We start from the raw sequence: 51970 nt of genomic DNA on the forward strand, positions 1-51970 counted from the left end.
CTGCGCGGCACGCTGCGGTTCCGGTGGCTCGTGCTGCTGGGCAGCGTGGGGGTCTTCGCCGGCGGCATCGCCTTGATGATGCGGCTGCCGGGGGAGTTCGCGCCGGCCGATGACCCGGGCTATGTGATCGTGGAGTTCACCGCCCCGTCCGACGCCACCACCTACTACATGGACGAACTGGCGGCGCGGGTCGATTCCGCCTTCGCCACGGTGCCGGAGCGCCGCGGCACGATGATCATGAACGGCATGTCGTCGCCGACCTCGGGTCTCGGCCTGCTGCTGCTCAAGCCCTGGTCGGAGCGGGAGGCGACATCGGTGGAGATCGGTGCGCGCATCATGCCCGCGCTCAACCGCATCGCGGGCGCGCGCTTCACGCTGCTCGATCCCAATCCGCTCGCGGGCGGCAACGTCGCGCCGGTGCAGTTCGTGGTCCGCACCACCGGGAACTACGAGGACCTGTCGCAGGTCATGACGCGGCTGCGTGACTTCGCGCGCCGGCATCCCGCCTTCTCCTCGCCGGCGTTGGACCTAGATCTGAACACGCGCCGCATCGATGTCGTCATCGACCGGCCCCTCGCCGCGGTCGTCGGCATCGACATCATGCGGATCGGCCAGACGATCAACACCTTCCTGGGTGGCCAGCAGGCCGGCAACTTCGGATGGGAAGGCCAGCAGTACAAGGTGCTGTTGCAGATCGAGGAGCAGGATCGCCGGGACTCCGACATCGTCAACAACATCTACCTGCGCAGTGCCGCCGGCGATGTCGTGCCGCTCTCCTATGTCGTGTCGCAGCGGGAGACGGTCGGCGCTTCGATCCTGCCGCGCTTCCAGCAACTACGCGCCGCCCGTATCACCGCCACGCTGGCGCCTGGCTGGTCGCTGTCTGAGGCCCTGGCGGCGCTGGAGGGTGAGGCAGCCCGCATCCTGCCGCCGGGCTACCAGGTGGATTATGATGGCCCATCCCGCGCCCTGAAGCAGGCCGATGCCAGTGTGGGCATCGTCTTCCTGCTGGCGCTGGGCTTCATCTTCCTCACCCTCGCCGCGCAGTTCGAAAGCTTCCGCGATCCTTTCATCGTGCTGTCGGTCGTTCCGCTCGCCATGGTCGGCGCCGCGATCGGCCTTCTGGCCGTGAACGGGTCACTCAACGCCTACAGCTTCATCGGCCTGGTCACGCTCATCGGGCTTGTCGCGAAGGGCGGCATCCTCATCACGGAATTCGCCAATCAGCTGCGCGACGAGGGCCGGGACCTGCAGGAGGCGATCGTGGAGGCCGCGGCGACGCGATTGCGCCCGATCCTGATGACGACGGTTGCCACCATCCTGGGCGCGGTGCCCCTTCTCCTCACCGTCGGGCCCGGTGCGCGTTCGCGGGAAGACCTCGGCGCCGTCGTCGTCGGGGGCATGGTGTTCGGCACGGTGGTTTCGCTCTTCGTCGTGCCGGCCTGCTATGTCGTGATGTCTCGCAAGGTGCGGAAGCCGCTCGTGACCCCGCCACCGGTCGGCGAAGGGGCGCACGGGTGATCGGGTGGGGGTGCATCACTCTTCGCTTCCACTGCGTGCTGGCCTTCGTCTAGTCTGTTGCCAAGCAGGAACGTGACGCCGTGACACGGCGCGTCTGAAGCAGGGTGAGGCATGAAGCTGATCCATCCGACGCCGGCGCAGCTCTCGACGATGGTCCAGGCCATGTCGGCCGTTATTTCAGCCGGAGGGCGGCTTCCGCCCCTGCCGGTGGAACGGGCCAGCATCGCGGCAATCCAGCGCCACCTCCTGGGACAGCCGGTGCCGATCCGCGCCGAGGCAGGCCCCCTGCCGGACGACCTGGCCGCGACCATCGACAATGCTGACCTTCGGCGCCTGACGGTCCAGCTGCTTGTCATCCTGTCGCTGGTCGGGCGGCGGATTCGCGACGACAAGGTCGCGGTGGTGACGGAGGCGGCGCGGCGCCTCGGCATCGAGGAACGCGGCGTCGCCCTGCTCCAGCGCGCGGCGCGGGGACAGTTCAAGCGCATCGCGATGTCGCTGATGAAGGGCTTCGTCGATTGGTGGTCGCCATCCGGGAAGGCGGGCATCGGCGATTGGATGCGCTTCATCTGGTGGATGCTGCCGCAGTTGCACGGCAAGGGAACCGCGCGCCGGCATGCGGAACTGGCCGCGCGCTATGCCGCCCTGGGCCGGCTGCCGGAAGGCACCTTCGGTCGTGCCCTGCATGCGTTCTACGCCGATAACGACATCGGCCTGCCGGGCGAGCCCAAGAGCGTCCCCTGGGTGATGCACGAAGTCTATCACGTGCTGAGCGAATACGGCGTCAAGCTCGAGGCGGAGATGCTGCTGACGGCCTTCGTCGGCGGGTCGCTCGGCGAGAACTGCATGGACCAGATCCTGTTCGGGCTGCTGTCCTACCAGACCGGCAGCCCGCTCATCGGTGGCGTGGTGGCGGAGGGGCTGCTGGATCCGGAAAGCTATTTCGCGGCGATGGCGCGCGGTGCCGCGATGACGGTCAGCGTCGTGCGGGGCTGGGACCTCTGGACGGTGGCGGAGACGGACCTGGAGCAGCTTCGCGCCCAGTACGGCATCCCGCCGCTGGGAGAGAAGGAGCGCACCCTGGTCGGCGGCTATAACGGCCTGCTGACGGGGCCGGGGCATTCGACACCCGCGGATTGGCCCGGCATCGGCCAGGGCCTTCCCGCTCCAGCCATGGCCTGAGGTCGATGATGCGGAGAGCGCGCCGGGACGCCCGCGGTGGAGAGGCCTGCCATGGTGGATGAAGCCGCGGCCGCGGCGATCGCCCGGATCTGGACCGATGCCGGGTTTCGCAAGCGGCTGGTCGAGGCACCAGGCGCCGCCTTGCCCGACATCGGCATCGCCATCCCCGGGGACGCGACCGCGCGCGTGGTGGGCAGCAAGGGTGCGCCTGGCGACCAGGATGATCCGTCATTGATCCAGGTGGTGCTGGAGCGGGACGGCGGCTACGCCTACTTCTTCATCCCATCGCCGCGCTCGCCCTGCGCGCAGCAGGCGGCCTATGGGATGATCCTCGCGCGTGCCGTGGATGATCCGGCCCTCGGGCGGCGCGTGCTGCAGGATGCGGAACGCGCGCTGAGCGGGCTTGCGGCGCAATGCCGCGCCCAGGCGGAGGGCCCCGCAGCATGAAGCTGATCGTGCCGGGCCCGGAGGAACTCACCTGCATCGTGACCGCGGCCTATTCTGTGGCCTCGGCTGGGGGAATCCTCGCCCCGGAAGCAATCGAGGTCGAGGCCATCAATGCCTTTCAGCGGCACATGCTGGGGCAGGAGACGCCAACGCAGGTCGTGCCCGGGCCTCTGCCGATCGGGTTGGAGAGCATCATCGCCGATCCTGCCTCCAGGCGGCAGCTGGTTCGCCAGCTGGCGATCCTGTCGCTGGTCGATGGCACCCTGCGGCCGGAGAAGGTGGCGGTGGTGGCCGACGCCGCGCGGCGGCTCGGCGTTTCCGAATTCGGGTTGACGGTGCTGTCGCAACTCTCGAAGCGGCAGGGGCGCGGCCACGTCTTCGGTTTCATGCGCCGCATCGTGGCGCATTACTGGTCTTTCGATGGCCGGGCCACGGCGCGCGACTGGCTCGGCATGGCCTGGACGGCCGCGCCATGGCTGCCGGGCCTCGGCCGCTACCTCGGCCGCGATGCGCTGCTGCTGCGCTACCGGGCGCTCGGCGCCCTGCCGGCCGGGAGCTTCGGCCGCATGGTGCATGGGTATTACACGGCACACGGCTTCCCCATGCCCGGCGAGCCGAAGAGCCTGCCGGAGGGGTGGGCGCGCCATGAGATCTACCATGTGCTCAGCGGCTACGCGACGAACCTGCAGGGCGAATTGCTGCTGGCCGGCTTCATCGCCGGCAACACCGAGGAACTGTGCCTCGACATCGTCCTTCCGGCGCTGATCCAGCTTCATGTCGGCCTGAAATTCGTGCCGGGGCCCGTGTCCCAGGGGAAGCTCCAGCCTGATCCCTTCTTCCGTGCCATGGCGCGTGGCGCGGCCATGCAGGTCGATCTTCTGGCGGGATGGCGGCTGTGGGATGTCGCCGAATTGCCGCTGGACGATGTGCGGCGCCGCTACGGCATACCGGCGCTGACGGCGGCGGAGCGGGAGGAGTTGGCACCCCACAAGGCACTTCTGCCGGCCTGACGATCGGCGACGACGCGGGGCGGCAAGCGCGGAGCGGTTCGGAGACCCATCATGCAGGTGATTACGCCAACAGAAGAGCAGTCCCTTTCGCTGGTGCAAGCCATCTACGCCGTCGCCACGGCGGAAGGCACGCTGCCGCTGCTGCCGGTGGAGCGCGACAGCATCGAGGCCATCCAGCGGCACCTTTTGCACCTGGATGAACCCGTCGAGCCGGCTGCATTGTCCATGCCGGCGAATCTGGCGGCCATCATCGGTGCACCGGTGATACGGCGAGAGGCCGTGCGCATCCTCGCCATGCTGCCGGTTCTCGACAAGCAGGTGCTGGATGCGAAGGTCCGGCTTGTGGAGGCCGCGGCGGCGCAGCTCCAGGTGGATGAATATGGCGTCGGCCTTCTGCGCCTGGCGCAGCAGCGCCGTTTCCGCAAGCTGGCCTTCCGGCTGATGATGCGATCCGTCGCGCATTACTGGTCGCCGACAGGCCGCGCCCGGCTGCGGGACTGGCTCGACATGATCCGCATCGCCATGCCGGCCATCCCGGGCATCTACGCCATGCTTGTCGATCGGGGACTTCTCGAACGGTATCGTGGCCTGGAACAACGGCCCGCGGGCACGCTGGGCAACGGCCTGTTCCATTTCTACCGCGACCGCGGCTTTCCGATGCCGGGGGAGCCGAAGAGCTTCCCGGAGGGATGGTCCAAGCACGAGGTCTACCACATCATCAGCGAATATGAGACGTCGCTGCAGGGCGAGATGCTGAACGCCGCCTTCAGCGGCGGCAATACGGAGGTCCTGTGCATGGACCTGCTGCTGCTGTCCCTGCTGCAGTTCCAGGCCGGGTTCCAGGTCATGCCGGGGCCTGTTCTCCAGGATGAACTCCGGCCCGATGCCTTCTTCCGCGCGGTAGCCAGGGGTGCGGCAACCGAGATCGACATCCTGGCGGAATGGGACCTGTGGTCCGCGGTGGACCAGCCCGTCGCCGAACTCCGTCGCCGCTACAAGGTCCCCGCCCTGCGGCCGGAGGAACGGCAATGGCTGGCGGAGAACGGATCGCTGCTGGCCTGAGGCATGGCCGCGCGTCCGCATCGCCTGCCGGCGGCGGGGGTTGCGCGGTCCTCGTCGAACCGCTAGTTAGCCGACCGCTTCGATGGCCGTGCGCTGCTGTAGCTCAGTGGTAGAGCACTCCCTTGGTAAGGGAGAGGTCGAGAGTTCAATCCTCTCCAGCAGCACCATCGCATCCCGTTGAAATAGAACGGAAAGCAGGCGAACCAAGGCTTTTCGGGTATTCCGGTGATACACCGGGGTGATACACGTGGCCCTCCCCATGTGCCGACCGACCAAGCATCCGAAGACAGGCGTTTACCGCATCCGCATGAGGGTCCCGAAGGACCTGATCGTGGCAATCGGGAAGCGCGAGCGCATAGATAGCCTGGGGACTAAGAACCCGGCTGAGGCGCGGAAGCTTGCCCCCGCAGCCTGCGAACGCATCGAAGCAGAGTTCGCCGCTGCCCGTGCCGCCACTGGCCCTGCCCGCCGGCTGACGCACCGCGAGGTCATGGCGTTGTGCGGCGAGTGGTATCGGGAGTTCTTGGCGCATTGGGAGGAAGACCCCGGCGACCCCGACGATTGGCAGGCGTTCGCTGCGCTCATGGTCTCTAAGCTGGAAGACGTGGAGCAGCACGGCCCGGTCGCCCTTAAGCAGGAGCGGCAGGAGTTTGAGGACGCGCGGCGCTTCCTCACCGGTAGAGGCATTTCGGCCGACGAGGACACCGCCCGCCGCTTCGCGCTGGCGCTGATGGAAACCAAGTTGAAGGCCGCTGGCACGCTGCGGGCGAGGGGCGCCGGGGATTACTCACCCGACCCGCACCTTGCGACGTTCCCTCAGCCGCGCCAGCAGACCACCGCACGGCCCGCAGCGGCACCGCAGTTGCCCGCAGAGGGCCTGTTGAAGGCTTGGGCTGCGGAGCGGAGGCCGTCGCCCGCGACCCTGGCCAAGTATGGCGGCACGTTCCGCGCCGTTGCCCGTGTGTTGGGGTTCGATGACGTGCGGCGGATCACCCCCGACGACGTTGTGCGCTTCAAGCGGCATCGGCTGGAAACAGAGAAGCGCGACCCCGGCACCGTTGAAGACGACATTCGGAATGCGGGTGCCGTCTGCAATTGGGCCACCACAAACGGGATGCTACCGGCAAACTCGTTCGCGAAGTTGGCGCCGAAGGCGGCGCGGAAGCTTAACGCTCGTGATGGCTATGACGACGACGACGCGAAGCGAATGCTCGTTGCAGCGCGGGCTGAGACGGGGTGGCTGCGGTGGGCGCCTTGGCTTCTTTGCTTCACCGGAGCGCGGATAGGCGAACTGGCGGAACTGCGGCGGCGAGACGTTCGCGAGGACAGCGGCGTGCCCATCCTCGATATCCTGCCGCACGCGCTGAGGCCCGGGAAGAATGAGACGATGCAACGCATGATCCCGCTGCATCCGGCGCTGATCGCTGAGGGCTTCCTCGCCTATGTCGCGACGCTGCCTGCCGACCCGAACGGCCCATTGTTCCCGTCCATCAAGCCCGACCCGCACGGCAAGCGCGACACGCCAGGACAAACCACGCTGGGCCGCTGGGTTCGCGTCAAGGTGAAGATCACGGACCCGAAGAAGGCCCCGGCGCATTCGTGGCGGCACCGGATGGAAGACGAGTTGCGGAAGGTGCGGGCGCTGCCCGAAGTGCAAGACGCCATCACGGGCCGCTTCAATCCCCGCAACGCTGGCGCGGGGTATGGCAAGGGCTTTCGCGGAATGCCAGATGAGGTCTTGAAGGACTTGGAGCGAGTGCCGTCCCCGGTGCAGCCGCTTGGCGCAGAGGAGTAGCCGCCAAGGGGCGGCTTGGTGGACAAGCGTTACCGAGGTCGCGAAGGCGGGCGCACCCCAATCAAAAGCCAATGCAAGCCGCGCAACTCAAAGACCAAATGCCAGCGTCTCCCGTCGCTCGCGACCATCGGCGCGACCAGCCTGCCGGGGCCATCAAGGGAGCCCTGAAGCAGCCCCACGGGCCCGGAGGGCAGCAGCAGCGCAAGCAGATCGGGACCGGCGAGAGACTGAATGACGCGCCTGCCGGCAAGCCCGGTAGCGGCGCCCGCAATGGCACCGGCAAGGGGGTCGCGAAAAAGATTGGCAGCGGCATCCGGTGCGGTCGCTTCCGCGACGGCGCGAACAGACGGCCAATCCACCATCAGAGCAAGCGCGGCGCGGTCATTCACCGCATATGCGTTGAAGAACGCCACGGCGGATCGCTGCGCCCAATGCCAGTAGAGCAACACCGCGCCGCCGGCCAGTAGCGCCAGGATGAAAAGCAAAACGCCGAACCTGACGATGCGCCCGATCAGGGAGGCGAGCGCCTTGAAAAGCCCTGGTCCCTCCGCCCCAGGACGTGGAGCGTCAGGCGTCTCGTGCGATGGCCGAATGCGGCTCTCAGCAGCGGCGCCGAGCCCCGGCGCTGAATTGTCTAGATGCGGCTCAATTCTAGGCATCCGGCCTCGCTTCGCGCCACGTCAAGGATTGCACGCCCGCCAAAACTCGTTTCCATAGCTGGTAACGCCGAAGACCGTGCCGTGTAGCTGGATCAGCGCGAGGCGCATGAGAGCGTCGCGCGTCACGTCTTGGGCGGCCCTGTTCAAGCCGCTTGCGTCAGCCAACTCGGCGAACTTGATGACGCCTACTGTGCTGCCTTTCGATACATCCATTATCGCTTTAAATAGAAGCGCATCGTCAGGCTCCATCGCTCGCAACGTGTCGAAGAATGCCCGCCGGACCCCGCGCCCACCGCCAGCTTCCATCGCACAGGCCAACAGCGCAGCCCAAAGGTCCTGAAGTTCTGGCCGGCCTTCGTCGGCTGCGGCCTGTAGGAGAGGCAGGACAACGGAAACGCTGGGCTCATGCGGTGGACCGGCGCCGATGCGCTGGCGGATTGCGGCCGTCTTCGCCTCTAAGGCGGCCAAGTTTCGGCGCCGCTGGTGGTGGAGCCAGTCGCCACCGGCAATTCCCAGGAGGTCTTCGGGGATAGTCCCGAAGGTGTCCTTCAGCCACCCGCCAAAGGCCCGGCCAGTGCCCAAGGCATTGCTTCCAAACTTGGCAACTTCCCCCACACCGTCGCCGACCTTCCCCACCGCGACCGCTGCGGCTTTCGCCGTTTCGTCATCCATAGCGCCATCTCTTCCGGAAGCGATCTGATTTTGGCCTATCTAAGCAGAAGGGCAAGCCGCGCCGAATTGGTTTCACCTTACAAGGAGAGGCGACCGGCGCAGTTGGGTGCACCGAATGGGCCCTTGCAGGGACGCCGGCAGCCGGGACGATGGCGCGGCAGGATTGGTCCCTGTCTATGCACGGGAAAACCCGCTTCGGTGATCGCCGGCCGGGTGCAGTCAGCTTCACCGGACGGGCCCCGGCGCGGGCCATCAGGGCCCACCTATGCACGAGGAAGGCCCGCAAGCGCCCCTTCGTGCCGCCCGTCCATGGGCATTTTCACAAATCCCAACACGACCAGCACCGCCACGGTGGCGCGGGGCGAAGCGCCGGGGCCCTTCAGGGGACCTGTGGACGCGTTCGCCCTGGGCCCGTGCGCTGCCGCGTCGCGAGCAATCGAGAATATGGAAAACAAGCACAACTCTTCCCCCAACAACGCCTTTGCGGACTTCGCGACCGCTTGGGCGGACCGACCGCCGACCATCACCGCGACCGGCGTGAAGGTGCGCACGGCCAGCGGCGAAACGGTGACGGTGGACCACGACGGGTGGGCCGCGCTCCGTGCAATTTGCGATGGCCGTTCGCCCAAGCTGTTCTTCAACCTCAGCGGTCGGGGCGTCGGGTATGTCCGCTACCAAGACGCAGCGCGGGGCAATCTCGGCATGGCGGCCCGCGTGGTGCTGGGCGATGAGGTGAAGGCCGGCGACGTGGTGCGCTATCGAGACGGCAACCGCCTGAACCTCACGCGAGCGAACCTCTACTTGGCCCGTCGCAGGGCCGTGACGCAGCACCCAGCGTGAACCCTGTAGAGGCCCGGCAGGGTGGGCCATCGGACACCGACCGGGGCCGACAATTCCGGCTGAGCGCCAGCGGTCTCAGGCTCGCCGTTGGGGGCGCGGTGCGCGACCGTTTGACGCTCCCGGACACCATCGCCGCGCTTTGGCGTGAGGACGCTGAGGAGGTCACGGCGATCTTCGATAGCGCGGCGCTTCGCGACTTGGATGGGACATGCGGCCCTCTAAACGGCAGACACGGGCTTTTGGCCGAACGGATGCGCGAATTGCGAAGGCCCCAGGTGCGGCGGGCTAGACACGGCTTGACCGTCAGCGACCTCGCCGAAATGGCTGGTGTTGATCGCGAGACGATGGCGGGCGCCTTGGAGCATAACGGCTACCTAGTTCTTGTGCCCTATGGTGGGCGCCAGCGCCGCCGGCTGCTGAGCGACCACGCCGTCGCTGCGGGCTATGGCCATAATGCGGATGGCGGTCTTCTTCACGTTGGCCACCTTGAAGGCTTCAACCGTGCCAGCGTCTTCCCGGTAATCTACCCTGAACACGCCGAAGCCATCATCTGGACCCTCGACCTTGACGGCATTCGAGACAAGGCGGTCGCACTACCGGGCAAGCGGAAGCGTCTCCGTTGGCTTCTCGACCAACACGCTTACCTCCCGAATGCGCGGATCGCCTCGCTGGCAGGGTGCACGGTGTCCGCTGTTGAGAAGGCCCGGGCGCGGCGGGGAGCCGATTTTCCGGTTGCAAGTTACAGAGAGACGATAGGCGGGGACAACTTCGAGAGGTTGGCCGCCTAGCCGCGCCGCACAACGTTGGTCGCGGGTGCCGCCCGACCATCCCCCGACTCCCGTTACTATTCGGGAAGTTTTTGCCCGCAGCCTGAGAGGGCTATCGCACAGTCGGGCACGCCGCATTCCCCCCGGTGGGGGTAGGTCGCGCACCCGGCGGGCGGGGTGACGGGGGGGGGCGGGACCTACCGCGTTCCCTCCGCTGCCCGCACCTCCGCAAGCGTCGCGCCGCAGAATATGCGGGGGAAGGACGCGGAGGTGGTTAGGCAGCCGATGGCTTCGCCAGTCGTGGTATCGAGGCGCACAAGCCCGGCAGGACCAGCGGCCATCTGGTAGCGACCCGGCGGCCCGGACCGGCTTTGTGCATCTGCCCACGGCGCGGATGACAGCAGTGCCCCGCCAACGGCGCCTGCCAGGATAAGTCCGACATTCTTTGCGCTGATCCTCACGGTTCCCTCCGCATGGTGGCGCTGGATAGTGCGGACCCGTTCCGATCCTGCCAAGGTGCCTGTCGTGACAGGAACAGTGCAACGACCGTTGATCGGTTGTTGACACGATAGCGGGCGCTTCCCATTTTGTTGCGACCGCAACGGTTGAGGTCGGGACCATGGACGCCAACAGCCAAGCACGGGCCTTCGTCGCCTACCTCCGTGTTAGCACCGACCGGCAGGGCAAGAGCGGGCTTGGCCTAGAGGCCCAACAGGCTGCCATCACGGCGTTTCTGAGGCCCGGTGATCGCCTACTCGTGCCGCCCTTCGTGGAGGTGGAAAGCGGGCGGAACGGAGAGCGCCCCCAGCTTCGCGCCGCCTTGGATCGGTGCCGCCGCACCGGAGCGACCTTGCTCATCGCGAAGCTAGACCGCCTCTCCCGGGATGCTCACTTCCTCTTGGGCTTGCAGAAGGCAGGGGTGGAGTTTGTCGCCGCCGACATGCCGAACGCCAACAGGCTCACGGTCGGCATCATGGCCATGGTCGCGGAGGAAGAGGCGCGGGCCATTTCGATCCGGACAAAGGCTGCGTTGGCCGCTGCAAAGGCCCGGGGGACGAAGCTGGGCGGGGATCGTGGCTATCGGCCGCCATCCCCTCCCGATGCCAAGGCTGGCGGGGATGCTTCCGGCGCTGCCCGGTCGCTCGCTGCCGATCATGCTGCGTTCCGTGTCGCGGCGACCATCGAAGAGGCGAGGAGCGGCGGCGCTACCTCGCTTCGCCGAATGGCCGAAGCGTTGACGGCCCGGGGTGTCCCGACCCCTTCCGGTGAGGGGGCATGGACCGCGACCGCCGTTCGCCGCGTCCTGGCCCGGGTGGAGCGAGTGACGGCGCCAGCCTAGGCAGGGGAAGCGGGACCCGTCAGGGGGCTAGCGGTGCAGTCGGCTGCACCGGAAGCGCCAAACACTATGCATCAGCGAGAAGCATAAATCACCATTTCTGATAGTGAAATAACGGACAGCCTCATGTTGTTTTGCTATCCCGGCGGCGCTGCGAAATCTCAATATAGTCCCGCCATCGGGATTTTATTCTGTTATCAGAACATCTTCACTGAGCGCTTGCTCCGTCCTATTTGCGTCGGTGCCGGCACGGACCGCCGGTGACATTCGCGAGGAAGCGAGTATGCGCCTTCAATTCACCATCGATGGGTTCGGCACGTTCCTTCGTGTCGGGCCGTGGGAAGCCTATGCCCGCACTGACCGCATCGGCGCCGCGTCCTGGGGCGTGTTGCGGGAGCCGGGGGCGGTGGAGGTCGAGGCTGGGCGCGTCCGCGTGACCCTCTCACGGATGCCCGCAATGGCCCCGGAACGGCACCGTGAAGGGGCGTCAGCATGACCTCGCTGGACGACGCCGCAAAGGACGCCAAGAGGGCCGCTGCGAAGGCTGCGAAGGTCTTCGACGCGATCCGCGACGGGGGTGACGATCAAATCAGGACCACGTTGGCCCGCTTCTTTAAGGCTTCGCAGCGGGACCGGGCTCGCATCCGGGACCTTGAAGCCATCGCGAACCTTGCAGCAGAAGCGGACCCGGCGGTTGACGCTGCGATCCGGGAGGCCGCGCATAGGGTGGCCCGGATGACAGAGGCGGAGCGGATAACAGCCGCCACGCCAAAGCCAGTGAGAGAAGCGTTCTTGGCTGGCGCCCGTCTCGATCCCGGTCCCCGCGATCCTGCCCCGACCGCCCGCAAGAACGCCACGGGCCGCAGCAAGTCCGCCCCCGTCCCGCGCAAGACCGCCAAGGGGAACCCCTAGGAACTCTGTAGAGCGTCCTCTGGGGGCGGAGGCCTGTAGTGTGGCAGCCGCCCCCGTGGCACGCCCGCACGGGGCAGCGCGGGCATTCTCACGGCATCCGTGGTGACCCCATTGGCGTCCCGCCCGCGCTGCGCCTATCGTGACGGGGGCGGTATGAGGGCGCGGATCGCATCCGCATCCGGGACCGCTCGCAACGGCCAGGAACAGTATCCCCGCCCCATGCCCAAGCGCCCACCAGACGATCCACTCCCGCGCGGCATTATCTGGCGGGAAGCCAAATTCGGAAGCCTGCGGACGGGGTCGCCGCTGGCGGAATGGGCATATGTCACGCCACGCAATCCCGAAGGGCTGCCGACAAGCGAACTCCGATGGACTACCCCCGAAGCGCGGGGTGAGGTCATGCGCTTTTGGCTGTTGTCCAACTATGAGCCGTTGCCGCCCGGTCCTTGGTTTTCCTTCGACACGCCCGGAGCGGGTTGGGGCCAAGCCCCTTGGGCGCCACCCACATGGACGCCGGAAACATTACTTGCCGACGAATTTGGGGAAGCCGTCCCCGATCACGAGGTAGCCGCGCTGGCGGAAGCCTTTCAGCAGCAAGCGCCTCTGTGGACGGTCATAGCGGATCGACCGCCCGACCTCGCCCTACTGGCCCAACTCCCGGTGACGCTGGCAACTGTCCAACAGACACTGGACAGGCTTGAGGCGGCAGCGGCGGCGTTGGAACGTCAAGGTGGCGCTATTGGGCACAACGGCGGGCCCCCGCTAGTCGAACACGATACCGCATCGATCCGACAGGCGGCGGGCGAGGCGCGGGAAGCGATCCAAGACGGCGAGGCCGGCGCTGGTCGGGTCTCTAGCGCCATCGCGCGGCTTTGGGCGAAAGCCAAGGCGCTTGGGAACGGGATAATTGTGGCGGCAACTGCTATAAAGACAATCTCTGACTTTTGGGATGATGTGACGAAGGCGGCCGTCGTTCTGTTTCACGCGACTGTCGAGGCGGCTATCGCTTTGCAGGGCTGGCTCACATCGCTGTTGCCTTAGGCGCCCTCGTAGCATTGCCGATGATCCACGACGGTGATACACACGACGCATCGCAACCCGCCGGAAACCCGCAGAAAACTTAGGTTTCGTCTGCTGAGACCCGAGTTCAATCCTCTCCAGCAGCACCATCGCCACGGCCCAAGCCCCACGCGTTAGCGGGGCGCGGCCTCCCCATCGATCAACTCCATCAGGGCCTGCCGTAGTAGCAGCTCTACCCTTCCATGGGTCGGTTCCCTGATCCAGCCTCGGCGGCGGAAGGCGGTGAAGCCGCGGCTCACCGTCTCCAGCGTGAGGCCCAGGAAATCGGCGATGTCGGCGCGGGTCATCGGCATGTCCAGGACCGGGCCAGGAAGCAGCCGCCGCTGCCCGTTCTCGGCCAATGAGATCAGGAACGCGCCAGGCGAGCTTCCGCCGTGCGGCGGCCGACCGAGACAAGCTGCTCCTGCGTCGCAGCGAGTTCCTGCACGCAGAGGTCGAGGACCCGCCGCTCCAGCGCCGGATACCGGCGCATCAGCGCATCCAGCCGGGGGCGGTCGAGCCGGCAGGCGGTTGCCCCGGTGAGTAGTTGCGCGGCGAAGGGGTAGGCCGCGGCGGTGGTGTAGCCCAGCACATCACCCGTGAACCTGAAGCCCAGCACCTGTTCCCGTCCATCGGGCAGCAGGCGCACAAGCTTCGCCGTGCCGTGCACCAGCGTGAACACGTGCCCCGCCCGGTCGCCCTCCTGGAACAGGTACTCCCTGGCCCCGAAGACGACGTGCTCCGCTTCCGCGAGCACGTCGTCCAGGGTGGCGACATCGAGCGGCCTGCAAAGGCCGGCGACGCGGGATCCGCATTTGCCGCAGATCTCACCATCGCCCAGGGCGTCCCGCATCAGGCGCCGGGTCGCGTCGAGGGGGTTCACGCCTCGCCTCCTTTTTCCTCTCCCGGGGAGGGGATATCCGACTGTTTCAGTCGGCTTCAAGGGGGCTGGACAGTGCCACCTGTCAGGCCAGGCTTACTCCGGCGTCACGGTCAGGGCGTCCACCGCGATCGTCACCGTCCCGGGCCCCGCCACGGTAACAGGCGAGGCGAGCGCCGACCAGGTGAGGGGATTTCCGCCGGTTGCGGCGTCGAACAGGCCGATATGGCTCATCGTCCCGGCGGCGGCGGTGAAGGTGAAGCGGATCGCCTCCACGTTCCGCTGCTGCCCGGTGCCGGTGAAGGTCACGCGCTGGCGGGCGTAGCCGGTGCCGGCGGGTTCGCCGGTGATGCCGGCGGGGTCGGAGCCGCCGGTGCCCACGGCCGCCCAGGCCGCCGTCGGCAGCGTGGGCAGGCGGCCGCACAGGGCGCGGGCCAGCAGGTTCTTGGCGTGGTCGGTAAGGTCGGTCATGCCGATCTCCTCGGATTGGGATGCGGTGTCAGAAACTGCCGATGATGCTGCGGGACAGTTCCGGGTCTGTGGCGGCCAGGCCTGGCGGGGGGGCGATCGGCCCTTTCGTGACAAGCGCCACGAAGGCGACGCCATCCGCGGTGGTGATCGGCTGGCCACTCGGCGGGATGAAGCCGCCGATGCGGGGGTCCATGGCGGCTGCGGGGGGGTCGCCCGGGCCCGTCCAGCCGAACTGGCGCAGGCCATCCGCCGCCGCGTCAGGTGGGCCCTGCCAGCATGTCATGATCCATTCCGTCATCGGGCGCTCCTTGCTGGGTGCTGGTCGATGGGGGGCTGCTTCATGGCGCGGCCGCTCCGGACAGCAGCAGCAGCCTGGTGGTGCCGCCATCCGGGCTGAAGGCCAGCAGCGTCGCCAGCCCGTCCGGCCTGATCCTGGTCAGGCCATCGGGGTTGGTGGGCGTGGTGCCGGTGAAGCCCGTCATCGTCACGGCCAGATCCGCCCCCGTGCGATTGACGACCAGGCAGGTGAATCCGTCGCCGGTGGCGGTCCAGTCGATGGACAGGGTGGCGCCCGCATTGGCGGAGACGATGCGCGCGTGATGGGCGGCCAGTGTCAGCGGCGTCGCGGCCGAAAGGCCGACCACCGGGAGCCGCCGGCTGGTGAACTGGCCATCGACATAGCCCTTGCTGGCAGCCTGGTTCGCCGTCGTCGGATCGGCCGGCAGCACCAGGGGGCCGGTCAGGGTCACGGTGCCGGTCGGGCCGACACGGAAGCGCTCCGCCAGCGTCCCCCCATTGCGCGTTTCCACGACGAAGGCGCCGGCCTCCGCGCCCGCTGTTACCGCTTCGCTCACGCCACCGGCCCGGGCGAAGGATGTCTCCGTGCCCGTTGTGTTGTTGCCGTTGAAGGCCAGGCGGCCGACGGCATCATTCGCGGCCGGCGCCGTCGAACGCCGACGGAGCGTCACGGTCATCGGCGCCGTCATGCCCGCACCGGCGCCGAAGACGACACCGCCATTCGGATTGTTCGGGTTGTCGCCCGCGATCTCGAGTGGTGCGGCCGCCCCGGAACCGACGCTGAGCGAATAGGTGACGGTGCCGTCCTGGTTCTCGATGTCCAGTTCACCACCGAGTGTCGCCGATCGCCGCCGCAGCAGGGCTCGTTCCTGGTCGGCGGAGGAGCCCAGCGCCTGCAGGCGATTGCCGACGAGCACGATTCGGGACAGATCCGCATTCGTCTGCCCCTGGAAGGTGGCGGAACGCGTGTCGGAGGCGACGACGGAAAGGCTGTCGCCGGCGGAGGCCATGAAGACGCGCGCCGCGGGCAGGTCGCAGGCCACCAGGGTCAGCCCGCCATCCAGGACCTCGACCGCCCTGCCGGCGCCATCGCCGCCGACCATGACGCCGACGAACTGGTTGTCTCCCTGGTTCGGCGCGGATGAATTGACGCGGATCGCCGTGGACATGCTGCTGATGAAGCCGCCGACCCATTTGGTGCGGAAGGCGGTGCCCTGGATCAGCGCGCCGACCGTGGTCGGATCCTTCAGCGACAGCAGGTCATCGACGCTGCAATTGCTGAGCTGGATGGACTGCGCGCCGTTGCCGAGGTCGAAGCCCGTCCTGTAGCCATAGGCGAAGCAGCTGACGAATTCGGCGACGTCGCTGTCCTCCACGCGGAAGGCGGTGCCGGTCCGGCGGTTGTTCCAGACGGCGACGTTGCCACCGCCGGTCCAGGTGCCGGAGAAGGTGCTGCCCTGCAGGTCGACGCGGGTGCCATCCACCACCGTGACGACGAAGAGGCCGTTGGCCGGCACGCCGCTGATGCCATAGGTGTTGACGAGATCACCGGTGACGAGCCCATGCGCGGCGGAGCAGGTCACCCGCACCAGGCCGGACCCGTTGTTGGCCACGCCCGCCACACCCGCCTGGGCGAGCGAGACGTTGGAGATGTTGCCCGTCAGGAAGGGCCAGAAATGCACCTCATGGATGCGGGTGATGTCGTAGGTCCGCGTCAGGTAGATGCCGTTCTGGTTGTCGCCGCGAACGCGACGGACACTGAGACGCTGGCTGTTGTCCGACCGGATGGCCAGGTTGAAGCCCAGGATCAGCAAATCCTCCACCAGCACGTCGTGCTGGGTGCCGGACCCGTCGCCGATCGTGATCGCGGTACCCGCGAATGCCGCGCGCAGCGTGACGCCGGCGCGAAGGTTGGTGGGGGGGGCGCCAAGCCCGTCGCGGGACAGCGTCATCGCCCGCAGCGTCGCGGCCCGCATCACGCGCACGGTCCGCGCGGGATCGATGATGAGCGTGCCGGGAATGCCGCGGTAGTCGGCCGCGGCTCGCTGGCCGCCCGGGAAGGTCGTGGGGCCTTCCAGGCAGACATTCTCCAGCACCGTAATGTCGGATGCGACGACGCGGTAGCGGCGCGGGCCAAGGCGGACGGTGCCGCCACCAGCCGCGGAGGCCGCGTTGATGGCGGCCTGGATGGCGGCGGCATCATCGGTGGTGCTGTTGCCCACGGCGCCATAGTCGCGCACATGGAACATGCGTTCGGCGTGCACGCCGGCCGTGATCTGCGCGAAGGTGGCGCGCCGCGTCTGTGCCGCGCTGCCGCTGCCCTGCACGAAGGGCGTGATATCCGCGGCGGCCAGCGCGGAAGCGACTGGCAGTTCTGAAATCCTGGCGTCAGCCATCGTTGGGTCCTGTCCTGGTCTGGGGCGGGGGAGGGGCTCGGACGGTCAGATCAGGACCCGACCGCCATCCTCCAGCAGCAGCGACACGCCGGTCTGGAGCAGCAGCCCATAGGGCGCGGTGACGGCGAAGGGCGCGGAACTGTCGGCCACGGCGGGGTCGATCGTGGCCTGGACCCGCATGCGGTAGCCCGATCCGGCCGGCGGCGCGGGCAGGGTCGCGGTGGCGGTGCCGGCGGAAACCGCCGCGGTCTGCGGGCCACGGACCGTGGCGCCCGTGGCGTCGCTGATGCTGAAGGCAACCTCGGGCACCGGCCCTACGATCGTGGCCTGGGCATTGACCGTGCCGTTGGCGACGATGCCGGCGGCGAGCGGCGCGAGCACCGCGGTCATCGCGACCGCCGTCGCGGCCTGCCGGACGGAGAAGCGCTGCGCCGCCGTCCTGTTGACCCGGAAGGGCGCGGCCGCCGTATCCAGCACGACGCCGGCGGCCACGACGCTGCTGGACCGGACCGGCAGCAGGCCGACGGAATCGGACGATTGCAGCAGGATCAGGTCACCGGTGGTGATCCGGCTCGCCGCCGGGGAGAAGTAGTTGGCGCCCAGCGCCGTCGCCCGCGTATCGCTCGTCCTGTAGAGCCAGAGCGTGAAGCCGCTCCCGGTCAGGAGGGGGATGAGGGAGGTGTTGTCGAAGGGCATCGTCGTCTCCGTTCGGACAGCGGGCTACCACGAGCGCGCGGATCCGCGCGCCCCGGTGATCCGGGGGTGGAATGGGGATTATCATCCTGTCAGCGGGCAGTGCCTGCTGGGGTCAGGACTGGGTTGCAGGGGGCTAGGACGGGTGCCCTTCGCGCGTATTCCGCTGATATTGCGCTGTTTGCGCAAATCCGGGGCGGCGAGCGGGGCGCAACTCGCCCCTTGGCCCGCCATGCGTACAAGGGGGCGAGGCAAAGGTCAAGGAAAAAAGACCTAGTTTCGTTTCGGCTGCTGCCCTGATGCAGGATCGCGATGCCGTGTTAGGCTCAACCCGCCATTGAATCGCGGGAGTGCTCGAATGATGCGTCGTATGGCCGTGATGGCGGCCTTGCTGGTGTCGGCCTGCCTGTCGCCCTTGGCGCAGGCGCAGCAGCCGCAACAGGTCGTCAACGTCTTCAACTGGAACGACTATATCGACCCCTACATGGTCCAGCGCTTCGTGCGGGAGACGGGCATCCGCGTCCGCTACGACATCTACGACAGCCTGGAGACGCTGGAAGGCCGCATGTCCGCCGGCCGCACCGGCTACGATATCGTCGTGCCGACCAGCGAGCCGACCTTCTCCCGACTCGCCCGTGCCGGGGCGTTCCGGCCGCTCGATCGCAGCCTGATCCCCAACCTCGCCAACATCGACCCGGCGCTGCAGCAGCAGGTGGCGAGTTCCGATCCCGAGAACCGCTTCGGCGCGCTCTACCTCTATGGAACCATCGGTCTGGGCATCAATGTGGACCGCGTCCGCGCCCTGGCGCCCGATGCGCCCATGGACAGCCTTCGGCTGATGTTCGACCCCGCGAATGCACGGCGGCTCCAGCGCTGTGGCATCGTCATGATGGACAGCGCCTCCGACGTCATCCCGATGGTGTTGCGCTACCTCGGCAAGGACCCGAACAGCACGAGTCCCGAAGACCTGCGTGAGGTCGAGCGCACGCTGATGACGATCCGCCCCTTCATCCGCGCCTTCTCCTCCGGCGGGGTGATCGAGGCGCTGGCCGGTGGGCAGTTCTGCATGGCCTTCGCCTATTCCGGCGACGTCATCCAGGCGGCGGCGCGCGCGGAGGAAGCGAATCGCGGCGTCAACATCCAGTACATCGCGCCGAGGGAAGGCGCGCAGCTCTGGTTCGACCTGCTGGCGATCCCGGCGGATGCGCCGAACCCGGCGGCGGCGCATGCCTTCATCAACTTCCTCCTCCAGCCCGACGTGATGGCCAACATCACGAATCATGTCCGCTACCCCAACGGGGTGCCGGCCAGCCGGCCGCTGGTGGCGGCGGAAGTGGCGAATGATCCCTCCGTCTTCCCGACGGACGAGATGCGCGCGCGCTTCTTCACCATCGGCGCCGTGCCCCAGGCCGCGGAACGCGCCCGCAACCGCGTCTGGGCGCGTTTCAAGGCTGGCCGATGAGTAGTGCGGTCGCGGCACGGCCCGGTACGGCCGAGCCCTGGCGCGACCCGGCGGCGGATCCGTTCCTGCGGATCGAGGGGGTGACGAAGCGCTTCGACGGCTTCGTCGCCCTGGATGCCGTGACGCTGCCGATCTACCGCGGTGAGTTGTTCGCCCTGCTCGGCGCCTCCGGCTCGGGCAAATCGACCCTGCTTCGCTGCCTGGCCGGCTTCATCGAACCGGATGCCGGCCGCATCGTGCTGGATGGCCAGGACCTGGCCGGCGTGCCGCCCTATGAGCGGCCCATCAACATGATGTTCCAGTCCTATGCGCTGTTCCCGCACATGACGGTGGCGCAGAACATCGGCTTCGGCCTGCGCCAGGAAGGCGCGCCCAAGGCGGTGATCGCCGACCGGGTGGCGGAGATGCTGGCGCTGGTCCAGATGGAAGGCTTCGGCGGCCGCAAGCCTTCCGCCCTGTCCGGCGGCCAGAAGGCCCGCGTCGCGCTGGCCCGGGCGCTCGCCAAGCGTCCCAAGCTGCTGCTGCTGGACGAACCGCTTTCCGCGCTGGACAAGAATCTGCGGGAGGCGACGCAGTTCGAACTGGTGAACATCCAGGAACGCACCGGCACCACCTTCGTCATCGTCACCCATGACCAGGAGGAGGCGATGACCATGGCCACGCGCCTTGCGGTGATGGATCGCGGCACGCTGGCGCAGGTGGGCACGCCCGGGGAGGTCTATGAATTCCCCAACAGCCGCTTCACCGCCGAATTCCTCGGCACCGCCAACATCCTGGAAGGGGTGGTCGAGGCAGCGGACGACCAGGTGACGCGGATCGGCAGTTCGGAACTGGATTTCGACATCCTGGCGGAGGCAGGCGCCCTCAAGCCCATCGGCAGCCGCGCCTTCGTCGCCATCCGGCCCGAGCGCATGCGGATCGAGCGCACGGACCCCGCCACGCCGCTGGGCGACAACCGCCTGGTCGGGCGGGTGCGGGACATCGCCTATTTCGGGGACTTCTTCATGTATTACGTGGTCCTCGACTCGGGGAAGGAGATCCGCGTCAGCCAGCCCAACCTGCGGCGCATGACGGCGCGGCCGGTGGATTGGGAAGACCGTGTCGCCGTCACCTGGGATGCCGAAGCGAGCATGGTGCTGCCTGAATGAAGGGGCGGCTTGGCCGCGCCCTGGTGCTGGCCCTTCCCTGGACCTGGATGGCGCTGTTCTTCGTGGTGCCCTTCCTGATCGTGCTGAGCATCGCCTTCGCGGAACCGAGCGAGGGCCTGCCGCCCTACACCCCCCTGCTGCGCTGGAGCGAGGAGGGCGGGCCGGTCATCCAGCTGAACCTGGCGAATTTCCGCCTGTTCCTGGAAGACCCCTTCTACCTGGAGGCTGGGCTGCGCAGCCTTCGCGTCGCGGCGATCTCCGCCACCCTCTGCCTGCTGGTGGGCTACCCCATGGCGCTGGCCATCGCGCGCGCGCCGGAACGCTGGCGCGCCGTGCTGCTGATGCTGGTGATCCTGCCCTTCTGGACGTCCTTCCTGCTGCGGATCACCGCCTGGATCGGCATCCTGCAGGACCAGGGCTGGCTGAACGGGGCGCTGATGGCGCTGGGGCTGATCCAGGAACCGCTGCACCTGCTCTATACCGACCTCGCCCTCTATATCGGCATCACCTACTGCTACCTGCCCTTCATGGTCCTGCCGCTCTACGCCACGCTTTCGAAGCTCGATCCGGCCCTGCTGGAGGCGGCGGAGGATCTGGGCGCCAGGCCCTGGCGCGCCTTCCTGCAGGTGACGCTGCCGCTGTCGATGCCCGGTGTCGTCGCGGGCTTCCTGCTGGTCTTCATCCCCGCGGTGGGGGAGTTCGTGATCCCGGAACTGCTCGGCGGCCCTGACGCCCAATTGGTCGGCCGCGTGCTGTGGACGGAGTTCTTCCAGAACCGGGACTGGCCATTGGCCTCCGCCCTGGCGGTCGTCCTGCTTCTGCTGCTGGTCGCGCCCATTGCGCTGTTCCAGGCCCGCGCGGCGCGGGGAGGGGGCTAGCCATGCGGCGCGCTTCGAAGCTGGCCGTGCCGCTCGGGCTCGGCTTTGCCTTCCTCTACCTCCCGATCCTGCTGATGGTGCTGTTCTCCTTCAACGACAGCCGCCTGGTGACCAGCTTCACCGGCTTCTCCGCGCGCTGGTACGTCGCCTTGTGGGAGAATGAGGCGCTGATGGGGGCGGCGGTCCTGTCGTTCCGCATCGCGGCTGTCTCCGCCACCATGGCGACCGTGCTGGGCGTGGTGGCGGGTTTCGCGCTGGCGCGGATGGGCCGCTTCCGCGGCCGGGCGGCCTTCGCCGGCGCCATGGCGGCACCGCTGGTGATGCCGGAAGTCATCACCGGCCTTTCCCTGCTGCTGATGTTCGTGGCGATGGAGCAGGCCTTCGGCTTCCCGGCCGGACGCGGGGCGGACACGGTCGCCATCGCCCACGCCACCTTCGGGGCCGCCTATGTGGCGGTGGTGGTGCAGGCCCGGCTGGCCGATTTCGACACCAGCCTGGAGGAAGCGGCCATGGACCTCGGCGCCAGGCCCTGGAAGGTCTTCTTCCTGATCACCCTGCCAGTGATCGCCCCGGCCATCGCCGCGGGCTGGCTGCTGGCCTTCACCCTCTCCCTCGACGATCTTGTGATCGCCAGCTTCGTCTCCGGGCCGGGCGCTTCCACCCTGCCCATGGTCATCTTCTCCGCCGTCCGGTTGGGGCTGACGCCGGACCTCTATGCGCTGGCGACGCTGCTGGTGGCGGTGGTGGCGATCGGGATCGCAATTGCCACCTGGGTCGTGATGCCGCGGCGCCCGCGCTGAGCGAAACCTTTGCCATGCTTTATCCACAAGGCTCCTCCAGGATCGACGCATGCGCACCGCCGGGCTGACCCTTGCCGCCTGCCTTCTGCTGCTCTCCGCCTGTGCCGAACGCTGGGCCCGGCCGGGCACCAGCGAGGCGGAGGCGGATGTGATGGTCGAGGCCTGCCGGAACGAGGCCGCGCTGGCCGTCCCGCCCCAATTCGTCTGGCAGATGACCTCCCCCGCGCGCATCGAGCGCGACCGGGATTGCTGGCGGGATCGCGGCCAGGAACGCTGCCGCGTGACCGAACGCTACCGCCCCGCCCAGTATTCCCAGGTGGATATCAACAACGGCCCCCGGGAAGGCTGGCGCCGCAGCTGCATGGCGGAACGCGGCTTCACCTTCCAGGGATACCGCCCGCTCCGCCTTGAATAGAGGCAGGACGGTGGACGATCGGTGCAACCGGGTCTAGGAAACCATCCGCCGCCCGGCATGGGCTGGGCAGGGACGCCGGACAAGCCATGAACCTCATCGCCGATCGCCTCGACCGCATCTCGCCCTCGCTGACCATCGCCATGACGGCGAAGGCGCGCGCGCTGAAGGCCGCGGGGAAGGATGTGATCTCCCTCGCCGCGGGCGAGCCCGATTTCGACACCCCCCGCAACGTGAAGGACGCGGCGATCGCGGCCATCGAGCGCGGCGAGACGAAGTATACGGACGTTGCCGGCACCATGGCGCTGCGCACGGCGGTCTGCCAGAAATTCAAGCGCGACAACAACATCGACTACAAGCCGGAGGAGATCCTGGTCGCCACCGGCGGCAAGCAGGTGATCTTCGATGCGCTGGTAGCCACCATCAACCCGGGTGACGAGGCGATCATCCCCGCCCCCTGCTGGGTGAGCTACCCGGACATCGTGGCGCTCGCCGAGGGCAAGCCCGTGATCGTCCCCTGCGGCCCGAACCAGGGCTTCAAGATGACGCCGGAGCAGCTGGAAGCGGCGATCACGCCCAAGACCAAGTGGCTGATCCTGAACAACCCTTCCAACCCCACCGGCGCCGGCTATTCGGCGGAGGAGCTGAAGGGCCTGGCCGAGGTCCTGCTGCGCCACCCCGATGTGTGGATCTTCTCGGACGACATCTATGAGAAGCTGACCTACGGCATCAAGTTCGCGACGATCGTCGAGGTGGAGCCGCGCCTCAAGGACCGCACGGTCACGATGAATGGCTGTTCCAAGGCCTATGCCATGACCGGCTGGCGCATCGGCTTCGCCGGCGCGCCCATCCAGCTCATCAAGGCGATGGACAAGCTGCAGAGCCAGTCCACCTCCAACACCTCCTCCATCAGCCAGGCCGCGGCTATCGAGGCGCTGACCGGCCAGCAGGACAGCGTGGAGGAGATGCGCGTCGTCTATCAGCGCCGCCGCGACCTGGTCGTCGGCATGCTGAACAAGGCGCAGGGCGTCCGTTGCCCGACTCCGGAAGGCGCCTTCTACGTATTCCCGGACATCCGCGGCTGCCTCGGCAAGACCAGCGCATCCGGCAAGAAGATCGAGACCTGCGAGGATTTCTGCATCGGGCTGCTGGAGGAACAGGGTGTCGCCACCGTGCACGGCGCGGCCTTCATGTTCCCCGGCCATTTCCGCATCAGCTACGCGACCGATGATGCGTCCCTGACCGATGCCTGCACCCGCATCCAGGCCTTCTGCGCCGGCCTGAAGTGACGCCATGCGATGACCGGAAGGCCGCTGGCCTGAAGGTCTGAATCGCATGGCCAGCCAAGCCTTCCGCCTCCGCCCCGCGGCGGAGGCGGATTTCGAACCGATGCTCGCGCTGTCCATCAGGGTGATGCGCGCGCATCTGGAGCGTATCGGCCGCTACGACCCCGACCGTCGCCGCGCCCGGATGCGCAAGCAGTTCGAGGCAGGCATCCTGAACGTCATCGAGCGTGACGGCGCGATGATCGGCTGCGTGGGCATCGAGCAGGCCAGCGACGCCATCGAGATCCACAGCCTGTTCCTGGAGCCCGAGGCGCAGGGCAGTGGCCTGGGTGCCGCCGTTTTCCGCGCCATCCACGCCAGCCACCCCGGCCGCGCCTTCGCGATCGAGGTGCTGAAGGAAAGCCCGGCTCGGCGCTTCTGGGAACGGCTCGGCTTCGTCGTGACCGGCGAGCAACCCTTTGACTGGGTGTTGCACCGCGCGCCGGATTGAGCGGCCGCCCCGGCTTGGCTACATGACGGGCATTCGTACTGGAAACCGGTCACCATGCCCGCTCTTGCCACCAGGCTGAACGACATCAAGCTCGCCGCCACGGCGGTGATGACGAACCGAGCGCGGGAGATCGCGGCCTCCGGCCAGAAGGTCATCAGCCTGGCGATCGGGGAGCCCAATTTCGACAGCCCCCGCCACGCGATCGAGGCCGGTTACCAGGCCGCGCTGCGGGGCGAGACCAAGTACCCGCCCCAGGACGGCACTCGCGCGCTCAAGGAAGCCGTGCAGCGCAAGTTCAAGCGCGACAACAACCTGGATTACGCGCTGAACGAGATCATGATCTCCAACGGCGGCAAGCAGGTGATCATGAACGCGCTGTTCGGCACCTGCGATCCGGGTGACGAGGTGCTGATCCCTGCGCCCTACTGGACCTCCTACGCCGAGATGGCGAAGCTCGCCACCGCGACGCCCGTCACCATCGCCTGCCCGCAGAACAACGGCTTCAAGCTGCGCCCGGAAGATTTGGACGCCGCCATCACGCCGAAGACCAAGTGGCTGTTCCTGAACTTCCCGAACAACCCGACCGGCGCGGCGTGCTCGCGGGCGGAGATGAAGGCGCTGGCGGAGGTGCTGCTGAAGCACCCGCATGTCTGGGTGCTGACGGACGACATGTATGAGCACCTCGTCTATGACGGGTTCGAGTTCTGCACCATCGCGGATGTGGAGCCGCGGCTGAAGGACCGGGTGCTGACGGTCAATGGCGTGTCCAAGACCTATGCCATGACGGGCTGGCGCATCGGCTTCTGCGGCGGGCCGAAGAACCTCATCGCCGCCATGGTGAACATGCAGAGCCAGATCAGCGCCGGCACCAGCAGCGTCGGCCAGGCCGCCGCCATCGCCGCGCTGGACGGGCCTCAGGACGGCGTGAAGGAACGCGCGGAGATCTATCGCGAGCGCCGGAACATGGTCGTCGATATGCTGAACCAGGCCCCCGGCATCCAGTGCCACCGGCCGGAAGGCGCCTTCTACGTCTTCCCGAATGTCGCGGGCTGCCTCGGCAAGACCAGCAAGGGCGGGCGCAGGATCGAGACCGACCTCGATTTCGCCCTGGCGGTGCTGGAGGAAGCGCATGTCGCGACGGTGCATGGCAGCGCCTATGGCATGAGCCCCTATATCCGCATCTCCTACGCCACGGACACGGAAAGCCTGCGGGAGGCCTGCACCCGCATCCAGGAGTTCTGCAAAGGCCTGTCGTGACCAGCCTCCGCCCCGGCCGGGACAGCGACGAGGCAGGCTTCATCGCGCTGATCGGCGCCTGCTGGGCCGAATACCCGAACTGCATCCTGGACGTGGATGCAGAGGTGCCGGAGCTTCGGGCGCTGGCCACCTATTTCGCCGAGGCCGGCGGCGCGCTCTGGGTGGCGGAACGCGATGGCCGCGTCATCGGCATGGCGGCGGTGCGGCCGCTGAACCAGGACCAGGCCTGGGAGATCTGCAAGGTCTATGTGGCGGCGGATTCCCGCGGCACGGGCCTCGCGCACCAGCTGCTGGAGGCAGCCGAGGCGCACGCGCTGGCGGCCGGCGCGCATCGCCTGGTGCTCTGGACCGATACGCGCTTCGAAGCGGCGCATCGCTTCTACGAGAAGCGCGGCTTCGTCCGGCAGGGCTCCATCCGCATCCTGGACGACATCTCCCACAGCCTGGAGTTCCGCTACACCAAGCCCATCCGCGGCCTGGTGGTGGAAGCGCTGGACGCCGCCGCGGCGGCGAGCGCGGAGCGCGCCCTGGCGACGCTGCTGGTGGATTGCGTGGCGGAGGGTGCCAGCCTGTCCTACCTGCCGCCGCTGGCGCCCGCCGTGGCGCGGGATGCCTGGAAGCGCGTGTCGTCGGAGATCGCGCTCGGCAGGCGGGTCCTGCTGGTCGCCTGGCTCGACGGCGTGCTGGTCGGCACCGTGCAGCTCGGCCTGGCGACGCAGCCGAACCAGCCGCATCGCGTGGATGTGGAAAAGCTGATGGTTGCCCCTGGCCATCGCCGGCAGGGCGTCGGACGGGCGCTGATGCGTCGCGTGGACCAGACCGCACGCGGCATCGGCCGCCGCCTGATGGTGCTGGATACACGCCGGGGCACGGCGGCGGAGGCGCTGTACCGCGCCACCGGCTGGAACGAGGCCGGCAGCATCCCGGGCGGCGAGTTGGATGCCGCGATGCAGCCCCACGACATCCTCTATTTCTGGAAGGCGGTCCCATGATCTCGCCCGAGCATGTCCGGCTCATGGCCGCCTACAACGCGGAGATGAACCGCCGCCTCTACGCCGCCGCGGAGCGGTTGGGCGATGCGCAGCGGCGGGAGGATCGCGGTGCCTTCTTCGGCTCCATCCATGGCACGCTGAACCACCTGGTCTGGGGCGACACCACCTGGATGTCGCGCTTCGCGGGGTGGGAGGCACCGAAGGTCGGCATCCCCGCCAGCGTGGCGCTGCACGGGGATTGGGCCGTGCTGAAGCGGGTCCGTGCCGAGACCGATGCGCGGATCGAGGCCTGGGCCGCGACCGTCGATCCCGCTTGGCTGTCCGGCACGCTGTCCTGGTTCAGCGGTGCGATGCAGCGGGATGTCACGCGCCCGACCTGGGTGCTGGTCACGCATTTCTTCAACCACCAGACCCATCACCGCGGCCAGGCCCACGCCCTCATCACCGGCTTCGGCGAGAAGACGGGGGATACCGATATCCCCTTCATCCTTCCCTTCGACTGAGGAAGCCGTCCAGCGCGGCCAGCACCTCTCCCGGCGCTTCCTCCGCCAGGTAATGCCCTGAATTGACCGGCCCGCCTGTGACGGGCCCCTTGGCGTAGCGGCGCCAGACCTCCAGCGGCTGGTACCACACGCCGACCTTGCCCTTGGCGCCCCACAGCGCCAGCAGCGGGCATTGCACCTTCACGCCCGCTTCGCGGCTTGCGCGGTCATGCACCAGGTCGATGGTGGTGGCGGCGCGGTAATCCTCGCAGATCGCCTCCACCGTGCCGGGCGCGTGCAACGCCGCCAGGTAGTCCGCGCGCGCCTCGGGGTGAAAGAAGCCCTTGTCCTTCGGTTCGCGGGAGGTGTGCATGTCGAACCAATCCTCGACATCGCGCAGGATCAGGCGCTCGGGCTTCGGGTGCGGCTGGGCCAGCCAGAACCAGTGATAGTAGCCGAGCGCGAAATCCATGTCGGCGTGTTCGAAGTGGTGCATCGTCGGCACGATATCCATCGTGCATAGACGCTCCACGGCCTGCGGCGAATCCAGCGCCATCCGGTGTGCCACCCGCGCGCCGCGGTCATGCGCCACCACCTGGAAGCGATCGAAGCCGAGGCCGCGCATCAGCGCCACCATATCCGCCGCCATCGCACGCTTCGAATAGGCGGCATGGTCGGCGGAGACGGGCGGCTTGCCGGAAAGCCCATAGCCCCGCAGGTCCGGGCAGACCACGGTGAAGCGTTCCGCCAGCACCGGCGCCACCTGGTGCCACATGGCATGGGTCTGCGGGTTGCCGTGCAGCAGCAGCAGGGGAGGGCCCTTGCCGCCGCGGCGCAGGCGCAGCGCCTGGCCATCGGCGTCGCGCATCTCCTCGATGAAGCCCTCGAACATGGCGGCTGCTCCTTCCTGCTGCGGCCAGCCTATACCGTCGCCGCGGGGCGTTGACCCCTGCCACGCCTGCGGCCAGCCTTGCGGCAGAAACGGGGGAGAGACGGAATGGAAAGCGGGATCAGCCGGGTTGCCTTCATCGGCATCGGCCGCATGGGCTGGCCGATGGCCATCAGATTGCAGGAAGCCGGCTTCACCGTCGCCGTCCATGACGCCGTGCCCGGCCGTGCCGCCGATTTCGCCGCGAAGCATGGCGGCATCGCCGCCGCCAGCGCCGCGGCCGCCGCCCAGGGCGCCGGTGCCGTCATCACCATGCTGCCGACAAGTCGCGAGGTTGCCGAGGTCGTCGCCGCCATGCGCCCGAACCTGGCCCCCGGCACCACCGTGGTGGAGATGTCCTCCGGCGAGCCCTCCGCCACCCGCGCCATCGCGCAGGAATTGGCGGCACATGGGATCGCCATGGTGGACGCACCTGTCTCCGGCGGCGTCGCGCGGGCGGAAACCGGGACGCTCGCCATCATGACCGGGGGCGATGTGGTGCCGCTGGATCGCGTTGACCCGCTGCTGCGCGCCATGGGCGGCAGCATCACGCGCTGCGGCGATATCGGTGCGGGCCAGGCGATGAAGGCGCTCAACAACCTCGTCAGCGCCGCGGGCTTCCTCATCAGCGTGGAGGCGCTGCTGATCGGCAGCCGCTTCGGGCTCGATCCCGCCGTGATGGTGGAGGTGCTGAACAACTCCACCGGCATGAACAACAGTACCCAGCGGAAGTTGAACCAGTTCGTGCTGTCGCGGAAATTCAACTCGGGCTTCGGGCTGGATCTGATGGTGAAGGATCTGTCCATCGCGCTCCAGGTGGGGCGGGAGACATCGACGCCGACGCCGCTCGCCGCGCAGACCCGGGAATTGTGGGCCGCTGCGGCCTCGTTGCTCGGCCCGGGGCAGGACCACACGGCGGCGGCGAAGTTCAGCGAGGCGCTGGCCGCCGACGAACTCGAATCGCCGCAGATCGCGAAGAAGGCGTAGCGCCATGTGGGAAGTGCTGGCGCTGCGCTACGCGCGGCACGAACGCACCGCGCAATCCAACTTCATGATGCCGGTGCCGGATGCGCATGACGCCATGCCGATGGACTATTTCGTCTGGCTGCTGCGCGGGCCTGAGGGCCGCCTGGTGCTGGTCGATACCGGCTTCGACGAGGCCACCGCCGCCAGGCGTGGCCGCACCATCCTGCGCCCCGTGGGCGATTGCCTGCGTGATGCCGGCGTGGATCCCGCCGCCATCCAGGACGTCATCGTCACGCATCTGCACTACGACCACGCCGGCAACCTCGACCTGTTCCCGAATGCGCGCTTCCACATCCAGGACAACGAGGTCTCCTTCGCCACCGGCCGCCACATGTGCAGCCACTGCCTGCGCCATCCCTTCGAGGTGGAGGACGTGGTCCGCCTGGTCCGCGCCGTCTATGCGGACCGAGTGACCTTCCACGACGGGGAAGGGGAGGTCGCGCCGGGCGTCACCGTCCACGGCGTCGGCGGCCATTCCGGCGGGCTGCAGATGGTGCGGATCGCGACGGTCCGCGGGAAGCTCGTCATCGCCGGCGATGCCAGCCACTACTACGCCAACATGGCGCGGGAGAACCCGTTCCCGATCGTCTTCGACCTCGGCGCCATGGTGCAGGGCTGGCGCCGCGCTCGTGCATTGGCGGGCGGCGACGAAAGCCTGGTGATCCCGGGGCATGACCCGCTGGTGCGTTCCCGCTTCCCGGCGGAGCCCGGCAATGCGGAGGCGACGCGCCTCGACCTGCCGCCCTGTTCGTAGAGGCCCTGTTCGTAGAGGCCCTATTCGTAGAGGTAGGAATACGCCGCCAGGCCGAGACCCACGACGCCGAACATCATGGAGATGCCCGGCCAGGTGGGCTTCGGCCCGCGATGCCCGAACCACCAGTTGACGGCGAACGACCCCAGCAGCGCCGCCAGCGCATCCGCCCAATGCTTCGTGTAGAAGCCGCGCAGGATCATCAGCGCCCAGACCGCGAGCGCCAGGTAGGACAGCCCCCGCCAGAACAGGTCGGCGATGGGGTGGGCCGGCCGCATGACGGGGTCTTCCGACCGCGTATGGATGTAGGCGGCTACGGATAGCAGCAGCGCGGAGAGGAAGAAGGCGGACATGGCGCGCAGATAGGGCTGCAATGCCCGCCGGCGCAAGCGTCAGCCGAGCGCCGCCATCTCCCGCCACTCGGCCTCCGTCAGCACCCGCAGGCCGAGCTCCGCCGCCTTGGTGGCCTTGCTGCCGGCCTCGGCGCCGACGATGACGAAGTCCGTCTTCTTCGACACGCTCTTGGTCACCTTCGCCCCCAGCCGTTCCGCCTGCGCCTCCGCCTCGTCCCGCGACATGGTCTGGAGCGATCCGGTGAAGACGACGGTCCTGCCGGCGAAGGGGTTGTCCGCCGTCGCGGCGACGATGGTTTCCTGCGGCGTCACCTCCCGCGCCAGATCGTCCAGCGCGGCCAGGTTTCGGGGCTCCATGAAGAACTCGGCGAGTTCGGTCGCGATGGCGGGGCCGATGCCCTGGATGGAGCCCAGCTCCTCCCGCGCCTCGGACCCGATGGTGGTGGCGGCGAGCATCCTGCCGCGCCACTCGCGAAAATCGTGGTAGTGGCGGGCCAGCAGCTTGGCATTCGCCTCCCCGATCCGGCGGATGCCGAGGGCGAAGATGAAGCGTTCGAAGGGCACGCTGCGCCGCGCTTCGATGGCGGCGAGCAGGTTCGCCACCTTCTTCGCATCCTTCTTTGCAACCCCTTGGGATCGCGCTCCCCAGCCTTCCCAGCCCCGCATCGTCTCCGCGTGTTGGGCGAGGCGGAAGATGTCGGCGGGGCTCTTCACCAGGCCCTCCTCGAACAGCTTCTGCACGTTTTCCGCGCCCAGGCCCTCGATATCCATGGCGTTGCGGCGGGCGAAGTGGATCAGGCGCTCCACCGTCTGCGCAGGGCAGATGAGGCCGCCGGTGCAGCGCTTCACGACCTCACCGGGCGGGCGCACGGCGTGGCTGCCGCAGGCTGGGCAGCGGTCCGGGAAGGCGAAGGGGACCGCGCCCTCCGGCCGCTTGTCCAGGACCACGCCCAGGATCTGCGGGATAACGTCACCGGCGCGCTGCAGCATCACCGTGTCGCCGATCCGCACATCCTTGCGGGCGATCTCGTCTTCGTTGTGCAGGCTGGCATGGCTGACCATGACGCCGCCGACGCTGACGGGCTGCATCACCGCGCGCGGCGTCAGCGCGCCGGTGCGCCCCACCTGGATCTCGATGCCGAGCAGCACCGTGGTCGCCTGCTCCGCCGGGAATTTCCAGGCGATAGCCCAGCGCGGTGCGCGGCCGACGAAGCCGAGGCGCCTTTGCCAGTCCAGCCGGTTCAGCTTGTAGACGACGCCATCGATGTCATAGGCGAGGCCCGCGCGCTGTTCGCCCATGCGCCGCTGGAACGCCAGCGCCGCCTCCTCATCGGCGAGCAATTCGGAAACCGGGTTCACCGTGAAGCCCCAGTCCCGCAGCCGCTGGAGCCAGCCTTCATGCGTCTCCGCCGGCTGTTCGCTGGCCTCGCCCATCGCATAGGCGAAGAGCTTCAGCGGGCGCTGCGCCGTGATGGTCGGGTCCAGCTGCCGCAGCGAACCCGCCGCCGCGTTGCGCGGATTGGCAGGGATGGTGACTGCCGCGCCGACCTTCTCCCCCTTCGCGCGCCGTTCGTCTCGCTCTGCCGCCGCCTGTTCCTGCTGGGCGCGGAAACGAAGGAAATCAGCCTTGTCCATGAAGACCTCGCCGCGGATCTCGATCCGGGCGGGGAAGGGGGCGGGCAGCTGGCGCGGCAGGTCGGCCAGCGTCAGCAGGTTGCGGGTGACATCCTCGCCTTCCGTCCCGTCGCCGCGCGTGGCGCCGCGCACGAAGGCGCCGTTCTCATAGGTCAGGTTGATCGACAGGCCGTCGATCTTGGGTTCCCCCACGAAGGCCAGCTTCTCCTCGGCATCAAGCCGCAGGAAGCGCCTGATGGAGGCACAGAACTCGAGAAAATCCGCATCGGCGAAGGCGTTGTCGAGCGAGAGCATCGGCACGCCGTGGCGCAGCTTGGCGAAGCCCTCCGCGGTGTCGGCACCCACGCGGCGGCTCGGGCTGTCTTCCCGCACCAGTTCCGGGAAGCGCGCCTCGATCGCGCGGTTGCGGCGGACCAGGGCGTCGTAGTCGGCATCGCTGATCTCCGGCGCATCCAGCTTGTGGTAGCGATCGTCGTGATGCGCGATCTCGGCGGCCAGCGCGGCGAGTTCCGCCTGCGCTTCCTCATCCGTCAGCGCCTCCACCACCCGTGCCCGCAGCGCCGGATCGCTGGCCTGGTCATTCATTCCCGATGCTCCGCCGCCAGGCGCCGCAGCGCCTCGCCTTCCAGGATCTCGCCACTGAAGCGGCCTTCGCTGGCGGCGCCGATGGCGCGGTAGAAAGCGGTCGCTTCCCCATCGCCCTCATCGACGCCCCACCAGAGGCACTCCGCCCCGCGGTGTAGCGCCTCCGCCGCCAGGCGCGCCATCAGGGCACGTGCCAGGCCGTGCCGGCGCGCTTCAGGCAGCACGTAGAGGTCGAGCAGCATCAGCGCATCCGCCTGGCGCTCGGCATCGTAGATGTAGCCGGCGGTCGCGAAGCCGACGACCGTGCCCGCCCGCTCCGCCACGCGCAGGATCGCCCGCGCCGCTGGGCCGATCAGGTCCCGCCCGGCCACGGAAGCGGTCATCGGCCGCTGCGGCGGAGTGCCGTCCAGGCTGTTGATGGCGTTGACCAGCGCGGCGACGGCCGCGGCATCCGCCGGCGTGTCGGGACGGATGCGGGCGGCGGAATCGTGCCCAGCGCCTCGGCTGTCCGTCATCCCTGGCCCCACCTTTCGCCCGATCCGCGGCCGGGGGACCGCGTAAAGCGTCTTTAGCCCCTGAAAAATTGAGAGCTTTCGTTCGTCTTGCCGACAAGTATCTGATTCGACGGGAAATTCCGAAATCCGCTAAAGCGCATTTAGCCGATTTAGGCGTTTTAGTACCGTTTTCGCAGGGGGGGCGAGGGGACAGAGTGGTGTCGGTGGCAGCATGAACATACCAAGAACATGGTCCGGGCGCCACGGATTTCATGGCGCCGGCGCCCCGCTACAGCAGCGACCCGGCCAGCAGGCTGTCCGCCGCCATGCGCGCTGCTTCCGTCACCTTCTCCCCCGCCAGCATGCGGGCTATCTCCTCCCGCCGCGCGGGCACATCGAGCGGCACGACGCGCGTTTCCGCCCGCCCGGCCTTCACCTGCTTCGCGACCGAGAAATGCCGCCCGCCGCGCGCCGCGACCTGCGGCGAATGCGTCACCACCAGCACCTGCAGCCGTTCGGCCACCCGGGCCAGCCTGTCGCCCACCGCCGCGGCGGTGGCGCCGCCGACGCCACTATCGACCTCATCGAACACCAGCGTCGGCACCGGCGACCCGCGCGCCAGCACCACCTTGAAGGCCAGCATCAGGCGCGACAGCTCTCCGCCCGAGGCCACCTTGTCCAGCGCCCCCGGCGCCTGGCCGGGGTTGGTGGAGACGAGGAAGGTGACGCGGTCCATCCCATCCGGGCCCCAGGCGGGTTCCGGCTTCTCCGCCACCTCCACCACCAGGCGCGCGCGATCCAGCTTCAGCGGCGGCAATTCCCGGGCGATCGATTTCTCCAGCTTCTGCGCCGCATCCCGTCGTGCCGCCGTCAGGCGCCCGGCTGCCCCGACATAGGCTTCGCGAGTCTCCCGTGCCCGGCGTTCCGCCGCCGCCACCTGGCCCGTTCCCGCATCCAGCGCCGCAAGGCGGGCCTTCAGCGAGACCAGCAGCGCCGGCAGTTCCACCACCGGCACCAGATGCTTCCGGGCGGAGGCGCGCAGCGCGAAGAGCCGCTCCTCCACATGTTCCAGTCGGCGCGGGTCGGCGGAGGCCTCATGCGACAGCCGCTCCAGTGCCGTCTCGGCGTCCGACAGCGCATCCAGCGCCCGGCCGAGCGCTTCGAGAGCGGGCTCGGCATCCGTGTTGGGGGCGGGCAGGCGTTCCAGGGCTCGGGATGCGCTGCGCAGCGCCGCGCCGGGATTGGCGCTGCGGCGGTCCCGCGGCTGCAGGGCCGCCAGGGCTTCCGCGATGGCCTCGCCCCGCCGTTCGCCCTGCTGCAGGTGCTGGCGTTCGGCCGCCAGCTGGTCTTCCTCGCCCTCGACCGGGGCCAGATCCTCCAGCTCACCGACGGCGTGGCGCAGGAATTCCTCATCCCGCTGCGCGGCGGCGATTTCCTCCCGCGCCGTGGCCAGGGCGCGCTCCGCCTCCCGCCAGCTGCGATGGGCCTCCGCCACCGAGCCGCGCAGGGCGTCGAGCGCGCCGGAGGCATCGAGCAGCCCGGCGTGATGCGTGGGATCGGCCAGGCCGACCTGGTCGTGCTGGCCCTGCACCTCGACCAGCATGGCGCCGAGCCGGCGCAGCATGGCCAGGCCCACGGGCTGGTCGTTCACGAAGGCGCGGCTGCGGCCATCGGCGGTGACGATGCGGCGGAGGACGATCTCCTCCTCCGACTCGATCCCCTGTTCGATGAGGAGGGCGCGGGCGGGGTGCTGGTCCCCGGGCGCGAAGGCGGCGGCGACGCTGGCCTGCGCCTGGCCCGCCCGCACCAGCCCGCCGCCGGAGGAGCGGGCGCCGAGTGCCAGGCCCAGGCTGTCCAGCAGGATGGATTTGCCGGCGCCGGTCTCACCGGTCAGCACCGTCAGGCCCGGGCCGAAGACCAGGTCCAGCCGCTCGATCAGCACAACGTCCCGGATGGCGAGGGCGGTCAGCACGGCAGGCGCTGCGCCCCGCTTCTCAGAAGATCCAGCCCACGGCCCGGCGGATGAAGCCGGGCCGGTTCTGTTCGGCCGGCTCCGCGCCATCGACCAGCAGCGCGTAGCTGTCCTGGTACCATTCGCTGCCGGGGTAGTTGTGGCCGAGCACGGAGGCGGTGCGCCGCGCCTCATCCGTCAGCCCGAGCGCCAAGTAGATTTCCGTCAGGCGATGGAGTGCTTCCGGAACGTGGTTGGTGGTCTGGTATTCATCGACCACGCGGCGGAAGCGGCCGATGGCGGCGGTGTAGAGGCGCCGGTTCTGGTAGAAGCGGCCCACCACCATCTCCCGCCCCGCCAGATGGTCGCGGGCCAGGTCCATCTTCAGCCGCGCATCGCGGGCGTAGGGCGTGTTGGGGAAGCGGTTCGCGACATCCTGCAGCGCGGCCATCGCCTGTTCCGTCGTGCGCTGGTCGCGTTCCGTGTCGTTGATCTGCTCATAGTAGCAGAGCGCGCGGAGGTAATAGGCGTAGGCGATGTCGCGATGCGCGGGGTGCAGCTGGATGAAGCGGTCCAGCGCGCCGAGGGCTTCCGTGTAGCGGTTGCGCATGTACTCGCCATAGGCGGACATGAGCTTCGCGTTGGTGGCGAAGGCCGAATAGGGGTGCTCGCGCTCCACCGTATCGAACAGCTGGACCGCGCGCTGGTAGCGTTCGGCGTTCAGCTCCTCCATCCCCGCGGCATAGAGCGCTTCCGGCGAGGTATCCTGGCCGGTGGCGCCCGGCCGCGTGGCGCCGGCGCCAAGCGACGTTCCGCGACCGTCCCAGGCGGTGGGCCCGGAACACGCCGCGATGGGCAGGATGAGGACGAGGGGCAGCATTCGTCGGAGCATTATGGACCGGTCACGCATGAGAACCCCCCTATACCACGCCGCGGCCCACCAGGGGCAAGGCGGGGGGCGCGCTTCGTGAGAAGCCTTCGCCTGCCCCGTTCCTATGGGGTGATGCGGCAGCCGCGGCCGGCTTGCAACCGCGATCCTGGTGGATCAGGCCATGGCCGGCGCGGCGGCGGCCGGCATCCGGGTGGTGGCGCCGTCCATCGGCACCTCGCCCTCGACCAGGCGCCAGGCGCTGCGGTCGGCGAACATCGCCCGCAACAGCTTGTTGTTGAGCGCATGGCCGGAGCGGTGGCCGATGAAGCGGCCGGACAATTGGGCGCCCGCCAGGGCAAGGTCGCCGACCACGTCCAGCAGCTTGTGGCGCACGAATTCATCGGGCCGTCGCAGGCCGCCCGGGTTCAGCACCAGCGGGCCGTCCACGACGATCGCATTGGCCAGGCTGCCGCCCTGCGCCAGGCCGGCGGCGCGCAGGCGCGCGATTTCCTCGGCCAGGGTGAAGGTCCGCGCATCCGCCAGGCCGGCCCGGAAGGCCGCGGGGGTGACGCGCATGCCCACGCTCTGGCTGCCGATGGCGGTGGAGGGGAAGTCGATCGTCAACTCGGCCTCGAACCCCGCGGTCGCGGAAGGCTGGAGTTCGACGAAGGCGCCCTTTTCCTCGACCCGGACTCGGCGCAGCACCTCGATCACCGGGGCCGGCAGGTTCAGGCTGGTGGTGCCGGCGCAATCGATCAGGAAGACGAAGGGCGCGGCCGAGCCGTCGAGAATCGGGACCTCCGCGCCATCGATGTCCAGGATTGCATCCGTCACGCCCGTGCCGGCCAGCGCCGCCATCACGTGCTCCACCGTGCCGATTCGCGCCTGCGGGGCGTCGGCCGCGACGAGGGCGGTGCAGAGGCGGGTATCGGCGACGCGGTCGAATCGGGCGGGGACATCAATGCCGAGGTCGGTGCGGCGGAAGACGATGCCGGTGCCGGCGGCGGCGGGGCGAAGGGTCAGGGAAACGCGGCGGCCGCTATGCAGCCCGACGCCGACGCAGCCGATCGCGGTCTTCAGCGTCTTGCGCCGCGCCCTGTCGATCGGAAGGAAACCGTCCATCTGCTTGCGCCTCTGTCTGCGCCGCGTGACCGGGCCCGCATCTGCGGACCCCTTCAGCGGCGCATCCCCCGTTCAAAAGACGCCGGCCCACATTTTGCGGTTGCACCAGCGCAGGGGCCCAGCCCGGACCACCAAGGCTAAAATGGCAGTCGGACCCGCGGAATGCTATTCAAGCCTTGTTTCGCGGTATTACGTCGTAAGTCATTGAAATCAGGGCATTGCTGTGTCGCAGCAATGCCCTATTTCAGCCTCAATTACTCTGGCGGCGCAGGAAGGTCGGGATGTCGAGCCCCATCTCATCCTGCTGCGGTGCACGCGCCACCGGGCGGGGCGCCGCCGGCGGTTCGATGCGCGCCGGCATCGGTGCGGGGGCCTGCGCTTCCGGCACATCGCGGCGCATCAGGCCGGTCGCCCGGCGGAACAGGTTGTTCAGCCCCCCGGTCTGGGCCGGGGCGGGCGCGGCCGGGGCCCTGGTGGTGGCCGGCGCGCGGAGGCCGACTTCCGCCTGCTGCGCCATCACGACGGGACCCTCCACGACCGCCTGGGGCTCCGGCGCCACCGGGGCGGGGGCGGGGGCCACGGGCTGCGCAACGACCGGCGCGACATAGGATTGGGCCGGGCGCATCGCGGCCGGCGCCGGCGCCGCGGCAACCCGCGGCGTGAAGCCGCCGGGGGAGCGCATGGCCGGGGCGGGGGCGACATTCGCCGTCGCAACCGCCTGCACCGGGGCGCCGCCGCCCATCGCCACCAGCTTCGGCCGCTCCGCATCCCGCGCTTCCCGCGCATCGATGCCGGTCGCGACGACGGAGACGCGCAGGCGCCCGTTCATCGTCTCATCGACCGAGGAGCCGAAGATGATGTTCGCATCCTCGTCCACTTCCTTGCGGATTCGATTCGCGGCCTCATCGACCTCGAACAGCGTCATGTCGTAGCCGCCGGTGATGTTGATCAGCACGCCGCGCGCGCCGCGCATGGACGTGTCTTCCAGCAGCGGGTTGCTGATCGCGGCCTCGCTGGCCTTGATGGCGCGGTCCTCGCCCTCGGCCTCGCCCGTGCCCATCATCGCCTTGCCCATCTCCGCCATGACGGTGCGGATGTCGGCGAAGTCGAGGTTCACCAGGCCCGGATTGACCATCAGGTCCGTCACGCCGCGCACGCCCATGTAGAGGACGTTGTCGGCCATCTTGAAGGCCTCGGCGAAGGTCGTGCGCTCATTCGCCAGCCTGAACAGGTTCTGGTTCGGGATGACGATCAGCGTATCGACGAATTGCTGCAGTTCCTCGATCCCCGCATCGGCGGACTTCTTCCGCTTCGGGCCTTCGAAGTCGAAGGGCTTCGTCACCACGCCGACGGTCAGGATGCCGCGTTCGCGCGCCATGCGCGCGATCACCGGCGCAGCACCCGTGCCGGTGCCGCCGCCCATGCCGGCGGTCACGAAGACCATGTGGCAGCCATCGAGGTGGCGGGCCAGTTCCTCGGTCGCTTCCTCCGCGGCGGCGCGGCCGATCTCGGGCTTCGCGCCGGCGCCGAGTCCCTGCGTCAGATGCGGGCCGAGTTGCACGCGGCGATCAGCCTTGCTGTGCACCAGCGATTGCGCATCGGTATTGGCGACGAGGAATTCCACGCCTTCCAGACCCATGGCGACCATGTTGTTCACGGCATTGGTGCCGCCACCGCCGACGCCGACGACGGTGATCCGCGGGCTGAAGTCGGTGTGCTGGTGGATCGGGATGGTCAGGTTCAGGGTCATGTGTGGGGGCCTCTCCTGGAACTCAGCCTAGCGCACCGGCCGGGGGATTGGGATGGGGGTAATGCAGCGCGGACGCATCACAAGCGGTCCCGCAGCCAACCATAGAGACGCCGAATCGGGCCCTGCGGCCGATCGATTCCAGGCGCGATGTCAACAACAGGGCGTCCTTCGCCCGCACCCCAGGCAAGAAGGCCGATCGCTGCCGCGAAGGGCGGTCCGCCGGCCGTATCCGGCAGGCCGCGCACGCTGCGTGGCCTGCCGATTCGCACCTGCCGGTCCAGCACCCGCGCCGCCAGTTCGCGCGCGCCGATCATCTGGCTCGCGCCGCCCGTCAGCACCACGCGCGTGCCCGCTTCCTTCGCGACTCCGGCCTGTTCCAGCCTCTCGCGCACGAATTCGAAGGTTTCCTCCAGCCGCGGGCGGATGATGTTCACGATCATCGCTCGCGGCACGCGCGCGATGTGGTCCTCATCCTCGCCGACCAGCGGCACGGGCAGCATCTCGCGCTCATCATCCGCCGCCGCCAGCGCGCCGCCATGCAGCGTCTTCAGCCGTTCTGCGTGGCTGATGGGCGTGGAGAGGACGCGCGCCAGGTCGTTCGTCACCTGCCAGCCGCCCACGGGAATCTGCGCGGTGTGGATCAGCTGGCCTTCGCTGAACACGGCGATAGAGGTGGTGCCGCCGCCCATGTCGATGACGGTCGCGCCGATTCGCTTCTCATCCTCAACCAGCGTCGCGAGACCGGCGGCGAGCGGGGAGGAAACCAACTCCTCCACCTCCAGGTCGCAGCGCGCGAGGCACGCGCCGAGGTTGCGCAGCGCGGCTTGTGACGCATCCACCAGGTGCACGCGCGCGCCGAGCGTGTCGCAGACCATGCCGCGCGGATCCTCGACACCCGGCGTGGCATCGACGGTGAAGGAGACGGGGGAACCATGCACCGTCTCCCGCCCATCCTCCGTGCCGCGGCGCCGGCCTTCATGCAGAATCGCGCGCAGATCGGCATCCGTCACCGCGCGTCCGCCGATCGGCCACTGCACGTGCAGCAGGCGCGAATCGGGCTGGCCGCAGGACAGGTTCACGATGGCGCCGGATAGCTGCGTGTCCGACATCTCCTCCGCCTGGCCGACGGCGGCGCGGATGGCGCGTTCCGCTTCCTCCAGGTCGATGATCGACCCGCCCTTCACGCCGCGTCCGCGCTGCCAGCCGAAGCCGAGCACGCGCGGTTCCCCATCGCCCTCGATCCGCGCGATCAGGCAGACGACCTTGGTCGTGCCGATGTCGAGCACGCCGAAGGGGCCGCTGCGCGCGCCGCGGCGGCGCTTTTCCTGCGGGGGATCGAGGCCGGCGGGCAGGCGGGACAGAGCGTTCATCCGCGGGTGCTCGCCGTGTTGCGCCGGTGCGGCTGCGCGGGCGGTTCCGGCGCGGGGTTCTGCCGCAGCACGAGTCGGTCCGGCAGCCGCATGTCCACGGCGGCGAGCGGGCGGTCGAGCAGCGAGTTCCGCGCCTGCAGTTCCGACAGCCGGTTGAGCGCCGGCGCTTCCTGCCCTTCGGGGAGCAGGACATCGATGCCGTTATGCAGCCGCAGGTTCCAGCGCCGTTCGCCCACGCGCACCAGCGCCTGCGTGCGTTCCAGGACATTACGATGCGCCAGCAGCAGGTCGTACAGCGCGGCCGCATGCTTGTCGGCGCCCGCGCCCACCACCAGCGGGAGCGGCCCGAAGGCGTCCAGCGTTTCCGTGGCCACCACGCGGCCTTCGCGGTCGATCACGGCGAAGCGGCTGTTGTGCTGCCAGATCGCGAAGGGCGTGCGTTCCGTCAGCCGCACCAGGATCGTGCCGGGCAGTCGGCGTTCCACATGCGCGGCCTCCACCCAGGCGATCGTCTCCAGCCTTGCCTTCGCTTCCTCGGGCGAGAAGGCGAGCATGGGGTCGCCGCGCTGCGCGCCGATGGCGGCGCTGATCAGGTCCTGCGGCGTGTTGCGCCGGCCCTGGACCACCACTTCTGTCACCTCGAGCCCCGCGGCGAGGCCGAGGTCGCCGACATTCTCCACGACCGCGCGCATGCGCCCCGCGGGGTCCGACGCATAGACGGCGTAGCCGACACCGAGCACGAGGGCGGTTGCCATCAGGCCGAGCGCCGCGGGCCGCATGAGGCCGCGGCGGCGCTTGAGCCAGAGGCGCAGGCGGCTGGGACGGTCGGGATCGCGCCTTGCCGCGCGGGCGCGGGCGGAAACCGGGGCGTTACGGGCCATGGCGCGCCTCCCTCACCATCCAGGCACAGAGGTCGGGGAAGGGAATGCCGACATGCGCGGCCTGTTCCGGCACCAGGCTGGTGCGCGTCATGCCGGGCTGGGTGTTCACTTCCAGCAGGTAGAGCTGCCCCGGCTCCCCCCCCGTATCGTCGTAGCGGAGATCGGCGCGGGAGACGCCGCGGCAGCCCAGCGCCTGGTGGGCCCTCAGCGCGATGTCCATCGCCTTCTGGCGCGTCGCCGGATGCACGGGCGCGGGCAGGGTGTGGTGGCTGCCGCCATCCGCGTATTTGGCATCGTAGTCGTAGAAGACATGGCCGGTGGCGATCTCCGTCACCTCCAGCGTCCGGTCGTCCATCACGGCGACGGTCAGTTCGCGGCCGGGGATGAAGGCCTCGACCATGATGCGGCGGTCGAACTTCCAGCGGCGCGCGATGTCGGCGCGGCGGTTGTCACCCTCCCGCAGGATCTCGACGCCGACGGAGGAGCCTTCGTTGACGGGTTTCACTACATAGGGGCGGGGCAGGGGGTCTTCCGCCTCCAACTCCTCCGGCGTCACGATCCGGCCGGGCGGGACGGGAAGCCCCGCCGCGGCAAAGGCCGCCTTGGACGCTGCCTTGTCCATGGCGAGGGAGGAGGCGCGCACGCCGGAATGCGTGTAGGGCAGGCCCATCCAGTCCAGCACGCCCTGGATGCAGCCATCCTCCCCGAAGCGGCCGTGCAGGGCGTTGAACACGGCATCGGGCTTCGCGGCCTGCAGCGCCGCGATCACCGCGCCCAGATCGGCGCCGACCTCGATGGAGGTCACGGTGAAGCCGGCCGCCTGCAGCGCGCCGATCACCTGCGCGCCTGTCGCCAGGCTCACGTCACGTTCGGCGGACACGCCGCCATGCAGGACCGCGACATGCATCGTCATGGCATCACCTCGCCGATCCGCTTGATCTCCCATTCCAGCGTGATGCCGCTGGTGGCGAGGACGCGCGTGCGCACCTCCTCGCCCAGTTCCTCGATATCGGCGGCGGTCGCGCTGCCGAGGTTGAGGAGGAAATTCGTGTGCTTCTCACTGACCTGCGCACCGCCGCGCACCAGGCCGCGGCAGCCCGCCGCATCGACCAGCGCCCAGGCCTTGGCGCCGGGTGGGTTCTTGAAGGTGGAACCGCCGGTGCGCGCCCGCACGGGCTGGGTCGCTTCCCGCGCCGTCCGGATCTCCGCCATGCGGGCCGCGATGGAAGCGGGGTCGCCCCGGCGCGCATGGAACCGCGCGCGCGCCACCACGCCGCGCGCGGGCAGAACCGCCTTGCGATAGGCAAAGTGGAGGTCGGCGGCGGTCAGGCGCAGCATGCCGCCAGGGGTGGCGATCTCCGCCCAGTCCAGCACGTCCTTCACCTCGGCCCCGTAGGCGCCGGCATTCATCGCCACGGCCCCGCCGATGGCGCCCGGGATACCGGAGAGGAATTCCAGCCCCGCCAGGCCCGCCGCCGCCGCATGTTCCGCCACCACGGCATCCAGCGCCGCGGCGCCGGCAATGATGCCGTCCGGCTCCACCACGATGTCGCCGAAGCCCTTGCCTGCCAGCCGCAGCACCACGCCCCGCACGCCGCCATCGCGGATGATGAGGTTGGAGGCAGCGCCGATCACCGCCAGCGGCATCTGGTCCGGCAGGTCCCGCAGCAGCAGCAGCAGGTCGTCCACATCCGCCGGGCGCACCAGCCATTCCGCGGCCCCGCCGACGCGGAACCAGGTGAAGGGCGCCAGGGGCGCCGCCTGCTGCACGCGGCCGCGGATCGGCGGCAGCGTGGCCCGGCTGCGCGGGTCCGTCATGGCCGTCACTTGCTGCTGCCCACCAGGCGCGGCCTGGTGCGGGATTGCAGGGCGGTCAATTCATCCGGCAGGGCATGGGCCCAGGTCGTGATGTTGCCGGCGCCGAGGCAGACCACATAGTCGCCCGGCCGCGCGATGGCGTTCACCATCTCCGCGAGGCTGTCCGGGCCGGGCAGCGGCACCACGGAACGATGGCCGCGCGCGCGCAGCCCCTCCACCAGCGCATCGCGATCGACGCCCGGGATCGGCTGTTCGCCGGCGGCATAGACATCGGCGATGATGACCGTGCCGGCATCGTTCATGCAGGCGCAGAAATCCTCGAACAGCGAGGCCAGGCGCGAATAGCGGTGCGGCTGGACGATGGCGACGACATCGCGCGCCCCCGCCTGCCGCGCGGCCTTCAGCACCGCCGCGATCTCCACGGGATGATGGCCGTAATCGTCGATCACGGTGATGCCGCCGGCTTCCCCCGTGCGGGTGAAGCGGCGCTTCACGCCCTTGAACCCCATCAGGGCGGTGCGGATCGTGCCCTCGTCGATGTCCATCTCGACGCCGATGGCGACGGCGGCCAGCGCGTTCTGGACGTTGTGGCTGCCCAGCATCGGCAGGCGCATCGGCTTCAGCGTGCGGCTTCGGCCCGTGGCGCGGTCCCGCACCGCGACCTCGAATGTCGCGCCCATGCGGTCCGTGATCAGCTTCTCCGCCCGCACATCCGCCTGGGGTGAGAAGCCGTAGGTGATGATGCGGCGATCGGACAGGCGGGGGATCATCGCCTGCACTTCCGGGTGGTCCGCGCAGAGCACCGCGAAGCCGTAGAAGGGGATGTTGCCGACGAACTGGGCGTAGCCCTCCTTCATCGCCTCCTCGGTCCCCCAATGGTCCAGGTGTTCCGGGTCCATGTTGGTGACGACGGCACAGACGGCGGGCAGCTTCAGGAAGGAGCCGTCGCTTTCATCCGCCTCCACCACCATCCAGTCGCCGGAACCGAGGCGCGTATTGGTGCCATAGGCGTTGATGATGCCGCCATTGATGACGGTGGGGTCGAGCTTCGCGGCTTCCAGCACCGCGGCCACCAGGCTGGTCGTCGTGGTCTTGCCATGGGTGCCGCCGATCGCGACCGCCCATTTCAGCCGCATCAACTCCGCCAGCATTTCCGCGCGCCGCACCACCGGGATCAGCCGCGCGCGCGCCGCCTGCACTTCCGGGTTGTCGCGCTTGACGGCGGTGGAAACGACGACGACCTGCGCGGCGCCCAGGTTGGCGGCTTCATGCCCCACCATCACGGGGATGCCGACTTCGCGCAGGCGGGTGACGTTGTAGCCTTCCGCGATGTCGCTGCCCTGGACCGTGTAGCCGAGGTTGTGCAGCACCTGCGCGATGCCGGACATTCCGATGCCGCCGATGCCGACGAAATGGATGGGGCCGATCGAGAGGGGAAGGGCGCGCATCTAGCGGGACTCCGGGCGCGCGGGAGGGCGCGTCAATTCTGGCGCCTCGGCGCGGTTGGTCAGGTTCAGCAGCAGATCGGCCAGCCGCCGCGCCGCATCGGGACGCGCCAGCCGTGAAGCAGCGGCCGCCGCGCGCGCGAGCACGGGCGGGTTGGAGAACATGGTGGCCAGATGCCGGGCCAGCGCATCCGGCGTGAAATCCGGCTGGCGCATGAGCCACGCGGCGCCCGCGCTGTCCAGCGACCTTCCGTTGGCGGTCTGATGGTCATCGATCGCATGTGGCAGCGGCACCAGCACCGAAGGCCGCCCCGCGCAGGCGAGTTCCGCGACGGTGGAGGCGCCGGCCCGCGCGACGACCAGATGCGCCATCGCCAGACGCGTCGCGATGTTGCCGAAGAAGGGGGAGAGGTCGGCCGGCACCCCGGCTTCCCGATACGCCGTCTCGACCCGCGGCAGATCCTCGGCCCGCGTCTGCTGCGTCACCACCAGGCGCTGGCGCAGCGCTTCCGGCAGCAGCGCCACCGCGGCCGGCACGACATCGGCGAAGATGCGCGCGCCCAGGCTGCCGCCCAGCACGAGGAGGCGAATCGCCCCTTCCTCCGTCGGCGCCGTGTAGCCTTCCTCCGCCAGTGCCGCGAGGGCGGGGCGCACGGGGTTGCCGACCACCTCCGCATGGGCGGATGACGGGACCTTCGTGGTATCGGCCACCGACAGCGCCAGCAGGTCGGCGCCCGGCGCCAGCAGCCGGTTCGCCCGGCCGAGCACCGCATTCTGTTCGTGCAGCGCCGTTACCGGCCGCGTCGCGCGCGGCAGGGTGCGGGCCGCGATCAGCGGCGGCACGGAGGGATAGCCGCCGAAGCCCACCACGGCCGAGGCATCGAGCCGGAGCAGGATGCGCCGCGCTTCCAGCGTCCCGGCCGCCAGCGCCAGGGCGCCCTGTGCCGCGCCCTTCACGCCGCGGCCCGCGATGCCCGACCCGCGCAGCACGAAGCGTTCGGCGTTGCTGAAGGCCGGGCTTTCGAAGGCCGCACTGCGCGCATCGGTCATCAGCGCGATCCGCTCCCCGCGCGCCAGCAGCTCCGCCGCCAAGGCCTCGGCGGGGAACAGATGGCCGCCGGTGCCGCCGGCGGCGATGACGATGGGGCGCACCGCGGGGCCTCTCATCGATCTTCCTCGGCGCGGGACAGCCGCTTGCGCGTCAGCGCCAGCAGCATGCCCATGCCGAGCGCGATGGCGAGCACGGAGGATCCGCCGTAGCTGACGAAGGGCAGTGTCATGCCCTTGGTCGGGATCAGGTGGAGAGAGGACGCCATGTTGACGAAGGCCTGCAGCCCGAACTGCGTCAGCAGCCCCGCGGAGGCCAGCACCACGAACAGGTCCATCTCCCCCAGGAGACGGATCAGCCCGCGCACGACGACGAAGGCGAAGAGGCCGAGGATCAGCAGGCAGACCACCAGGCCGAATTCCTCACCCGCCACGGCGAAGACGAAGTCGGCATGGGCGTCCGGCAGCACGTTCTTCACGCGGCCCTCGCCGGGGCCGCGGCCCAGCAGCCCGCCATGGCCGAAGGCCTCCAGCGCGACCGTGACCTGGTAGTTGTCGCCCGCCGCGGGGTCGAGGAAGCGGTGCACGCGCGACTGCACATGCGGGAACATCATGTAGGCGAGCCCCGCCAGCGCCGCGCCGGCCGCGCCGAGGAAGGCCACGATGAACAGGTTCAGCCCGGCGACGAAGAACTGCGCGAAGAAGACGGCGGTCACGACCAGCAGCATGCCGATATCCGGCTGCCCCTTCAGCAGTGCCGCGATGACGGCGAAGATGCCGAGCACGAGCAGCGTCGCGCCCCAGCGCCCGTTGAGCTTGCCCTCCGCGATCAGCCAGGCGGCGACGACGGCGAAGCAGGGCTTCAGGAATTCCGACGGCTGAAGGGACCCGAGCCCGGGGATGGAAATCCACCGCCGCGCGCCCTTGATCTCCACGCCCAGCACCAGCGTGGCCGCCACCATCGCGACGGCGCCGATCAGCCCCGCCCAGGCCAGCAGCCGGACCTGCTTCACCGACAGCATGGAAACCGCCACCAGCACGGAAGCGGCCATGGCCAGGTAGAAGATCTGCCGGACGAAGAACATGTTGCGGGACGCGGCGCCGATGCGTTCCGCCACGGCGGGGCTGGCGGCCAGCATCATCACGTAGCCGAAGCCGATCAGCGCCAGCAGCGCCGCCAGCGTCCAGCGATCGACCGTCCACCACCACCGACCGAGGGTCGAGGTATCGGCGCGTGAAACCTGGATCATGCCGCCCTCCCGATATCCGTGGCGCCCATGGCCTGGACCAGCGTGCGGAAGTGGTCGCCGCGCGCGTCGAAGCCGCTGAACTGGTCGAAGGAGGCGCAGGCCGGGGACAGCAGCACGACCGGCGCCGCCCCCCCGAAGGCCGCTGACGCCGCCGCGGGCAGGGCCTCGTCCAGCGTCCCCGCCACCTCATGCGCCACGCCATGCGCGGCCAGTGTCGCGGCGAAGGCCGGCGCGTCGCGCCCGATCAGGATCGCCCGCGCGATGCGGGGGAAGTAGGGCGCCAGGCTCTCGATCCCGCCTTCCTTGGCGATCCCGCCCGCGATCCAGACGACGCGGTCATAGGATGCCAGGGCCCGCGCCGCGCTGTCGGCGTTGGTGGCCTTGCTGTCATTCACGAAGGCGACGCCGCGCAGCGTGCCGACGCGCTCCTGCCGATGCGGTAGGCCGGGGAAACTGGCCAGCCCCGCCGCTATGCCGGCGCGGTCCAGCCCCAGCACCAGGCCCGCCGCCGTGGCGGCCGCGGCGTTCTGGGCGTTGTGGCTGCCGGGCAGGGCAGGGGCGTCCCGCAGATCGGCGATGTCGCCGGCATCGTCCCGCAGCATCGGCCCCGCGGCCCAGACGCCGCCGGGAACCGCCCGCAAGCCCGAAACCGGAACCAGCCGCGCCGTGACCGAACCCGCCATGGCGACGGACAGTTCATCATCCTGGCCCAGCACGGCGACATCATCCCGGCCCTGGCGCGCGAAGACGTTGGCCTTCGCAGCGGCATAGCCGGCCATGCTTCCATGGCGGTCGAGATGATCGGGGCTGAGGTTCAGCATAACCCCCACGTTGAACCCGACCGTCGCGATTCGCTCCAAGCTGTACGACGACATTTCGAGGGTATAGACTCCCTCGGACCCCAACATGTTGAGTCCCAACGCCGCCGGGCCGAGGTTCCCGCCCACCGCGGAAACGCGCCCCGCGCCGACCAGCAGATGGTGCAACAGGGCGGTGGTGGTGGATTTGCCGTTGGTCCCGGTGATGCCGACGAAGCGCGCCGCGCTGCCCGCCGCCCGGACCGCCCGGAACAGGTATTCGACGTCGCAGAGGATCGGCCGCCCGGCCTCCCGCGCCCTGGCTGCGGCCGGGTGGGGCTGCGGCAGGATGTGCGGAATCCCCGGCGACAGCAGCAGCGCATCCTGAGTGAAGGGGCCGGCGGCGGAGTCCCGCAGCGTGAAGCCGGCGGCCTCCGCGGCCGCGCGGCCCTCCGCCCGGTCATCCCAGCAGGTCACGTCCGCCCCCCATGCCGCCAGGCGCGCGGCCGCGGGCAACCCGGCCTTGCCCAGGCCGAGCACCGCGATCCGTTCGCCGGCGAAGGGGCGGAAATCGCTCATCGGATCTTCAGCGTGCTGAGGCCGACAAGCGCCAGCACCATGGCGATGATCCAGAAGCGGATGACGATGGTGGGCTCCGCCCAGCCCTTCTTCTCGAAATGGTGGTGCAGCGGCGCCATCAGGAAGACGCGCCTTCCGGTGCGCTTGAACCAGAAGACCTGGATGATGACGGACACCGTCTCCACCACGAACAGCCCGCCGACGATGGCCAGCACGACCTCATGCTTCGTCGCCACCGCCACCGCGCCCAGCGCGCCGCCGAGTGCCAGCGACCCGGTATCGCCCATGAAGACCGCCGCCGGCGGCGCGTTGAACCACAGGAAGCCAAGGCTCGCCCCGATGAGGGCGGAGCAGAACACCGCCAGCTCCCCCGAACCCGGCACGGCATGCAACTGCAGGTAATCCGCGAAGATGCGGTTGCCGACGAGATAGGCGATGAGGGCGAAGACGCCGGCCGCGATCATCACCGGCACGATGGCCAGGCCATCCAGGCCGTCGGTCAGGTTCACGGCGTTGGAGGAACCCATCATCACCAGCATGGCCAGCAACGGGAAGACGAAGCCGAAGGGGATCAGCAATTCCTTGAAGAAGGGCAGGGCCAGCTTGTCCGACAGATGCGCCGGCATCAGCCAGGCCATCCACAGCGCGGCCGCCAGGCCGATCAGCGCCTGGGTGATCAGCTTCTGCCGGCCGGACACGCCCTTGGTGTTCCGCTTCGTGACCTTCAGCCAGTCATCAGCGAAGCCCAGCGCGCCGTAGCCCAGCGTCACCATCAGCACGACCCAGACGAAGCCGTTCCGGAGGTCGGCCCACAACAGGGTGGAGACGGTGAGGGACAGCAGGATCAGGACGCCGCCCATGGTGGGCGTGCCCTTCTTCGTCACCAGGTGGCTCTGGGGCCCATCCTCCCGGATCGGCTGGCCGCCATTCTGGTGCGCGCGCAGGAAGCGGATGACCATGGGGCCGAAGGCGAGGGCGACGAACAGCGCCGTCATGCAGGCGGCGCCGGCCCGGAAAGTCGTGTAGCGGATCAGGTTGAACAGGATGAAGTCGTCGGCCAGCGGCGAGAGCAGGTTGAAGATCATCGGGAAGCACTTTCGGTCAGCGCCTGCACCACGGTCTTCATACCCGTGGCCAGGCTGCCCTTGACGAGGATCGCATCGCCATCGCGCAGCGCGCCGAGGACGAGGGGGACGAGTTCCCGGGATGTCGGTACCCAGCCCCCATGCAGGGCGGCGGGAATGGCAGCCAGGGCGTGGCGCATCAATGGCCCGCAGGCGAAGACCAGATCCGCGGATTCCGCGATGTGCGGGGCGAGCGCGGCGTGCTCCGCCTCCGCGAAGTCGCCCAGCTCCCCCATCTGGCCGAGCACCGCGATCCGCCGGCGGGCCGGCAGCAGCTTCAGCAGGGCCAGCGCGGCGCGCATGGAGGGTGGCTGGCCGTTATAGGCTTCGTCCAGCAGGGTCGCGCTGCCGCCATCGGGGGTCGCGATCCGCTGCCGGTCGCCCCGGCCGGCCAGGGCGCGGAACCCAGCCAGGCTCTCCGCCGCCACTGCCACATCGGCGCCGAGCGCGCGCACCACGGCCAGGGCGGCGATCGCGTTGCGCGCCATGTGCAGCCCGGGGGTGCCGAGCCGGAAGCGCACGGTCTGCCCGGCGATATCGGCGGTGATGGTGGTGCCCTCGGCATCCGGCTCCATCGCCGTCGCGCGGGCATCGCCATGGGCCCCGAAGGTCAGGGTATCAGCCGCACCAGCCAATTCGCGCAGAAGCGGCAGGAAGGGGCTTTCCGCCGGCAGCACCGCGACGCCGCCGGGCAGCAGGCCCTCCATGATGGAGCCCTTCTCCCGCGCGATCGCCTCCAGGCTGCCCATATGGCCGATATGCGCGGCCTCGATGGCCGTGATCGCGGTGACATGGGGCCGGGCGAGGCGGGCCAGGGGCGCGATCTCCCCGGGGTGGTTCATGCCGATCTCGATGATGCCGAAGGCGCTGCCGGCCGGCATGCGGGCGAGCGTGAGGGGCACGCCCCAATGGTTGTTGTAGCTGGCGACCGCGGCATGCGTCGGCCCCTGCGCGGAAAGCGCGGTGCGCAGCATCTCCTTCGTCGTCGTCTTGCCGACGCTGCCCGTGACACCCGCGAAGCGCCCGGTGGCGCGCCGGCGGCCCGCATCGCCGAGTGCCGTCAGCCCCGCCAGCGTGTCGCCCACGCGAAGCAGCGCGCCATCGGCCGCGACCCCGGGCGGGGCCCGGTCCACCATGGCCGCGGCGGCGCCACGCGCCAGCGCATCGGCCACGAAATCATGCCCATCCCGCACATCGCGCAGCGCGATGAAGAGGTCCCCCGGCCCGGCGGAGCGGCTGTCGATGCACACGCCGGTGATGCGGACCTCGTCGCCGATCGTGCCGCCCGTCGCATCCCGCAGCCCGGCGCTGTCCCACAACACGGTCATGCCGCCATATCCCCGGCCAGGCCGCGCACGACCGCCACGTCATCGAAGGGCAGCGTCACGGCGCCGATCGTCTGCCCGCTTTCATGGCCCTTGCCCGCCACCGCGAGCACATCGCCCGGGCGCAGGTCGGACAGCGCGCGGGCGATCGCGGCGTGGCGGTCCCCGGCATCGATCCCGCCCGGGCAGCCCGCTAGGACCGCGGCGCGGATCATGGCCGCGTCCTCGCTGCGGGGGTTGTCATCCGTCACCCAGCAGCGATCCGCCAGCCGGGCGCAGGCCGCGCCCATCAGGGGCCGCTTGCCCGGGTCCCGGTCCCCGCCCGCGCCGAACAGCACATGCAGCCGCGCATCCGGCGCCACATGCGGCCGTAGCGCCACCAGCAGCCGTTCCAGCGCATCCGGCGTATGGGCGTAGTCCACATAGACCGCCGCGCCATTCGGCAGGCGCGCCGCCAGTTCCATCCGGCCGCGCACGCCGCGAAGGCCGGGCAGCAGGTCCAGCGCCCGGCTGGCGGCCATGCCGGTGGCGATCGCCAGCGCCGCGGCCATCAGCGCATTGTCGGCCTGGAAGCGGCCGGGCAGGGGCAGCGTGACTTCCCGGTCCTCCCCCATCCCCACGATCCGGATGCGCTGGCCGGCCGGCAGCGGCGCATGGGCGGCCAGGCGAAGGGCCTCCCCGCCTTCGCCGACCGTCAGCAGGCGGAGGCGCCTGGCGGCGGCGATGGCACGCAGCGCGGCCAGGGTTTCGGCATCCATCGCCGCATTCGCCACCGCCGCTGCCCCTTCCGGCAGCAGCGTGTCGAACAGGCGCAGCTTGGCGGCGCGATAGGCCTCCATGCTGCCATGGTAGTCCAGGTGGTCGCGCGTCAGGTTGCTGAAGCCGGCCGCCGTCAGCACCACGCCATCCAGCCGCCGCTGCTCGATCCCGTGGGAGGACGCTTCCATCGCCACGGCGGTGATGCCCCCGCGGGCGAGTGCCGCCAGCGTTCCATGCAGCGCCACCGGGTCCGGCGTGGTCAGCGACGGGCCGGGCGGAAAGCCGGGCGCCACCAGGCCGAGCGTGCCCATCGACGCCGCGAGGGCGCCATCCAGCGCCCAGAGCTGGCGGAGGAAATCGACGGTGCTGGTCTTGCCGTTGGTGCCCGTCATGGCGACCAGCGTCGCGGGCTGCGCGCCGTGGAAGGCCGCGGCCAGCCGGGCCAGCGCGCCGCGCGGATCTGCGGCCAGGATCAAGGGCCGCGCGGGCGTGCCTTCCGGCCACGCTGTATCGGTCGGTGCGAGTACAGCCGCGGCGCCGGCTGCGACCGCCGCCGCGATGAAGCGGCGGCCATCGGCCTGGCTGCCCGGCAGGGCGGCGAAGAGGAAGCCCGGGCGAAGCTGGCGGCTGTCGGCCGTCAGCCCCGCGATCGCGGGCAGCGGTCCCGGCGGCGGCTGGAGGCCGGGTACATCGCGCAGAAGATCGAGGAGCGGGCGCAAGGTCGCGCCGTCATCGGGGCGCAAGGCTCGCCTCCCGCAGCCCGGCGGGGGGTGCGGCGGCGGCGGGGCGGGACGCCTCGGCGGCGCGGGCGGGGGCGGAGGCCGTCGGCGCGGTGGGCGCCACCCGCGGCGGGGCTTGCGGGGCGGGGGTCGTAGCGGGCGGCGTCGCCGGCGTCGCCCGGGC

The 51970-nt window shown here is 69.3% G+C and carries 51 protein-coding genes and 1 tRNA gene (1 of these 52 cut by a window edge); 25 read left to right on the forward strand and 27 right to left on the reverse strand.

The window, feature by feature from the left end:
- From ACTIE5_RS19735 to ACTIE5_RS19765, 7 genes are all read left to right on the forward strand, one after another.
- A protein-coding gene (locus tag ACTIE5_RS19735) for an efflux RND transporter permease subunit (RefSeq protein WP_439551428.1) crosses the window boundary here: on the forward strand, positions 1-1521 show its final stretch. The gene continues 1551 nt to the left of window position 1, outside the view; the window shows 1521 of its 3072 coding nt (coding positions 1552-3072); its start codon lies off the left edge, out of view; it ends in the stop codon at positions 1519-1521.
- Positions 1522-1632: 111 nt separating this feature from the next.
- Positions 1633-2703: a hypothetical protein gene (locus ACTIE5_RS19740; protein WP_439551429.1), complete on the forward strand. Its 1071-nt coding sequence runs from the start codon at positions 1633-1635 to the stop codon at positions 2701-2703.
- Positions 2704-2754: 51 nt separating this feature from the next.
- On the forward strand, positions 2755-3150 hold the full coding sequence (locus tag ACTIE5_RS19745) for a hypothetical protein (protein ID WP_439551430.1): 396 nt from the start codon (positions 2755-2757) through the stop codon (positions 3148-3150).
- Positions 3147-4160, forward strand: coding sequence for a hypothetical protein (locus tag ACTIE5_RS19750; protein WP_439551431.1), 1014 nt, complete (start codon positions 3147-3149; stop codon positions 4158-4160). The genes ACTIE5_RS19745 and ACTIE5_RS19750 overlap by 4 nt, the downstream gene beginning before the upstream one ends.
- Before the next feature lie 93 nt (positions 4161-4253).
- A complete protein-coding gene (locus ACTIE5_RS19755; protein ID WP_439551432.1) occupies positions 4254-5222 on the forward strand; it encodes a hypothetical protein in 969 nt (322 codons plus the stop codon).
- A gap of 92 nt (positions 5223-5314) precedes the next feature.
- Positions 5315-5389: transfer RNA gene (locus ACTIE5_RS19760), tRNA-Thr, on the forward strand.
- 80 nt (positions 5390-5469) lie between these two features.
- Positions 5470-7017, forward strand: a complete 1548-nt coding sequence (locus ACTIE5_RS19765) for a DUF6538 domain-containing protein (protein WP_439551433.1) — start codon at positions 5470-5472, stop codon at positions 7015-7017.
- Between the two features lie 29 nt (positions 7018-7046).
- Here the strand turns inward: ACTIE5_RS19765 and ACTIE5_RS19770 are convergent, their stop codons facing one another.
- On the reverse strand, positions 7047-7502 hold the full coding sequence (locus ACTIE5_RS19770) for a hypothetical protein (RefSeq protein ID WP_439551434.1): 456 nt from the start codon (positions 7500-7502) through the stop codon (positions 7047-7049).
- A 195-nt stretch (positions 7503-7697) separates the two neighbouring features.
- Positions 7698-8348: an Abi-alpha family protein gene (locus ACTIE5_RS19775; RefSeq protein ID WP_439551435.1), complete on the reverse strand. Its 651-nt coding sequence runs from the start codon at positions 8346-8348 to the stop codon at positions 7698-7700.
- 444 nt (positions 8349-8792) lie between these two features.
- On the opposite strand from ACTIE5_RS19775, the gene ACTIE5_RS19780 reads away from it, so the two are divergent.
- From ACTIE5_RS19780 to ACTIE5_RS19805, 6 genes are all read left to right on the forward strand, one after another.
- Entirely contained in the window at positions 8793-9188 is a 396-nt protein-coding gene (locus tag ACTIE5_RS19780) for a hypothetical protein (RefSeq protein ID WP_439551436.1), read from the forward strand.
- A gap of 296 nt (positions 9189-9484) precedes the next feature.
- A complete protein-coding gene (locus ACTIE5_RS19785; protein ID WP_439551437.1) occupies positions 9485-9976 on the forward strand; it encodes a hypothetical protein in 492 nt (163 codons plus the stop codon).
- Positions 9977-10574: 598 nt separating this feature from the next.
- A complete protein-coding gene (locus ACTIE5_RS19790) occupies positions 10575-11294 on the forward strand; it encodes a recombinase family protein (RefSeq protein ID WP_439551438.1) in 720 nt (239 codons plus the stop codon).
- Positions 11295-11574: 280 nt separating this feature from the next.
- Entirely contained in the window at positions 11575-11787 is a 213-nt protein-coding gene (locus tag ACTIE5_RS19795) for a hypothetical protein (RefSeq protein ID WP_439551439.1), read from the forward strand.
- Positions 11784-12203, forward strand: a complete 420-nt coding sequence (locus ACTIE5_RS19800) for a hypothetical protein (RefSeq protein WP_439551440.1) — start codon at positions 11784-11786, stop codon at positions 12201-12203. The genes ACTIE5_RS19795 and ACTIE5_RS19800 overlap by 4 nt, the downstream gene beginning before the upstream one ends.
- A gap of 399 nt (positions 12204-12602) precedes the next feature.
- Entirely contained in the window at positions 12603-13244 is a 642-nt protein-coding gene (locus tag ACTIE5_RS19805; RefSeq protein WP_439551441.1) for a hypothetical protein, read from the forward strand.
- Positions 13245-13396: 152 nt separating this feature from the next.
- Here ACTIE5_RS19805 and ACTIE5_RS19810 read toward each other — a convergent pair whose 3' ends face one another.
- The 6 genes from ACTIE5_RS19810 to ACTIE5_RS19835 form a co-directional block, all read right to left on the reverse strand.
- A complete protein-coding gene (locus ACTIE5_RS19810; RefSeq protein ID WP_439551442.1) occupies positions 13397-13624 on the reverse strand; it encodes a helix-turn-helix domain-containing protein in 228 nt (75 codons plus the stop codon).
- A gap of 5 nt (positions 13625-13629) precedes the next feature.
- Positions 13630-14145: a Crp/Fnr family transcriptional regulator gene (locus ACTIE5_RS19815; RefSeq protein WP_439551443.1), complete on the reverse strand. Its 516-nt coding sequence runs from the start codon at positions 14143-14145 to the stop codon at positions 13630-13632.
- A gap of 93 nt (positions 14146-14238) precedes the next feature.
- The gene (locus ACTIE5_RS19820) at positions 14239-14613 is read right to left on the reverse strand and encodes a phage tail fiber protein (protein WP_439551444.1); all 375 of its coding nucleotides are present in this window, start codon (positions 14611-14613) and stop codon (positions 14239-14241) included.
- Between the two features lie 28 nt (positions 14614-14641).
- Positions 14642-14911 carry a hypothetical protein gene (locus ACTIE5_RS19825; protein ID WP_439551445.1) on the reverse strand — a complete coding sequence of 90 codons (270 nt, stop codon included), beginning with the start codon at positions 14909-14911 and terminating at the stop codon, positions 14642-14644.
- A gap of 40 nt (positions 14912-14951) precedes the next feature.
- Positions 14952-17306, reverse strand: a complete 2355-nt coding sequence (locus ACTIE5_RS19830; RefSeq protein WP_439551446.1) for a glycosyl hydrolase family 28-related protein — start codon at positions 17304-17306, stop codon at positions 14952-14954.
- A gap of 45 nt (positions 17307-17351) precedes the next feature.
- Positions 17352-18002 carry a hypothetical protein gene (locus ACTIE5_RS19835; protein WP_439551447.1) on the reverse strand — a complete coding sequence of 217 codons (651 nt, stop codon included), beginning with the start codon at positions 18000-18002 and terminating at the stop codon, positions 17352-17354.
- A gap of 355 nt (positions 18003-18357) precedes the next feature.
- Here ACTIE5_RS19835 and ACTIE5_RS19840 point away from each other — a divergent pair, with 355 nt between their 5' ends.
- The 10 genes from ACTIE5_RS19840 to ACTIE5_RS19885 all read left to right on the forward strand — a co-directional run bounded on the left by ACTIE5_RS19840 (position 18358) and on the right by ACTIE5_RS19885 (position 27227).
- Positions 18358-19461 (forward strand): extracellular solute-binding protein, encoded by a 1104-nt coding sequence (locus ACTIE5_RS19840; protein WP_439551448.1) that lies wholly within the window; start codon positions 18358-18360, stop codon positions 19459-19461.
- Complete coding sequence (locus tag ACTIE5_RS19845) at positions 19458-20609, forward strand: ABC transporter ATP-binding protein (RefSeq protein WP_439551449.1); 1152 nt, start codon at positions 19458-19460, stop codon at positions 20607-20609. Before ACTIE5_RS19840 ends, ACTIE5_RS19845 begins: the two co-directional genes overlap by 4 nt.
- Positions 20606-21487, forward strand: a complete 882-nt coding sequence (locus ACTIE5_RS19850) for an ABC transporter permease subunit (protein WP_439551450.1) — start codon at positions 20606-20608, stop codon at positions 21485-21487. The genes ACTIE5_RS19845 and ACTIE5_RS19850 overlap by 4 nt, the downstream gene beginning before the upstream one ends.
- A 2-nt stretch (positions 21488-21489) precedes the next feature.
- On the forward strand, positions 21490-22287 hold the full coding sequence (locus ACTIE5_RS19855; RefSeq protein ID WP_439551451.1) for an ABC transporter permease subunit: 798 nt from the start codon (positions 21490-21492) through the stop codon (positions 22285-22287).
- Positions 22288-22336: 49 nt separating this feature from the next.
- Positions 22337-22702: a hypothetical protein gene (locus ACTIE5_RS19860; RefSeq protein WP_439551452.1), complete on the forward strand. Its 366-nt coding sequence runs from the start codon at positions 22337-22339 to the stop codon at positions 22700-22702.
- A gap of 86 nt (positions 22703-22788) precedes the next feature.
- Entirely contained in the window at positions 22789-23988 is a 1200-nt protein-coding gene (locus ACTIE5_RS19865; protein ID WP_439551453.1) for a pyridoxal phosphate-dependent aminotransferase, read from the forward strand.
- A 46-nt stretch (positions 23989-24034) separates the two neighbouring features.
- On the forward strand, positions 24035-24475 hold the full coding sequence (locus ACTIE5_RS19870) for a GNAT family N-acetyltransferase (RefSeq protein ID WP_439551454.1): 441 nt from the start codon (positions 24035-24037) through the stop codon (positions 24473-24475).
- A 54-nt stretch (positions 24476-24529) separates the two neighbouring features.
- A complete protein-coding gene (locus ACTIE5_RS19875) occupies positions 24530-25732 on the forward strand; it encodes a pyridoxal phosphate-dependent aminotransferase (RefSeq protein ID WP_439551455.1) in 1203 nt (400 codons plus the stop codon).
- Positions 25729-26724, forward strand: coding sequence for a GNAT family N-acetyltransferase (locus ACTIE5_RS19880; RefSeq protein ID WP_439551456.1), 996 nt, complete (start codon positions 25729-25731; stop codon positions 26722-26724). The genes ACTIE5_RS19875 and ACTIE5_RS19880 overlap by 4 nt, the downstream gene beginning before the upstream one ends.
- Complete coding sequence (locus ACTIE5_RS19885; protein WP_439551457.1) at positions 26721-27227, forward strand: DinB family protein; 507 nt, start codon at positions 26721-26723, stop codon at positions 27225-27227. The genes ACTIE5_RS19880 and ACTIE5_RS19885 overlap by 4 nt, the downstream gene beginning before the upstream one ends.
- Here the strand turns inward: ACTIE5_RS19885 and ACTIE5_RS19890 are convergent.
- On the reverse strand, positions 27208-28098 hold the full coding sequence (locus tag ACTIE5_RS19890; RefSeq protein WP_439551458.1) for an alpha/beta fold hydrolase: 891 nt from the start codon (positions 28096-28098) through the stop codon (positions 27208-27210). The genes ACTIE5_RS19885 and ACTIE5_RS19890 overlap by 20 nt on opposite strands.
- Positions 28099-28203: 105 nt before the next feature.
- On the opposite strand from ACTIE5_RS19890, the gene ACTIE5_RS19895 reads away from it, so the two are divergent.
- Positions 28204-29121 (forward strand): NAD(P)-dependent oxidoreductase, encoded by a 918-nt coding sequence (locus ACTIE5_RS19895; protein WP_439551459.1) that lies wholly within the window; start codon positions 28204-28206, stop codon positions 29119-29121.
- Between the two features lie 4 nt (positions 29122-29125).
- Positions 29126-29914 (forward strand): N-acyl homoserine lactonase family protein, encoded by a 789-nt coding sequence (locus tag ACTIE5_RS19900; protein ID WP_439551460.1) that lies wholly within the window; start codon positions 29126-29128, stop codon positions 29912-29914.
- Positions 29915-29934: 20 nt separating this feature from the next.
- Here the strand turns inward: ACTIE5_RS19900 and ACTIE5_RS19905 are convergent, their stop codons facing one another.
- From ACTIE5_RS19905 to ACTIE5_RS19990, 18 genes are all read right to left on the reverse strand, one after another.
- Positions 29935-30264, reverse strand: a complete 330-nt coding sequence (locus ACTIE5_RS19905; RefSeq protein WP_439551461.1) for a hypothetical protein — start codon at positions 30262-30264, stop codon at positions 29935-29937.
- 39 nt (positions 30265-30303) lie between these two features.
- The gene (gene ligA / locus ACTIE5_RS19910) at positions 30304-32484 is read right to left on the reverse strand and encodes an NAD-dependent DNA ligase LigA (RefSeq protein ID WP_439551462.1); all 2181 of its coding nucleotides are present in this window, start codon (positions 32482-32484) and stop codon (positions 30304-30306) included.
- Positions 32481-32999: a GNAT family N-acetyltransferase gene (locus ACTIE5_RS19915; protein WP_439551463.1), complete on the reverse strand. Its 519-nt coding sequence runs from the start codon at positions 32997-32999 to the stop codon at positions 32481-32483. Before ACTIE5_RS19915 ends, ligA begins: the two co-directional genes overlap by 4 nt.
- A gap of 268 nt (positions 33000-33267) precedes the next feature.
- Positions 33268-34950, reverse strand: a complete 1683-nt coding sequence (gene recN / locus ACTIE5_RS19920) for a DNA repair protein RecN (RefSeq protein ID WP_439551464.1) — start codon at positions 34948-34950, stop codon at positions 33268-33270.
- Between the two features lie 22 nt (positions 34951-34972).
- Positions 34973-35809, reverse strand: a complete 837-nt coding sequence (locus tag ACTIE5_RS19925) for an outer membrane protein assembly factor BamD (RefSeq protein ID WP_439551465.1) — start codon at positions 35807-35809, stop codon at positions 34973-34975.
- Positions 35810-35974: 165 nt separating this feature from the next.
- Positions 35975-36922, reverse strand: a complete 948-nt coding sequence (lpxC, locus tag ACTIE5_RS19930) for a UDP-3-O-acyl-N-acetylglucosamine deacetylase (protein WP_439551466.1) — start codon at positions 36920-36922, stop codon at positions 35975-35977.
- A gap of 250 nt (positions 36923-37172) precedes the next feature.
- On the reverse strand, positions 37173-38672 hold the full coding sequence (gene ftsZ / locus ACTIE5_RS19935) for a cell division protein FtsZ (protein WP_439551467.1): 1500 nt from the start codon (positions 38670-38672) through the stop codon (positions 37173-37175).
- 77 nt (positions 38673-38749) lie between these two features.
- Complete coding sequence (ftsA, locus tag ACTIE5_RS19940; protein ID WP_439551468.1) at positions 38750-40042, reverse strand: cell division protein FtsA; 1293 nt, start codon at positions 40040-40042, stop codon at positions 38750-38752.
- A complete protein-coding gene (locus ACTIE5_RS19945) occupies positions 40039-40923 on the reverse strand; it encodes a cell division protein FtsQ/DivIB (RefSeq protein ID WP_439551469.1) in 885 nt (294 codons plus the stop codon). The genes ftsA and ACTIE5_RS19945 overlap by 4 nt, the downstream gene beginning before the upstream one ends.
- Positions 40913-41836, reverse strand: a complete 924-nt coding sequence (locus tag ACTIE5_RS19950) for a D-alanine--D-alanine ligase (protein ID WP_439551470.1) — start codon at positions 41834-41836, stop codon at positions 40913-40915. Before ACTIE5_RS19950 ends, ACTIE5_RS19945 begins: the two co-directional genes overlap by 11 nt.
- Complete coding sequence (murB, locus tag ACTIE5_RS19955; RefSeq protein ID WP_439551471.1) at positions 41833-42741, reverse strand: UDP-N-acetylmuramate dehydrogenase; 909 nt, start codon at positions 42739-42741, stop codon at positions 41833-41835. Before murB ends, ACTIE5_RS19950 begins: the two co-directional genes overlap by 4 nt.
- 5 nt (positions 42742-42746) lie before the next feature.
- Positions 42747-44189, reverse strand: coding sequence for a UDP-N-acetylmuramate--L-alanine ligase (gene murC / locus ACTIE5_RS19960; RefSeq protein ID WP_439551472.1), 1443 nt, complete (start codon positions 44187-44189; stop codon positions 42747-42749).
- Positions 44190-45353, reverse strand: coding sequence for an undecaprenyldiphospho-muramoylpentapeptide beta-N-acetylglucosaminyltransferase (gene murG, locus ACTIE5_RS19965; RefSeq protein WP_439551473.1), 1164 nt, complete (start codon positions 45351-45353; stop codon positions 44190-44192).
- Positions 45350-46483 (reverse strand): FtsW/RodA/SpoVE family cell cycle protein, encoded by a 1134-nt coding sequence (locus ACTIE5_RS19970; RefSeq protein ID WP_439551474.1) that lies wholly within the window; start codon positions 46481-46483, stop codon positions 45350-45352. The genes murG and ACTIE5_RS19970 overlap by 4 nt, the downstream gene beginning before the upstream one ends.
- A complete protein-coding gene (murD, locus tag ACTIE5_RS19975; protein ID WP_439551475.1) occupies positions 46480-47859 on the reverse strand; it encodes a UDP-N-acetylmuramoyl-L-alanine--D-glutamate ligase in 1380 nt (459 codons plus the stop codon). Before murD ends, ACTIE5_RS19970 begins: the two co-directional genes overlap by 4 nt.
- Entirely contained in the window at positions 47856-48944 is a 1089-nt protein-coding gene (gene mraY / locus ACTIE5_RS19980; RefSeq protein ID WP_439551476.1) for a phospho-N-acetylmuramoyl-pentapeptide-transferase, read from the reverse strand. The genes murD and mraY overlap by 4 nt, the downstream gene beginning before the upstream one ends.
- Positions 48941-50311, reverse strand: a complete 1371-nt coding sequence (locus ACTIE5_RS19985; RefSeq protein ID WP_439551477.1) for a UDP-N-acetylmuramoyl-tripeptide--D-alanyl-D-alanine ligase — start codon at positions 50309-50311, stop codon at positions 48941-48943. The genes mraY and ACTIE5_RS19985 overlap by 4 nt, the downstream gene beginning before the upstream one ends.
- Positions 50308-51765: a UDP-N-acetylmuramoyl-L-alanyl-D-glutamate--2,6-diaminopimelate ligase gene (locus ACTIE5_RS19990; RefSeq protein WP_439551481.1), complete on the reverse strand. Its 1458-nt coding sequence runs from the start codon at positions 51763-51765 to the stop codon at positions 50308-50310. Before ACTIE5_RS19990 ends, ACTIE5_RS19985 begins: the two co-directional genes overlap by 4 nt.
- Positions 51766-51970: the final 205 nt, after the last annotated feature.

It is taken from the genome of Falsiroseomonas sp., assembly GCF_051859025.1.
Taxonomy (GTDB): Bacteria; Pseudomonadota; Alphaproteobacteria; order Acetobacterales; family Acetobacteraceae; genus Falsiroseomonas.

Coding starts and splice junctions, on each gene's coding strand:
- ACTIE5_RS19795 (WP_439551439.1), top strand. CDS start 11,575: ATGCGCCTTCAATTCACCATCGATGGGTTCGGCACGTTCCTTCGTGTC.
- ACTIE5_RS19840 (WP_439551448.1), top strand. CDS start 18,358: ATGATGCGTCGTATGGCCGTGATGGCGGCCTTGCTGGTGTCGGCCTGC.
- murC (WP_439551472.1), bottom strand. CDS start 44,189: ATGCGCGCCCTTCCCCTCTCGATCGGCCCCATCCATTTCGTCGGCATC.
- ACTIE5_RS19790 (WP_439551438.1), top strand. CDS start 10,575: ATGGACGCCAACAGCCAAGCACGGGCCTTCGTCGCCTACCTCCGTGTT.
- ACTIE5_RS19915 (WP_439551463.1), bottom strand. CDS start 32,999: ATGACGGACAGCCGAGGCGCTGGGCACGATTCCGCCGCCCGCATCCGT.
- murD (WP_439551475.1), bottom strand. CDS start 47,859: ATGAGCGATTTCCGCCCCTTCGCCGGCGAACGGATCGCGGTGCTCGGC.
- ACTIE5_RS19740 (WP_439551429.1), top strand. CDS start 1,633: ATGAAGCTGATCCATCCGACGCCGGCGCAGCTCTCGACGATGGTCCAG.
- ACTIE5_RS19895 (WP_439551459.1), top strand. CDS start 28,204: ATGGAAAGCGGGATCAGCCGGGTTGCCTTCATCGGCATCGGCCGCATG.
- ACTIE5_RS19850 (WP_439551450.1), top strand. CDS start 20,606: ATGAAGGGGCGGCTTGGCCGCGCCCTGGTGCTGGCCCTTCCCTGGACC.
- ACTIE5_RS19925 (WP_439551465.1), bottom strand. CDS start 35,809: ATGCTGCCCCTCGTCCTCATCCTGCCCATCGCGGCGTGTTCCGGGCCC.
- murB (WP_439551471.1), bottom strand. CDS start 42,741: ATGACGGACCCGCGCAGCCGGGCCACGCTGCCGCCGATCCGCGGCCGC.
- ftsZ (WP_439551467.1), bottom strand. CDS start 38,672: ATGACCCTGAACCTGACCATCCCGATCCACCAGCACACCGACTTCAGC.
- ACTIE5_RS19780 (WP_439551436.1), top strand. CDS start 8,793: ATGGAAAACAAGCACAACTCTTCCCCCAACAACGCCTTTGCGGACTTC.
- ACTIE5_RS19900 (WP_439551460.1), top strand. CDS start 29,126: ATGTGGGAAGTGCTGGCGCTGCGCTACGCGCGGCACGAACGCACCGCG.
- ACTIE5_RS19830 (WP_439551446.1), bottom strand. CDS start 17,306: ATGGCTGACGCCAGGATTTCAGAACTGCCAGTCGCTTCCGCGCTGGCC.
- ligA (WP_439551462.1), bottom strand. CDS start 32,484: ATGAATGACCAGGCCAGCGATCCGGCGCTGCGGGCACGGGTGGTGGAG.
- ACTIE5_RS19885 (WP_439551457.1), top strand. CDS start 26,721: ATGATCTCGCCCGAGCATGTCCGGCTCATGGCCGCCTACAACGCGGAG.
- ACTIE5_RS19855 (WP_439551451.1), top strand. CDS start 21,490: ATGCGGCGCGCTTCGAAGCTGGCCGTGCCGCTCGGGCTCGGCTTTGCC.
- ACTIE5_RS19945 (WP_439551469.1), bottom strand. CDS start 40,923: ATGGCCCGTAACGCCCCGGTTTCCGCCCGCGCCCGCGCGGCAAGGCGC.
- ACTIE5_RS19970 (WP_439551474.1), bottom strand. CDS start 46,483: ATGATCCAGGTTTCACGCGCCGATACCTCGACCCTCGGTCGGTGGTGG.
- ACTIE5_RS19890 (WP_439551458.1), bottom strand. CDS start 28,098: ATGTTCGAGGGCTTCATCGAGGAGATGCGCGACGCCGATGGCCAGGCG.
- ACTIE5_RS19805 (WP_439551441.1), top strand. CDS start 12,603: ATGCGCTTTTGGCTGTTGTCCAACTATGAGCCGTTGCCGCCCGGTCCT.
- mraY (WP_439551476.1), bottom strand. CDS start 48,944: ATGATCTTCAACCTGCTCTCGCCGCTGGCCGACGACTTCATCCTGTTC.
- ACTIE5_RS19865 (WP_439551453.1), top strand. CDS start 22,789: ATGAACCTCATCGCCGATCGCCTCGACCGCATCTCGCCCTCGCTGACC.
- ACTIE5_RS19860 (WP_439551452.1), top strand. CDS start 22,337: ATGCGCACCGCCGGGCTGACCCTTGCCGCCTGCCTTCTGCTGCTCTCC.
- ACTIE5_RS19745 (WP_439551430.1), top strand. CDS start 2,755: ATGGTGGATGAAGCCGCGGCCGCGGCGATCGCCCGGATCTGGACCGAT.
- ACTIE5_RS19905 (WP_439551461.1), bottom strand. CDS start 30,264: ATGTCCGCCTTCTTCCTCTCCGCGCTGCTGCTATCCGTAGCCGCCTAC.
- ftsA (WP_439551468.1), bottom strand. CDS start 40,042: ATGAACGCTCTGTCCCGCCTGCCCGCCGGCCTCGATCCCCCGCAGGAA.
- ACTIE5_RS19825 (WP_439551445.1), bottom strand. CDS start 14,911: ATGACGGAATGGATCATGACATGCTGGCAGGGCCCACCTGACGCGGCG.
- ACTIE5_RS19775 (WP_439551435.1), bottom strand. CDS start 8,348: ATGGATGACGAAACGGCGAAAGCCGCAGCGGTCGCGGTGGGGAAGGTC.
- ACTIE5_RS19750 (WP_439551431.1), top strand. CDS start 3,147: ATGAAGCTGATCGTGCCGGGCCCGGAGGAACTCACCTGCATCGTGACC.
- murG (WP_439551473.1), bottom strand. CDS start 45,353: ATGAGAGGCCCCGCGGTGCGCCCCATCGTCATCGCCGCCGGCGGCACC.
- ACTIE5_RS19875 (WP_439551455.1), top strand. CDS start 24,530: ATGCCCGCTCTTGCCACCAGGCTGAACGACATCAAGCTCGCCGCCACG.
- lpxC (WP_439551466.1), bottom strand. CDS start 36,922: ATGGACGGTTTCCTTCCGATCGACAGGGCGCGGCGCAAGACGCTGAAG.
- ACTIE5_RS19985 (WP_439551477.1), bottom strand. CDS start 50,311: ATGACCGTGTTGTGGGACAGCGCCGGGCTGCGGGATGCGACGGGCGGC.
- ACTIE5_RS19835 (WP_439551447.1), bottom strand. CDS start 18,002: ATGCCCTTCGACAACACCTCCCTCATCCCCCTCCTGACCGGGAGCGGC.
- ACTIE5_RS19950 (WP_439551470.1), bottom strand. CDS start 41,836: ATGACGATGCATGTCGCGGTCCTGCATGGCGGCGTGTCCGCCGAACGT.
- ACTIE5_RS19800 (WP_439551440.1), top strand. CDS start 11,784: ATGACCTCGCTGGACGACGCCGCAAAGGACGCCAAGAGGGCCGCTGCG.
- ACTIE5_RS19845 (WP_439551449.1), top strand. CDS start 19,458: ATGAGTAGTGCGGTCGCGGCACGGCCCGGTACGGCCGAGCCCTGGCGC.
- ACTIE5_RS19820 (WP_439551444.1), bottom strand. CDS start 14,613: ATGACCGACCTTACCGACCACGCCAAGAACCTGCTGGCCCGCGCCCTG.
- ACTIE5_RS19870 (WP_439551454.1), top strand. CDS start 24,035: ATGGCCAGCCAAGCCTTCCGCCTCCGCCCCGCGGCGGAGGCGGATTTC.